We start from the raw sequence: 57,671 nt of genomic DNA on the forward strand, positions 1-57,671 counted from the left end.
GATCAGTTTATGGCCGATCCGGATAAACTCTATCACCATTTGGCCGAAATCAAAGAATTGGAGTCTGATTTAAGTTTTTTGACTGAAAATCAAATTGAGTTGATCCGACAATTTTGGAATTCCTTTATCAGCCAAGACAAGAAGCATCAGGAAAAATTTCTGAAATTTTGGCAAGTACTTAAACCGCTTTACCGTGCCTTTCAATCTTCCCTTGAGGTGTCGGGATTGGCTTATTCTGGTAAGCTGTATAGACAAGTGGCCATGAGCCTGAGTGAAATCCAAAAGCCTGAAAAAAAGTATATCTTTTTGGGATTTAATGCTTTTACAAAAACGGAAGAACTGCTGATCAAGCATTTTATCAAGGAGTTTGGTGCTGAAATCCATTGGGATATTGATGCTTATTACACGCTTGATGGCAATCAAGAAGCTGGACTATTTTTCCGTGAGTACAGGAAGGATGTCATTTTGGGTCCCACCTTTCCCAAGGAGCTTCCAGATTTGATTCAAAGTAAGACTTCAGAAATTAAAACCTATGCCATCCCTCTTAAGGTGAATCAGGCAAATTTGGTGGGTTCATTATTGGAACAAATTCCGGATCAGGAAGCGCTGGAAGAGACAGTCGTGATTTTACCGGATGAGCAATTACTCTTTCCGGTTCTTCATTCTCTACCGGAGCGCATCAATCAGGTAAATGTGACCATGGGGTATCCGGTTAAAAATGCTCCCGTCTATGCATTTTTAGAGGCTGTTTTGGAAATGCAGCGATTTATTAAAATTGAAAATGGGGAGCCTTTCTTCTACCATCAACCTATCAAGAACTTGCTTTCATCTACTTATTTAAAAAGTGTTAATGAAGGCTTTTGTAAAGGAGTGTTGGGAGAGATTCAGGCCATGAACAAGGTATATATTTCCAGGTTAGAACTTGTAAAGGGAGGTAAGCTTTTTGAATTGATTTTTCAAAAGCTGGAAGCTGATCAATTATTTCCTTACCTGAGTACCTTGATGCAGGAATTGGCTGAATTGCTTAAAGATGATATGCTTCAGCGCAACTACCTTTTCCAATGTTTCAAGCAATTGACCCGATTGCGGGAGACCTTTGAAAAAGAGGAGCAGTTTTCGGTTGAGCGGGAATTTTTTATCCGCTTGTTCCGACAGGTATTTCAGGAAGTCAAATTACCTTTTGAGGGAGAGCCTCTTCGCGGACTGCAGATCATGGGGGTATTGGAATCCCGTAACCTGGACTTCCGTCGGGTTATCATTTGTAATATGAATGAAGATAGTTTTCCACCTTCGGCCGGTCTGAATTCCATGATTCCATTTTCTATCCGAAGGGCATTTGGGCTGCCGGTTCAGGAGCAAAATGATGCTATTTATGCCTATACTTTCTATCGGCTACTGCATGCCGCAGAAGAGGTTCATATGATCTATACGACTGCAGCAGATCAGGGTAGGGCTGGAGAAAAGAGCCGATACTTGCAACAGATGGAGGTGGAGCTCAATCAAGACCTCTCCGAGGAAGTCATTTATGTTCCCATAGACCAAAAATCGACCGAAGCAATCCGAATTGAAAAGTTACCTTCCATTTTTCATGCCTTAGAACGGTATTTAGTAGGATCGGATGGACACTCGGAAACTGCCTTTTCTCCTTCTGCTTTAAATGTCTATTTGGATTGCAGACTCAAATTTTACTTGCAATACATTGCTGGAATCAAAGAAAAAGAGGAAGTGAGCGAGGAGATTGATGCCGGAGTCTTCGGGAATTTGGCCCATTACAGTTTGGAGAACTTGTATTCAGGTTTTATCCAACGAAAAAAACGAACTCAAATCGAAGAGGGGGATTTCGCTGAATTACGAAAAAACTGGATTTTTCCTGCGGTTGAAAAAGCCATTCGCGATTTTTATCATCTTGAAGACGAAGCAGAAACCAAACTCAATGGTCAATTGGCCATAGCTCGTGATGTGATACAGGGCTATGTGGATCAGGTCTTGGCATATGATGCAAGCACAGCACCTTTTCGTTTAATCTCTTTAGAAAAAGAAAAAAAGTACCAAACAACGATGGAGATCAATACTTTGAATGGAACTCGTAGTGTGGCTTTGAGAGGAATCATTGACCGGGTAGATGAACTTGATGGGGTGATCCGCTTGATAGACTACAAATCTGGTGGAGATCAAAAAACCTTTCCCAATCTTGAAGCACTCTTTGATCGGAGCTTGGAAAAAAGGAACAAAGCGGCCATGCAAACTCTGTTTTATGGATTAATTTATCAAGGAACCCATCCTGAAAATACTGCTCCTTTGAAGCCTACAATTTTCAATTTAAAAGAGGTGTTCAATGATAATTTTGATCCCTATTTGTACCAAAAGGAAGGTCGAAAAACCGGAATAGAAGTCCTGGATTACAAAGACTACGATCCGGATTTTCAAACCAAATTAAAAGAACTGCTCGAGGAATTATACAATCCAGAAATCCCCTTTGATCAAACAGAGGTTTTGAAAAAATGTGAATATTGTCCCTATAAGGAGATTTGTGGGAGGTGAAGATGGTGAAGAGTATGAAGTACGATGTACAAAGTACTATGTACCAAGTATCATATTAAAGTTTGAGTATGTAGATTATTGAAATGGATTTATTCCTCTTTTAAAAAGTCGGATACCAGATTGTTGTTTTCCGATTCCATTTCACAAGTCCAGCTATCTATCCACCAACGTCCATTTTCAAAATGGAGTTGGATGCTGTTCAGACCTCTAATTTGGGTTTCAATTTTGGGGTTAGTTTGTTTTCAACAAGGACTCCAATACTGAAACTCAATCAACTTCCCTTCCCTAAAAAGAAAGAAAAACCCATCATCAGCATCAGTAAATCGGCCCATGATACTAGATAATAGCTCATCATCTCTTCCGTGGATTTGAATGGGAGCTGCTTTTTTTTTCATAAAAAGCTCAACTTCTTGAAGGGAGCTTTTTCCACTGAATTCAATCTCCTGAAAATAAGTCCATTTCATTTTACCTTCCGGGTCGAAAACAATCAAATTCGGGATGTAACCTTCCTCAGTATTCCCTATCCAAGTGATTTGATCATAGATCAGTTGATAATAGCTTTTGCCCTTTTCCTGATTGGAGTGAAAGCTGCATTCGTAATAGGTGTCTGTACTTTGTGTTGGCCCGTACTTTTCAAAAATCCCCTTCAGTCCCTGTTGCCGAAATGCCAATCCATCGACATAAATATATTCTGCCAAAAAGGTCTTTTCCTGTGGCGCGAAAAGAAGGGCCAAAGGCATAAGAATTGAAAAAATAGCCTTGATCATCAATCTTCTACTTCCACAATCACCTCGATTTCAACGGCAATGTCATTCGGTAGAGCTGCTACACCTACTGCCGAACGGGCATGTTTTCCTTTTTCTCCGAAGACTTCGACCATCAGATCAGAAAAACCATTAATAACGGCAGGATGTCCGGTAAAGTCTGGTGCCGAATTCACCATACCCAGCACCTTTACAAACTGCTTGATTTTACTTAAGTCTCCTCCAGTTGCTGCCTTGAGTACTGCGATGATTTCAATCCCGGTTTCTCTGGCTGCCTGATAGCCTTCCTCAGGACTCAAATTTGCTCCTACTTTTCCATAAATATCCGGTCCATTCCCAGCCAAAAAAATCAGATTGCCCACCCGCTTCCACTTTACATAATTGGCCATGGGAGCACTAATCTCGGGAAGTTCTATTCCCAATTCTCTTAATTTTTCTTCTGGGCTTTGTGCATAGCTCAAATTTGAGATGCAAAAGAGGATGAAAAAGAGGGTAAGTAATTTTTTCATTGGATTTTTGATTGAACAAACCTAATCTAGCAGAATAATTTATAACTACCTATTTAACCTATCTGTAATTGTGGAAGCCATTCAAATCATTCCTTTCGAAAATTCACTTCGCACTCATTTTGAAATCATCAATAAGGCTTGGGTAGAAGAGTTGTTTTCTATAGAGCCATTTGATAAAGAACAGTTGGAACAGCCGGAAAAAACGATTTTGGAAAAAGGAGGTGCCATTATTTTCGCCAAAAAAGGAAAGGAAATCGTAGGTACTGTTGGTCTTTCCAAAATTGATGAGCAAACCTATGAATTGATCAAAATGGGCGTTTCCAAGAATGCTCAGGGTTTGGGAATTGGGAAGAAGCTTTGCATTGCAATTTTGGAAAAAGCCAAAGAAATGGGGGCTGGGAAAGTAGTTTTATACACGCATACCAAGCTTCAGGCTGCACTGAAAATCTATCAAGATTTAGGTTTCGTGGAAGTTCCTGTAATGGACGGAAAATATTGCAGATGTGACTTAATGATGGAAAAGGAGCTTTAATGATTTGATTTACTGATTTTTATCAGGTTTTTTATTGACCTTTTTCAAAGGATTTGGCCAGGCTTTTCGTGAACTTGTGGATACATCATAAATCTAGAAGTCATGAAAACTATAGCTGTTCCATTTGATTTTTCCTCTTATTCTCTTGCAGCCCTCAAGACTGCCCAGAAAATAAGTGCGAAAACCAATGCCAATATTTTAGTGATTACGGTCATTCCTTCTGAAGTAGACTTTGAAAAACTTTCTGAAGAAGCGAAGAAGAAATACTCCGAGCTAACTGAACAAAAGCAAGAAGCTGAATTAGTTTTGCCTGAATACGTTCGTGAAATAGCTCCAGCAAAATCCCAGATTGATTATCAAGTAAAAGTGGGTGTTCCTTGGGAAATGATATTAAGGAGTATTAAAGAGGAAAATGTGGAGCTTCTGGTAATGGGAGCTTATGGGAAAGGTTACTCAGAGGGGAAATTTATAGGCTCAACCTTGCAAAAAGTATTGAGAAATTCTCCTTGTCCTGTTTTGGCTGTGAAGGAAGCCTTGGATGGAAATGATCTAAGGAAAATTGCTTTTTGTTCCAATTTCCATCTTAAATCAAGAGAAAGCTTTTCAATCATTAAAACCCTCCTTAAAGCATTCAAGTGTAGTGTTCATTTGCTTTATGTAAATACTCCCGATCACTTTACTTCTTCCGAGGAAGTAAAAAAAGGAATGGATATGTTTCAAAAAGGAAATGAGGAAATCGTATTCCATCAGCATATTCACAATGCAAAAGAAGTGGAAAATGGAATTATCAACTTCACTTCTGAAAATGGTATCAAATGGATAGCAATTGAAACAGGCCACCATGAGAAAAGCCTTTCTTATCAAGTAGGAACTACAGAAACGGTCTTATTTAAAGGCAATTTGGGCGTTTTGAGTATCAAGCAGTAGCCTGTTTTGGTTGATCTAGATTAAATGATTCAGTTTTTGGGTGTTGCCAATGGAAGACGGCAACACCCAAACTGTAAAGACTTCTACAATATTCATTTCCAACATTGCTTAAGGTAGAAAATGGAATATCTGTCTGATGGCTTTTTGCTTCTTTGTATAAGTCTTCCATAAAAATTTGATCTTGATATTGAAGTTGCTGTAGCCATTGAGGTACTTCTCTGTTTTCTTTTTCTTCCAGCCTCAGTTGTTCTATTTGCTCAAATGACACTTTTGCATGATCCTGGATTCTAAGCAGGAATTTTTTCGGTAGGTTTCTTTCAGCTGAATCTAACTCTTTAATGTTTTGGGTGATGCCCTTTATAGCTTTAGCTGAATAAACCATGGACCTAAGTGATTCCATGAGCGAACTTAGATGTCTTGCCTCAACTTCAGAGATTGGTTCGCTTTGAATCTTTATATGATACTCTGTAATCTCGTCTTCGATTTCTTTGATTTCGTTGTAGACATGGATTAATTCAAATGAGCGGCCCAATACTTTTTGCCAAATACTTTCATGTTCTCCTGTTTTTGCCTCGATTCCCAGAGTCTCCTTGATAAAGAATTTGGTACGATCGAAAACCGAGTCTAGCTCTTTCTCTACAGCTTTAATGGCTGCTTCCGGAACAGAAGTGTCCACATTGTGAATAAATGAGGTTAAGCTGATTTTTTTGGTTTTAAAACGTTGATTAATCCAAGATCTCAAAAAACCCAAAAAAGGAAAGAAAATGATAATCCCCGCAAGGTTCATCAACGTGTTGAATACAACCAATAAGATCAAATGATCTCCTCCTATTCTACTGTTTTCTAAGACGGCGATGAAATAGGGGATAAATGGAAAAATCAGTATCCCAGTACAGAAATTAAATATGAAATGGACTGAAGCCAACCTTTTTTTATCGGGAGTTCCACCAATTGCTCCCAGAATAACAGTGATGGTTGTTCCAATATTGGCTCCCACTGTTGAAGCTGCCGCTTGATCTATAGTGATTACATCCGAATTTAATGCACTGAGTAAAATCACCAGTGTAGCTGAGCTGGATTGAATCAAAGCAGTGAGAATAATTCCCAGCCCTAAAAAGAATATCAGTCTCACTTCTGCAAAATGACTCAACTCCATTTTTTGAGCCAACAATTCAATGGAGGTTTTCATTAAATCAATCCCAAAAAATAAAAACCCAAAACCTAATAGGAGGAGACCAAAATTTTTAAGGTAAATTCTTTTGCCAAAGAATTGAAAGAATAAGGCTCCTATTCCTATAAAAGGGAGTGAAAAAGAGGAAATGCTGATTTTAAATCCTAAAGTGGCAACAATCCATGCGGTAACTGTAGTGCCCAGATTGGCCCCTAGTATTACTCCAATGGAATTTTGAAGGCTGATGAGACCTGCTCCTAAAAATGCTAAAACCATCAAAGTAACCAAAGAGCTACTCTGCAAAATTGAAGTAATAAAGGTCCCTGTAAGAATGCCTTTCCAGCTTTTGTTGGTAAATTTTTGGAGTAGGGCCCTAAAGGATTTACCAGCAAGCTCTTTGAGCCCACTTTCCATTTGGTGCATTCCTAAAAGGAAAATCCCCAATCCTGCTATAAATTCCCAATAGTTTAGATTTTCCATAGAAAGATATCACCTCGTTTAGAGGAAATCATTTACGGAAATTAATGGAAATATGAAGAATGAAAAATGATAAAAAGCAGGTTTACCAGAATCGGAAAGCCTTTTCGTATACTCTATTTCTGAATATCCAGTTTTTAAAGATATCTCTAGAGAAATGAATTTCCAGCCCAACATTGACAGTCATATAACCGTCAAAGCGATGAGTAAGGCCTGAGCCTCTGCGGATTCTTCCTCCATTGCGAAGGATTTTATCTACATCCGGCATACCATTGTCATCCAAAAAACCTGGGTTTCTAATAGCCAGCCTCAATCTATCGGGATTTCTTCCCGTTACATAATCATCAACTAAGTCTAGGTAAAACTCACTGACATTATAGGCCGAAATATCATCCATGTAATCAGTCAAAGTGAATCTGTAATTCCCTTCAAATGTCAAATCCATGTAGACATTAAGTTTGTACTTGAATCCCAATCCCATAGGAAAAACTACAATATACCTTTCATAAGGATTGTTTTCTAATTGAAGAGGTCTCAGATCTACCCATTCTCCATCAAGTTGGGCTTCTGGGTTATTGGTAGACATTCCTATCCCTACAAATATGTAAGGGTTCCAAAGTGGTCTATGAATATTTGGAACTTTCACAGGATCCCAATAGTATTCGATAATTCCTGTTACTTCCCAATTCTTAGCTCGGAAATGAAGATTTCTGGGAGTTCTGAAGGCTCTTGGATCCGAAGGAGGATCTTGACCCGACATTTTATAATATGAAAAATCTCCTCTTGCCCGTAAATGAGTTCCTATTGTATAATGGAATGCAATATTAGCATTCCAATCTGGCTGAACTCCCTCATTATATTTCCAAAAAGAATACAATTCTCCAAAATATTGAGTAGGTCCGATACTGGCAGAAAAGGACCATGGCTCCTCAAAACGATAGCGATAGAAGCTTTGGGAGATAGACTCAAAGCTGATAAATAAAAATAATATTAGAAGTAACTTTCTCATCTTTAGGCCAGTTGTAAGCCTACTCCACAGGTAATTTATCGAAAAATAGCCTAATTTTTTAAATTTTCAAATCCTGATTTTAGATGTAAGTCTCTTTGAGGGAATGGAATTTCAATTCCTTCTTCACCAAACCTTTTAAATACTTCATAATAAAGTTGGCTTTTGAGCACATTGGGTCTGTTGATATATTCTGAAGTCCAAACCCTTAAAGTAAAATTAATGGAGTTATCGCCATAATCCGAAAAGAGCACATCGGTTTCAGGGGTATTTAGTACTCCGGGATTTTTCTTGGCTACATCTAATAAAATCTCTTTTACTCTTTGTGGGTTTTCTTTGTAAGAAACACCCACAGGAAAATTAAACCTTACCATCCTGTCTGAATGAGACCAATTAATTACCTGACTATCAATGAACTGGCTGTTTGGGACAATGATAGTGATATTATCATTGGTGACGATCATGGTGGAGCGAGCAGAAATTTTAATTACGTCTCCCGTTACGTCACCAACTTCGATTCTATCCCCAACTTTGATGGGTTGCTCGAATAGAATAATCAAACCACTGATAAAGTTGTTGGTCACATTTTGCAAACCAAAACCAATACCAACACCTATAGCACCTGCAAGGACTCCAAATGCGCTGAGGTCAATTCCGTTCGTTTGCAAAATTGAAAATATACCTGCTAAAATCAGGATATATTTGACCATGGTTCCAATAGATTGCCTGGTTCCAGTGGTGATATCGTAGCGCTTTAATATTTTATTGACTAAGAGTCTTCGAATCCATTCTGAAATCACAAAAAGTGCGATAAATGAAAAAATCAGCGTAAGAAGTAGGCCTATTGTTAGTTTAGATTCCCCCAAATTAACCAAACTAACATTTAAAATTTCCTCCAGCCAATCTATAAAATTAGAGACAGGAGCTGCTTTTGTATTATTTGCTTCACTTTGCATAGAAAATCGCTGTATTTTTCGAAATTCGTCGATTAATCATCAGAATTGAATACCCAATCTAAAGTAATTTTAGCTGGATTAAAAAATCCATATTTTATTTTGTTTATAGGTTGGAAATTTTCCCCATCTGAAATTATCGATTGATTTTAGTTAATTTTGTAACATGAGTAAACACAGAGAAGAACTCGAGCACCGATTAAAACTCCGAAATATTAAGCTTTCCGATTTCGATGATATCCGTGATATCATGGTATCGATATACAAAGACAAAGGCATGGCCTGGACCCGTCAGGAATTGAAGAACCAGCTGAAGGTTTTTCCTGAAGGTCAGATTTGTATTGAAGATAATGGAAAGGTAGTCGCTGCTGCTCTCAGTATAATTGTTGATTATTCTCAATTTGGGGATAACCATACTTACGATCAAATCACCGGTTACGGTAAATTTGATACTCATGATGATGAGGGAGATACGCTATATGGTACAGATGTATTCGTTCATCAAGAATATCGTGGTATGAGATTGGGGCGTAGACTTTATGATGCCCGTAAAGAGCTTTGCGAAAACCTGAATCTCCGCTCTATCATTGCTGGTGGAAGGATTCCCGGTTATACTAATTATGCCGATGAAATGACTCCTCGAAAGTACATTGATTTGGTAAAAAATAAGGAGATTTTCGATTCAGTACTTTCCTTTCAATTGGCCAATGAATTTCACGTGAGGAAGGTGATTACGAAATATCTTCCAGAAGATATAGATTCCAGAGCTTATGCTACTTTATTGGAATGGATCAATATTTATTACGAAAAAGACGAAAAGCTCATCGGAAATAAAAAGTCCATAGTTCGTCTAGGCTTGGTTCAGTGGAAAATGAGAAGATTTTCCAATGTGGATGATCTGATGCAGCAGGTTGAATTTTTCGTGGATACTGTTTCCGGATATAAATCGGATTTTTGCCTGCTTCCTGAATTCTTCAATGCTCCGCTATTGGCTGAGTTCAACGATATGGATGCCTCAGAAGCAATCCGAAATTTGGCAGACTACACGGAAGAGATTGTAAGTAGAATGAGTGATTTGGCGGTTTCTTACAACGTGAACATCATTGCTGGATCCATGCCGGAATATGATGGCAAGAGACTTCGAAATGTAAGTTACCTGTGTAGGAGAGATGGAACGCATGCCAAGCAATACAAACTTCACATTACACCAGATGAAGCAGCTTACTGGGGACTTCAGGGAGGAAATGGAATCAATGTGTTTGATACAGATGCAGGAAGGGTTGGAATTCTAATTTGTTATGATGTGGAATTTCCTGAACTAGGGAGAATTCTTGCAGAGCAAAACATGGATATTTTATTTGTCCCTTTCTGGACGGATACAAAAAATGCCTTCCTTAGAGTAAATACCTGCGCAAGATCAAGAGCAATCGAAAACGAATGCTATGTAGCGATCACAGGGTCGGTGGGTAACCTTCCAAAAGTAGAAAACATGGATATCCAATACTCACAGGCTGCTATATATTCCCCTTCAGATTTCTCTTTTCCACATGATTCTATCGTAGCCCAGGCATCTGAAAATGCAGAAACTACAATTGTCGCGGATGTGGACTTAGATCTTTTGACCAAGCAAAGAAAAGCTGGAAGCGTAAGAAACTTAGAACAACGAAGACTAGACCTATACTCTATACAATGGAAACAGAAGAAATAATCAATCAACTCTTTTCCGGGATTTCAGAGGAGGTTTTGCAAAAAGCATCGGCTATCAAATTACTGATTACTGATGTAGATGGTGTGCTGACCGACGGTGGGATCATCTATGATGACTTAGGTACAGAGTATAAGAAATACAATGTCAAAGATGGCTTGATTGTACAGCATTTGAGAAAAAACCGCATTATGGTGGGTGCAATTACAGGTCGCTCATCCAAGGTAGTGGAGAATAGATGCGAGGAATTGCGTTTTGATTTTCATTATCATGGTGTAAAAGATAAATGGAAAAAACTGAGCGAAATCCTGGAAACGCTGGAAATAGAACTGCATGAGGTCGCCTATATTGGAGATGACCTGATTGACCTGCCTATTTTAAGTAAAATTGGATTTTCAGTGGCTCCAGCAGATGCACTGGCATATGTCAAACCTCAAGTGAATTATGTCACCCTTGCTGCTGGAGGCAAAGGTGTTTTCAGAGAAGTAGCAGACTTAATATTACATTCCAAAGGCAAATTGATTCCTTTGATTGAAAATCATATCGTAAAAGCAAAAGAAGATGAATAGAACCACAAGCACCATGAAAATCAGAGAGGGAATTGTTTTAGGTTCCGATAAACCTGTCCTTTTCTCTGGCCCTTGTGCCGTGGAAAGCTATGATATTTGTTTGGAAATTGGCACGAAGGTGAAGGCCTGGGCTGAGGAAAATGGCTTTCACTATGTTTTCAAAGCCTCATTTGACAAAGCAAATAGAACCTCTTCCAATTCTTTCCGAAGCATAGGAATGGATAAATCTTTGGAGGTTTTGCAGCGGGTAGGTAAAGCTTTGGATGTGCCCTTGGTAACGGATATTCATGAAAGTTATCAGGCAGCTGAAGTGGCCGAAGTAGTAGACGTGCTTCAGATTCCGGCTTTCTTATGTAGGCAAACAGATTTACTTCTGGCTGCAGCAGAGACCGGAAAGGCTGTAAAAATTAAGAGAGGTCAGTTTATGGCTCCTGAAGACATGCAGTATGCAGTCAAGAAAGTAAGATCTGTCGGAAATGAAAATGTCTGTTTGACCGAGCGTGGGTTCTCATTGGGATATCATAATCTGGTTGTAGATATGAGAGGTCTTCCGATCATGCGGCAATTTGCTCCTGTGGTATTTGATATTACCCACTCAGTTCAACAACCTGGAGGCCAAGGCGGAAGCAGCGGAGGTCAAAGAGAGTTTGCTCCGGTTTTAGCGAGAGCAGCGGCCGCAACTGGAATAGATGGCTTCTTTATTGAAACCCACCCAGAACCAGCAAAGGCATTGAGTGACGGACCAAATTTGATTCCTTTAGCCAAAATGGGGAATTTTTTGACTATGTTGAAAGAGTCTTGGGCTTTGGGAAGAAAATACCAGGATTTTAAGGTCGAAGAATAACTCAAAATTTATGAAAGCTAATAGCCACTATATAAACCGCTTCTTTTTGATTGCGGTTTTTTTATTCTCAGGAGTTTGCTCGGCTTTCGCCAGTCAAAAGGAGGTTGCTGATAAGATCAGATTTATCCTGGAGACCGATCAACCCCAAAGAAAATTGGAAGTGAGGGGCTTGCCATTATTGACATCCAGTGAAATTCATACTTTTTACGGAGCAAGAGAGTTTAACCCAGTTTGGTCTTTCAATGGGGAATTGACAGAGTTTGCTTATGAGATGCGCTACGAGATCATCCAGTCAAAATATGATGGGCTAAACCCTGAAGAGTATAATTTGAAATTAATTCAGACCTTCTTCGAAGCTTTTGAAAGTAATAAAAAGAAGAAAAATGCGAATGATTTCAGTGATTTGGCAGATTTTGATTTGCTTTTAACTGATGCGTTTTTCAAGCTGGTTACTCATTTGGAAGTTGGAAAAGTAGACCCATCGTCCTTGAAAAGTAACTGGGGAATTGAGCCTATTCAAAAGCAATTAGACTATATAGAATTACTGCATACTGCTCTTATGAGAAAGGAAATTCGGCCAGTGATCCAGTCTGTTTATCCTAAATTTGAAATCTATCGAAAGGGCAGAGAGGTAGTCAGAAATCTCGAATCCATTGCGAAAAATGATTCTTTGGATTGGAAACCAGTCAAAGAAAACAAATCAATTAAATTTGGTGAGACAAATTCTGCTATTCCCGCTTTACGAGATAGATTGATTTTCTGGGAATATCTTGTCGGATCTACTGTTGCTGATAAATCGTCAAAACTCTATGACTCTCTTCTTTTTGAAGCGGTAAAAAGATATCAGGAAGACAATGGACTTGAAGTAGATGGAATCTTAGGTAAAATGACTTTAGAGGCTCTTAATCAATCTCCAAAAAGTTTGATCGATAAAGCTTCAGTAAACTTGGAAAGGTTGAGGTGGCTTCCGGATACTATTCAAAATTCCACCTTTATTTTGGTCAATATTGCCAATTTTGAATTGGACTATATTGATAATCAGGATACCCTGTTTTCTGAAAAAGTGATTGTAGGTCAGCCTTATCATCAGTCTCCAGTCTTTTCAGCTCAGATGAGTTATATTGTTTTCAGTCCATATTGGAATATTCCTTATTCCATTATGCGGAATGAAACCCTTCCTGCCATTAGAAAAAATCCTTCTTATTTAACTAGAAATAATATGGAGGTGATTACCCGATCAGGGAAATATGTAGATCCTTCTACTGTAGATTTTAGCACCAAGTCCTTTCCATACTTGATTAGGCAAAAGCCAGGGCAAAATAATTCGCTTGGACTAGTTAAGTTTATGTTTCCGAACAAGTACAGCGTGTATATTCATGATACTCCTACGAGAAACTTATTTGAAAAGGAAGAGCGAGCGCTCTCGCATGGTTGTATCAGGTTGAAAAATCCCACCCAACTAGCACAATTGCTATTAAAAAACAATCAAGATTGGGATTTACAAAAAATTGAAAAAGCAATGAATCAGCCTAGAGAACAAATTGTAAACCTTGACAAAAAGATACCGGTTATCTTGGTTTACCTTACTTTCTGGGCGGACTCAAATGGAAAGGGGCATTTCAGATCAGATATCTATCAGCGTGATGCTGAGATTTTAGTAGCCCTTAGATCTTTTTAAGGTTGAACTAGTTCGGAATTTTCTAAGTAGTCAGGAGCTTTGCCGAACACGAACATTAATGATCCTTCTTTTATAAGGTCTATTGCTTGTTTACTGATATCAGGGGGGAGTGCTGGACAGCCTAAGCTTCTTCCTAATCGTCCTGTAGCTTTTGCAAATTCCTCTTTTGCATAATCTGCACCATGGATGACTATAGCTCTGTTTCGTGCTTGATCATTGATCCCCTGTTCCAGTCCATCGATTCTCAAAGAATAGCCATGCTTCCCAAAATAAGTCTCCGCTGTTTTAAAAAATCCCAAGCTGCTCTTATAAGATTCGGGTTTATTGGAAAAAGATTCAGCCATCAATTGACCGGAATTTCTACCGTGTGATACAACTGTGTTGATTAAGATTTCTGATTTTTCCATATCGATTACCCAAAGTCTTTTCTCGGTAGATGGGAGGCTGAAATCAATAATTGTCAAAACAGGATTTTCCAAATTATGCTCAACCTTTTCCCACCCATTCATAGCAAGGTCAAAAATTTCTTTGGATGGAACCAAAGCTGCATCATCAACTATCAGTTGATAAATTTTTTCACTTTCAGATAGTTTAGAGAGGTTGGGTGTAGTAGGTGTGTGTATGATATTTGCTGTTAAAGTAAAGCTTATTAGCGTGTGAATTATGGTAGGTAGGGTCATAGTTTTTCCTTCTTTACAAAAGCCAAGCCAAATATTTAACTAGGATATTATTTGATTATCAAGGACTTGGCTAATCTGGGTGATGAGCGACCGTCCACGTTAAGGAACTAAAATAAAGTGGACTTTTGTTCCTTTTACGGTTAAAATTTCTATTTCTTACTTCTGAATTTGATAAATGGTTAATTTTGCCGAACGCAAAAAATAAATGATTGAACAGCAGGAGTTTGAAATTTCTGTTTAAAGAATTTAAATAAAAATTAAACAAAAATAATTGAACTGCTGTTCAGAGAAGTAATGAAAGTAACCGTATTCCGCAAAGAGCACTTTAACGCCGCGCACAGGCTTAACAATCCTGCCTGGTCACCTGAAAAAAACCAAGCTGTTTTTGGTAAATGCAATAATCCCAATTACCACGGACACAATTATGATTTGATAGTAAAACTCAGGGGAGAAGTTGATCCTGATACAGGATACGTTTATGACATGAAAGTGCTTAGCGATCTTATCAAAAAGCACGTATTAAATAAATTTGACCACAAAAACCTAAACTTGGATACCGATGAATTCAAAAATCTCAACCCTTCCGCTGAAAATATTGCAGTGGTTATTTGGAATATTTTGAGGGAAAAAATTGATCGGAAATTCGAATTAACGATTCGACTTTATGAAACAGAAAGAAACTTTGTTGAATACGATGGGAATTAATCTGTCCCGGGCTTCATTTGAGGAAATCGGTGAAGAGCATGTTGGAACTTCTTTAGAAACTCCTTTGAGAGAGGATGCTTTCGAAATGGATGATGATTTAAAAGTGGAATTGATTGAAAAGCATTTCCGTGAAATCATGAACATTTTGGGGTTAGATCTCACAGATGATAGTTTGAAAGGTACTCCTCATCGGGTGGCCAAAATGTATGTGAAGGAGGTTTTCGCAGGTTTGAATCCAAAGAATAAGCCAGCTGCAAAACTTTTTGAAAACAAATACAAATACAATGAAATGTTGGTAGAAAAAGATATCACGTTTCATTCTCATTGCGAACATCATTTCGTTCCTATCTATGGTAAGGCTCATGTGGCTTACATTTCTAATGGAAATGTGATCGGTCTTTCCAAAATTAATAGAATAGTACAGTATTTTGCTAAAAGGCCTCAGGTTCAAGAAAGACTGACCATGCAAATTGGTAACGAGCTGAAAGAAGTTTTAGGCACTGAAGATGTAGCTATTATCATGGATGCATATCATATGTGTGTTAGTTCAAGAGGTGTTAATGATACCAACAGCTCAACCGTTACTTCCTTTTATTCAGGTAAGTTTGAAAGAGACGAACAGGCTAGAAATGAATTTCTGAAGTATATCAGTTTAGAAAAGTAAAATATATCCTACTAAACCAACTTTAAAAACCGGGCAAAAGCTCGGTTTTTTTTGTTTTTCCCAAAACAAATTCCTTCATCAAATGCTTTTATACATGAAACCAAACATGTTATGCAAGGAAAAAATATTATTATCATCGGAGGAAACTCAGGAATTGGAAAAGCTATTTCAGAATCATTAAAATCAAGAGGTGCAAATCTCTATTTGTATTCCAAAAGTGGGGATGGAACTACTGAATTGGACATCACCGAAGATTTTGACCAGTTACCAGATTCACCTGATGTTATTGATGGTTTGGTTTATTGTCCAGGCACTATAAATCTGAAGCCTTTTCATAGAATTAGCATAAGTGATTTCCAAAAAGAATTAGACATTAATTTTTTGGGAGCAGTTAAAGTTTTGCAAGCTTCTATGAAGGCTTTGAAAAAGTCTGATTCGCCTTCAGTTGTAATGTTTAGCACGGTTGCAGTTCAGACTGGTATGGGTTTTCATGCCGGTATTGCAGCAGCAAAAGGTGCTGTAGAAGGGCTGACAAGATCGTTGGCGGCCGAATGGGCTCCTTCAAAGATTCGAGTAAATGCTATAGCTCCATCTTTGACAGACACCCCATTGGCAAATGTATTGTTGTCATCTGATGATAAAAAAGAAGCAAGTAATAAAAGACATCCTATCGGTAGATATGGTACTCCGGAAGACATTGCTAATGCTGCAGTATTTTTGCTGTCTGAGGAAAGTTCCTGGATGACAGGTCAGATAGTACATTTGGATGGAGGAATGTCCAATCTTAAATAAACTTTAAACAATTTCAATAGAATTTTGTCATTACTTAGGGTACGGTCCCGAGAAGAACGAGCTGTGAATATGAAGACTCCACCTGAATCATTCCTATTGTTTAAGGAAGAATTGAGGAAAGCCCAACTCGAAAAAGAAAGGCTAAAGAAAGACTATGAGAATAAGCTTGCAGAAGTTAATCAAGAGCTTGCGAGGCTGAAAGAGCAAATTAGGTCTCAGCAGGACATGATGCGGACTACTCTCGAATATGCCTCAAACCTAGAAGTTCGCTTGGAGCAATTCAAAGACGAAGTCAATCAATCTGAAACCAAGCGTAAAAATACAGTCTATTAATCCCTCACCATCTTGCCATGAACGACACCTTATATCCATCAGAAACGCGAGATTTTGAATTGGCTTTTGAAGAAAAGTATGCACGCGTTTTAATTAATCCTGACAAAGGAATTGTGATTTGTGAATTACTTGCGGACTATATACCCATTGAAGATTTCAAGGAAACTTTCAATCAAATAGGGGAGATAGTTAAAGCAGGTAAGTACGAAAAATTCATTTTCGACAAGAGATCACTGAGAGCCTTTCATCAACCTACAATGGAATGGTATTTCATTCATTGGAAGAAAGATATGTTAGCATATGGTGTGAAAACCCATCGTAAAATCCTTCCAGATGAAAAGTGGTTTGAAAAAATGGTTCAAATAGCTAAAAATCAGATTTTGGAAACCTATCCGGATAATATTATTGATCAATTGGATATCAAATATTGTGATACCATTGAAGAGGCAATTAAAAAATGATCAAGCATTTCAGCAAAGAGGATATTCTGGAATCAGATTCGTTTTTCAGAAGAAACCTTATCAATTGCCTTTCAGGATATAAAAGCCTAAACCTAATTGGTACAAAGAGTAAATCAGGAATCAATAATTTGGCTCCTTTTTCTCAGGTTTTTCATATAGGTGCATCTCCTCCATTGGTGGGGATTCTCTTTAGGCCTCATACTGTTCAAAGAGATACGCTGGAAAATATTCTGGATACAGAGGTGTTTACTCTCAATCATGTTACCCCAGAATTTTACAAAGAAGCTCACTGGACCTCGGCTAGATGGGCGGGTTCTGAATTTGAAAAAACTGGGCTTGAAGAGGAATATTTGGAGCAATTCTATGCCCCTTTTGTTAAAAAGAGTCCTCTTAAATTGGGCTGTTCATTAGTTGAGACACAAACGTTAAAAATTAATGAAACTGTTTTACTGATAGCTTCTATAGATCACATTTACGTGGAAGAAAAAGGGCTAAGGCAAGATGGATCTCTTGATCTAAATATATTGGAATCTGTGACGGTTACAGGCCTTGATGAGTATTATGTTGGTGAAAAGCTGAGTAGACTTAGTTACGCCAAACCTGACAAACTTCCACAAGAAATTTAAATCCTCGAAAGAGGATTTTCCTTTTTAAAAGTATTTGATAGTTTTAGGAAAAAGTATTTTTATGAAATATTCCTTTTTCGTATTTATCTCAGTATTAGTTCTAATCTCCTGCAGTCAAAAACAATCCGACAAAAATTCGAAACAGTATGTGCCCAAATTGGTGCTGGTGGACAGTATGCGCATAGATCGCTTGGTCGTTCCAACTTTACTGGATTATTCTGATGATGCTCAGAAATTTTTGTTATTCGATTTTAAAAGCAATGAATTTATCCTAACAGACAATTCAGGTAATATTCTCAAGGTTGCTAATCGAGCTCAGGACGGGCCTGATAGTTATAAATCCAAGTATTTTACAGCGGCTCAATTTATGAGTGAAAACCAAATTCTAATTGAAACCTATGCGGGCACCTATATTTATGACCTAGATTTTAATTTACTTGAGGCAAGAGTTCCAAACGTGACAGTATATACTAGATTTTTGGGTAACACACCAAGTTTATTGATTAGTGATGCTTATCAATATAAGTTTGGTTACATTCAAGATGATTCTGATAAAATATTTTCCAAAGACGGTCCTCTGGTGGGTCAATATGATTTTTTGAAGACATTAGATCTAAAAGGAAATGTTCTTTTCGAGGCACCCATCCCATCATCCGTCAATTTTCTTCAATTTCCCGGAGGTTATTTTTCTTATGAGGCTAATTCCCTTATTAAAGATGACCTGCTTTATCTTCAATTTTTAATGACGCCAAAAGTTTACATTTATCAATTTCCTGAGTTAATCTTAGTAGATTCTTTGGAATTAAAACCAGGAAAGGATTTTAAAGTAATCAAACCCAGTCCAGGAGATAATTTTGGGGCTATATTTGAAGAACTCCGAGGTTCAACGTTCAGTGATTTTACTATTTCTAATGAATACTTAATTACATGGTACTTAAAAGGGACTCCGGATGAAGAAGTTGATGCTTTAGATAGGAGAGTAGTTGGGGATGAAAAGTATATGAGCGTAGAAGAAAAATATAAAACGCCTATATACCAGATTTTTAAGGATGATAAAAAGCTTTGGGAAGGAGAGTGGCCGATTAAGTTGCAAGCAAAAAAAGAGTTACTCTATTCAGTTAATGCCAAATTTGGTGAAGACCCGAATGCTGAAGAAAGAGATTTTCAGACTTTTTACTTTTATGAGTTGAAATAAACAATATTGGGGTTTTATGGCTTAAATTAATCAAAGATCCCTTTCCCATTGAATTTGCTAGAGCTTACAGAATCCGGTTTATATTGTCCTCCCGCCCAAGTATTTATTGATCCTTGGAGGCCTGTTGATAAAGCGCTCATTACTCATGCGCATTCAGACCATTCTCGTTGGGGTATGAGGGCTTACTTAGCTCATCATCACTCTGCAGAGGTTATGAAATTGAGGCTGGGTGAAGACATCAATCTTCAAACTCTCGAATACGGAGATGAACTTTTAATCAATGGGGTAAAAGTTTCTTTTCATCCTGCTGGACATATTCCCGGATCAGCTCAAATTAGGCTGGAACACAAAGGACGCATAGCAGTAGTCAGCGGTGATTACAAAGTGGAAGATGATGGACTATCAGCTGCATTTGAGCCTGTTAAGTGCCATGAATTTGTATCAGAGTGCACGTTCGGGCTCCCGATTTATAAATGGGAAAGTCAAAAAGAGATTTTCAATCAAATCAATTCTTGGTGGAAAGAAAATGCAGCCGAAGGCCGAAATTCCGTTCTATTTGCTTATTCTTTAGGAAAGGCTCAAAGAATATTGCAAAACCTGAATCCTGACATTGGTGAAGTTTTCGTTCATGGAGCAGTCTGGAACACCAACCAAGCTTTATTGGCAAATGGCATTTCCCTTTGGGATGTCCCAAAAGTCACTCAAGAAATTCCAAAAAGTAAATACAAAGGGGCTTTGATTATAGCTCCACCATCGGCCATGGGAACTCCCTGGATGCGAAAATTTTCGCCCTATAGGACAGGGATTTGTTCAGGCTGGATGGCTATTAGAGGCACAAGAAGAAGGAGAGCAGCCGATAGGGGATTTGTTTTATCAGATCATGCTGACTGGGAGGGATTGATACAGGCAATTACTTCTACTGAAGCTGAAAAAGTCTATTTAACTCATGGTTCCACAGCTGTATTTGGGAAATATCTTCAGGAAGAAAAGGGAATAAACGCAGTTGAGTTAAAAACCTTATTTGGGGAAGAAGAGGATTCTTGATAAAAGAAAGGGCTTAAATGTCTGATAATTAAGGGTTTTAAATAATTGGTTGTAAGATTCTTTAAAACTGTTACCAAATTTTCTTTGCCGTATTTCAGCAAACCGTTCAACCTGCTTACCTTTGCGCATGGCAGAACAAATTTTGATCCTCGATTTCGGTTCTCAGTACACCCAACTCATCGCCCGAAGAGTTCGAGAACTGAATGTTTATTGTGAAATTCATCCTTTTAATAATGTTCCTGAGATCAATGATGATATCAAGGGAATTATTCTATCCGGCTCTCCTTGTAGCGTAAGAGATGAAGGAGCTCCTGATTTGGATTTGGATAGCTTGAGAGGTAAGCTTCCAATTTTGGGAGTTTGTTATGGTTCACAGCTTTTAGCGCATAAATATGGGGGAGAAGTGCTTCCTTCCACGATTCGTGAGTACGGAAGAGCCAATCTGGATCATATTGATCTACACCATGATCTTCTGAAAGAAATGACTCACGGTTCTACTGTTTGGATGTCTCATGGAGATACCATCAAAAAATTACCTGAAGGTTTTAAAGTTATTGCCAGTACTTCTTCTGTGGAAGTTGCAGCATTTAAGATTGAAGGAGAAAAAACCTACGGGATACAGTTCCACCCTGAAGTAACACACTCTACAGAAGGAAAAAATCTTCTAAGAAACTTCGTTGTTTCTATTTGCGGATGTGCTCAGGATTGGACCTCTGATGTGTTTATTGATGCTACTATTGAAGATTTGAAATCCAAAATCGGATCAGATAAGGTAGTGATGGGCTTATCTGGTGGTGTGGATTCATCAGTTGCTGCCACTTTGATTCACAGGGCAATTGGTGACCAGCTTACCTGCGTATTTGTGGATAATGGATTGCTTCGAAAGAATGAGTTCGAAGAAGTACTAGAGTCCTACAAAGACATGGGGCTGAATGTGATAGGTGTTGATTCCAAGCAAAGATTTTATGATGCCTTGGCTGGATTGACCGATCCTGAAGCCAAAAGAAAAGCAATCGGAAGAGTCTTCATTGAAGTATTTGACGATGAGGCTCACAAAATTGACGGAGTAAAATGGCTGGGGCAAGGTACGATCTATCCCGATGTCATTGAGTCAGTGTCCGTCAAAGGTCCGTCTGCTACCATTAAATCTCACCACAATGTAGGAGGGCTTCCAGACTTCATGAAGCTATCCGTTGTTGAGCCTTTGAATACCTTATTCAAAGATGAAGTTAGAGAAGTGGGAAGAGCTTTGGAGATTCCAGAGAAAATAATTGGAAGACATCCTTTCCCAGGTCCGGGTTTAGCTATTCGAATCTTGGGAGATATTACTGCCGAAAAGGTAAAAACCTTGCAAGAGGTTGATCATATTTTTATTCAAGGCTTGAAAAATCATGGCTTATATGATCAGGTTTGGCAGGCTGGTGCAATACTTCTTCCTATTCAGTCTGTAGGAGTGATGGGGGATGAGCGTACCTATGAAAGAGTGGTAGCTTTGAGAGCAGTAGGTTCTGTAGATGGCATGACTGCGGATTGGATTCATTTACCTTATGAGTTTTTGGGAAAAATGTCCAACGAAATCATCAACCGTGTAAAAGGTGTGAATAGAGTAGTCTATGATATTTCTTCCAAACCACCAGCAACAATCGAGTGGGAATAATTTTAAAAAATCAATAAATGTTAAAACCCGAGGCTTTGTCTTCGGGTTTTGCTTTTATAATCTATTATGGTCCAAACTTTGGGTTTGGAAATAATGGCTTAAATTTGTCTATTCAGTTTGATTCATACCCTTGATTCATGAGAAAATCCTTCCTTTTCCTAGCAGTTTTTTTCATTAGTATTTTGGCTTGGTCTCAGAATTTACCTGAGAATTATAGACGAGCCCAAGTTCAATTAAATTCCGGGTCCTATTGGGAGGCCATGAATTCTTTTAAGGAATTTGTTTCTGTTGAAAAATATGGGAATCTGGCCAATTACGCAGCATTTCACGGAGCTCAGGCTGCTTTGGGTGCTAATCAGCCTAATCAGGCCATAGATTTTCTTGAGCCTGTTGCATCCCGAAATTGGAATAAAGCCGAGGAGGCTAAATACCTTTTAGCAACAGCATACTTTCAAAATAGTCAGGCTCAGCAGGGGCTGAAGGAAGTTAGCCAGCTTCAAAATGATGAGATCAAAAGAAAAGCTCAGAATTTAATTTATGAATTTCTAATCAAGCAAAGCCCTGATTTCTTGATTAGAAATTTGAGAGAGTTTCAGGAATTATCCGGCTACACAGCAGCTTTAAGTACCGTTTTAAATAACAAATCGGTACTTTCTTCAGAAGAAAGAGCACTGTATTATGAGCTTCAGGGAATAGGAGAATTAAGTGGTTCATCTAAAATCAAAGATGAGGTTTTGGATATTGTGGTAATTCTTCCTTTTACTGATGGCAGGACTGGAGAAATTTCTCCATCATCATTTACCTATGAATTATTTGAAGGGATTCGGTTTGGTGTGAATCAACTTAAAAGAGAAGGTAAAAGAGTGAATTTGATTTCCTTTGATTCTAAGCGAGATTTAAATCACTTGCAGAATATACTGAAAGAACCTGCAGTAAAACGTGCCGACGTAATAGTTGGACCTATTTACTTGGAGGAATCTGATTTAGTGAGCGCCTTTGCAGAAAATGCCAGGATTCCTTTCATCCATCCTCTTTCCAATCTGGGGGAAAGATTTCAGGATAAGCAGTATAGCTATTTATTCAGGCCCTCTGCTGAGAATATAGTAGATGGAATTGTTCAAAATCTGAAATTTCAAAGGTGGGGTAAAAGAGTGGCCATTGGGTACAGCAATAGCTCAAGGGATGAAAAAATGAATGCCTTTCTGAAGGAAAAACTAACAAAAGAAGGGTTTAGAATAGTGGATTCCCAACCTTTGAATTCCAGAAATGCAGCTAGTTTTCTTGCTGATTTAGGAGTAAGGCCTGGAAGAGATAGTGCCAATTTGAAGGTAGATCAGGTTATAATGCTGACCGATGATCCTGCCATAGCCCAGTCTACACTTTCCTTGATAGAATCAGTAACAACCTCTTTACCTATTTTGGTAATGGATTCCTGGCTTGGTTTCAATTTTGCGAATTTTGAGATGTTGGAGGATCCGAATTTCTACTTTATCTCCAATAATTCTCCAGCTTTGGATAAAGAGGCAATGATTGCGTTTAAAACGGATTTTTATAATAAAAATTTGGTCTTCCCTTCTATGAACGCTGTTTTGGGGAAGGAGCTTATATTTTGGCTTTCCTCCAACTTAAGCCCAAGCTTTGGGTTTGATCTTAGAAGGAGCTTGAATCAACAGCAGTTTCAACAAGGAAACATAACCTGGGGATTTAATTTTCTGAACAGCAATTCAAATAATTATGTACCTGTATTCGGTTTTGAATACGGTGAATTGAAACCTTTAACAAATCAATGAATATTTCTGAAAGCAAGCGGCTTTTTGCCCATGCCCAAAATTTTATTCCAGGTGGAGTAAACTCACCTGTCCGTGCATTTCGTGCAGTGGGAGGTGATCCTATTTTCATCAAAAGAGCCGATGGAGCTTTTATCTTTGATGAAGATGACAATAAATATATAGAGTTGATTAATAGCTGGGGGCCAATGATCATTGGGCATAACCATGCCTTGATCAGAGAAGCAGTAATCAAGGCTATGGAAAATGGAACCTCATTCGGGGCTCCTACCGCTAGAGAAATTGAAATTGCCGAACTGATTATCAGCATGGTTCCTTCGGTAGAGAAAGTGAGGATGGTTAATTCTGGAACTGAAGCAACCATGTCTGCAATTCGTCTGGCTAGGGGGTATACAGGTCGTGATAAGTTTATCAAAATGGAAGGGCATTATCATGGACATGGAGATTCATTTTTGATTTCTGCCGGTTCTGGCGCAATTACTATGGGAAATCCGGATTCACCGGGCGTTACCAAAGGAACTGCAAAAGATACCCTACTTGCCCCTTATAATTCTTTGGATGCAATTGAGAAATTGGTGGCTGCTAATAAAGGAGAAATTGCGGCCTTGATATTAGAACCCGTTCCAGGTAATATGGGCTTGGCTACTCCTATGCCTGGCTATTTGGAAGGCTTGAGAGAGATTTGTACTCGTGAGGGAATCGTTTTGATTTTTGATGAGGTCATGACAGGGTTTAGATTAGCTCCCGGTGGTGCGCAAGAACTATTTGGAGTAACTCCTGATATGACTACTCTGGGAAAAATTATCGGCGGTGGCATGCCGGTAGGTGCTTATGGTGGCAAGAAAGAAATCATGGAGCATGTTTCTCCAGCAGGACCGGTTTATCAAGCAGGTACATTATCAGGAAACCCCATAGCTATGGCCGCAGGCTTGGCAATGCTGAGGCATTTAAATGCACATCATGGGATTTACGGAGCTCTAAATGAAATCGGAAGAAAAATTTCTGAGGGAATAAAGAAGATTAATATTGAATTAGGCTACTCTTACACGGTTAATCATTTAGGCAGTATGTATTCCTTATTCTTTTCTGATGAGCCTGTGATTGATTTTGAATCTGCAAAGAAGTCAAATACAGCGCTTTTTGGTAAGTACTTCCAAGCTATGCTGAAAAGAGGAGTTTACTTAGCTCCTTCTCAGTTTGAGAGCTTATTTCTATCCACTGCATTGACAGATGATTTGATTCAAAAAATTCTGGATGCTCATAGAGAAAGTATGTTGGAAATCCATGCATAAGTAAAAGGCCGTTAATTCGGCCTTTTTTTATGCCCACTCATAAATTGGCTGACCTGTTTGTGAAAATTTCAGGAAAGCTTTCCCGTAAATCCCTTAACTTCTTCCCCAAGAAATTTTATTTACCACCAACCCAAAAATCCATGAAGCTAAAATCATTTCTTCTGGCATGCATATTCATTTCACCTTTTTTGTCTGGCTATGGACAAAAGGTAGATGAATCTTACAATGCTAAAATCAGGGAGTATACAACTGACACAAGATTTTTGCCTACCTCTGTTTTAGATGTAATAGATCACCCCAGTATTCCATCTCCTTCCAAGCATTTTGGAGAAATAATAGGAGCTCCCGGTGTCATGCATAGAACATCTGACATTTACCAGTATTATCAATTATTGGCAGAAAAATCAGAGCATTTATCCATACAGCAGGTAGAAACTACTGAAGAAGGAAGACCGATCTATCTAGTGGTGATCGGGAATAACGAAAGTATGGATGGTCTGGATACTTATAAAGAATACCTAGATCAATTAGCGGACCCTAGAAAAATCTCTACCGACCAAGCGGAAGATATTTTTCAAAAAGCAAAGCCTGTCTATTATTTGAATGGTGGAATGCATTCTACCGAAATGGGTTCACCGGAAATGCTGATGGAGCTTGCTTATCGTTTGATTACAAGTGAAGACAGGACTGTCAAGCAAATTCGGGATAATGTGATTGTTTTAATTAATCCAGTCTCTGAGCCAGACGGTAGAGACAAGTTGGTGGATTGGTATTATAGATATACCAAAGCCAGAACCGAGTGGGATGACGGGTTTCCAAGATCAGCTCCTTATTGGGGTAAATATGTATTCCACGATAATAATAGAGATGGGCTACAGGTTTCCCAGGCTATCACAAAGGGTATATTTTCCATCTTTTACGAGTGGCATCCTACGGTCATGCTGGATCTTCATGAGTCAGTGCCTTTACTTTATATTTCAACCGGTACAGGGCCTTATAATGAACAAGTTGATCCTGTGACTATAGGAGAGTGGCAAGTTATGGCTAACCATGATATCACCACTTTGGCTGCTCAAGGTATGCCTGGAGCGTTTACTTGGGCATTTTATGATGGTTGGTGGCCCGGATATGGAATTTGGGTAGCGAATAACCATAATTCCAATGGGCGCTTTTATGAAACTTTTGGTAATGCAGGAGCAAACACCTATCTGAGGGATTTATCTAAATCAAGATACGCAGGAGACCCTGCCACCACTAGAGAATGGTACAGGCCTGATCCTCCAACAGAAAAAGTGTATTGGTCTGCCAGAAACAATATCAATTATATGCAGGCGGGAGTTTTAGCTTCTCTAACCTACGCTGCCCAAAACGGAGAGCAGTTACTGCGGAATTTTTATCAAAAAGGGATAAATTCTATCCGTAAAGGGAAGACCGAAGGTCCAAGAGCTTATGTGATCCCAAGGGAACAGCGAGATCCAGCCATGGCAGCTTATTTGGTCAATCAATTGAGAGCTCAGGCTATAGAAGTTCATCAGGCAGAAAATGAAGACTATGTCATTCTTTTGGATCAGCCTTATAGAAATTTAGCAGTGACGCTTCTTTCAGAACAGAATTATCCAAAAGATGCAAAGTTTCCTCCCTACGACGACATTGCTTGGACATTGAGTTATTTATACGGAGTAGAAGTTGATGCAAAAGATTCAATCGATTTTGATGTGTCTTATTTAAAAAAGCTAGAAAATAATGTTGCATACAAAGGAGAAGTTAAAGGTTCCGGCTCCACGTACTACATTTCCTATAAGGCCCAAAATAATGTCTTACCGGCACTTTACTGGATCGAGCAGAAAAAGAGTGGCGCGGATATTCAAGTATTGAAATCTGAGTTTGCCCTCGAATCAGACACTTTAAAATCTGGGTCTATTATGATCAAGGGAATAAGTTCTTCCGATTCTGAAGAGTTAACCAAAAAATTTGCTTTGGATTTAATAAGAAGCAATTCAGCCCCGAAGCAGTCTGATCTGCAAAAAGTAAGCTTGCCAAGAGTTGCTATTTATCATACTTGGTTTAATACGCAAGACGAAGGCTGGTCCCGGTTTACCTTTGAGCAAAGAGAAATTCCTTACACTTCTATTGATAAAGATGATCTCAAAGCAGGAAACCTAAATTCACGGTTCGATGTAATCCTAATCCCAAGAGCTAGGGGAGAAGCTGCGGATTTTATCCATGGAATAGACAGCAGGTTTGGCCCTATGCCTTATACCAAGACTGCAGATTTTCCTTCTCATGGATATCCAGATCAAACCAATGATATGACTGGAGGACCTGGATTTGTAGGAATTGATCAATTGAAAAAATTCATTGAAAATGGTGGAGTTGTAATCAGTATTGATAATTCTACCAGAATGATAGCTGAAACTGGAATCACAAGGGATTTAGAGTCTTATACTGCCTCAGGTTTATTTCATCCAGGTTCGGTGGTCACTGTGAAAGCAAAGAATACATCTAGCCCTATTTTATATGGGTATCCAGAAACGTTTTCGATTTTCAAGGGAAATGGCCCACTTTACCAAGTTGACTTAGCAAAAAGGGATTTGATGGTTCTACAATATGGAACCAAACCTCTAAAAGATGAAGAACCTTACACTGGGTCAATAATGGGGATGGAAAATCCCAACAAAAACCTTGAAAAGAAAGCAGATGCAGGAAAACAGGCTCCGTATGTAAGATCTGGCATGGTACGAAATGAGCAAACTATCATTGGTCATGGAGGAATATTCAATTTGCCGGTTGGTAAAGGCAGAGTAGTGGCATTTACTTTTGACCCCTTGCATCGTTTTCTGAATCACCATGATGCTCCTTTGGTTTGGAATACCTTAATCAATTGGAATCATTTGGGGCAGTAAGGAACAATTTGTCCTTTTATTAGATTTTAAAAGGAAGTCAGGGATCGACGAATTTTAGCAAATTAGAGGCTTGTTTTAGCTTTTGATTTGGGGTTTTGAATGACTCTTGGCTTTAATATTAATTAAAAAACAAAACTCAATATATTAATTATGTCAGTGAAAGTTTACGGAATCAAGAATTGTAATACGATGAAAAAAACCTTTGACTACCTGGATTCAAAGGGAGTTGACTATGAGTTTATCGATTACAAAAAGCAAAAACCCTCTTCTGATCTCTTAAACAAATTTTTAGAAAAGACTGAATTGGACCAATTGGTCAATAAGAAAGGAATGACTTACCGTAAAATGGACGAGCAGCAAAGGAAAGACTTAGAACAAAAAGAAACAGCCGTTCCTATTTTGGCTGAAAATTCCAGTATGATTAAAAGACCGATAATTCTGTATCCTGATACAAGTCTAACTTTGGGTTTTGATGAGAAGTTGATTTCAGAGAAACTATAAAAAAAATGCCTGGTAGAATGGACTACCAGGCTTTTTTCTTATATCCAGATTATTTTTCCACTGGAAAATAATCCGGTAAATTTTCAAGTATGTCTTTAGTCATCGCATCTAAGGTGAAATCTGGTTGCCAGCCCCAATCCTCCCTAGCTTTGCTGTCATCTATACTGTCGGGCCATGAATCTGCAATCTGCTGCCTAAAGTCAGGTTGGTACTCTATTTCAAATTCAGGGAGGTGTTTTTTGATACTTTCGAAGATTTCCTTTGGAGTGAAACTCATTCCAGCCAAATTGTAACTGGATCTAACTTTTATAGCCTCTTTTGGTGCATCCATCAAATCCAAGGTCGCCTTAATAGCATCAGGCATATACATCATTGGAAGGTTGGAATCCTCTCTAAGAAAACAATTGAATTTTTCCCCTGCCAAAGCCTTATGATAAATATCTACTGCATAATCAGTAGTTCCACCTCCTGGAAGAGATTTGTAACCGATCAATCCTGGATATCTTAAGCTTCTGACATCTACTCCATATTTTTGGAAGTAGTATTCACACCATCTCTCTCCGGCTTGCTTACTGATTCCATAAACCGTGTTGGGCTCTTTGACACAATATTGTGGCGTATTGAGTTTCGGGGTATTTGGACCAAATACAGCAATGGAGGAAGGCCAATAGATTTTATCCAATTTGGTTTCTTTTCCTAGTTCTAAAACAGAAAGTAAGCTTTCCATATTTAGATGCCAAGCGAAATGAGGATTCTTCTCTCCAGTCGCAGAAAGTACAGCTGCTAAATGGTAAATCTGACTTACATTTTCTTCTTTTACCAAATCAGAAAGAGCTTCTTTGTTCAAAACATCCAGCACTTCAAATCTGCAGTAATCAAAAGAATCTCTTGCAGAATCCCTCAAATCTGTTGCGATTACATGCTCTCCTCCAACTCTATCCGCTAATGCTTTGGTAAGTTCTGAACCCAGTTGTCCAGCAGCACCAATGATTAAGATTTTTTCCATTTTCAGGTGTTTAAAAAAGCCCTCATCCTTCCGAGGCTTTTTGTTTATATTTGGGTTTGCTTGCGCAAAAGTAAGAAAAATCAGAGGGTCAAACAGAATTTTTGACCAATGGGAATCGAAAATTATCAGTAAATAAAATTTTAAAATGTACGATCAATTTAAACCCAAATTACAAGAGGAATTAAAATCCATAGAAGAAGCAGGATTGTTTAAGAGAGAAAGGGTAATTACTTCTCCTCAAGCTGCTGAGATTACAATATTCGGAGGAAAAAAGGTATTAAACTTTTGTGCGAATAATTACCTGGGACTGTCCTCACACCCTAAGGTGGTTGAGGCTGCCAAAAAAGCAATTGATACACACGGTTTTGGTATGTCTTCTGTTCGTTTTATTTGCGGTACTCAGGATATTCATAAAGAACTTGAGAGAAAAATCTCTGAATTTCTGGGCACTGAAGATACAATCCTTTACGCTGCTGCCTTTGACGCAAACGGCGGGGTGTTTGAGCCATTATTAGGCCCTGAGGACGCTATCATATCCGATGCCTTGAATCATGCTTCAATCATTGATGGCGTTCGTCTGTGTAAAGCTATGCGCTATAGATATGAGCATAACAATATGGAGGATTTGGAAGCACAGCTGAAAGATGCTGTTGCTAAAGGAGCCAAACAAAAAATCATTGTGACTGATGGAGTGTTCTCCATGGATGGAACCATTGCTCAACTCGATAAAATTGTAGCATTGGCAGAAAAATATGAGGCTTTGGTGATGTCAGATGAATGTCATTCAACAGGCTTCATGGGTAAAACTGGTAGGGGAGTTCACGAGCTTTGCAATGTAATGGGTAAGATGGATATAATTACCGGCACATTGGGTAAAGCACTTGGTGGTGCTTCAGGTGGTTTTACATCTGGAAGAAAAGAAATCATTGAATTGTTGAGACAGCGCTCAAGACCGTATTTGTTTTCTAACACTTTAGCTCCTTCTATTACAGGTGCCTCAATTGCTGTCTTGGACTTGCTATCAGAGACAACTGAATTACGGGATAAACTAGAAGAAAATACCCAGTATTTCAGAGCAAAGATGACCGAGGCTGGATTCGATATCAAGGCGGGTACTCATCCTATTGTACCCGTGATGCTGTATGATGCGGTGCTATCCCAAAAAATGGCAGAAAAGCTATTGGAAAAGGGAATTTATGTGATAGGATTTTATTATCCTGTAGTCCCTAAAGGGCAAGCTAGAATTCGTGTTCAAATCTCAGCCGGACATGATCGCGAACATTTAGATCAGGCAATCAATGCTTTCATTGAAGTAGGAAAAGAATTGAAAGTTATTTAAAAATAATCTGATTATCGGCAATCTTGCCACTAACCATATTTTCTTTGCTTTACCGGTTGGAAGACCGATGACCGATGACCGAAGACCGAAGAATCGGGATTCTGATTATTTGGCCTAATTCTAAGCCATATTCTTCTTCTTACTGATAAGAAAGCAGATATTGATATAAAAAAAGCCGAACTGAATGTTCGGCTTTTTTTTTATGATTTACTGGTCATAGCCAGTTTTCTTTTCTTTTTCATTTCGTAGTCTTCCAGGTTTTCAAATCTTGAGTCTACATCCAAGCTGTTAAGGTAATCGTTCAGGGTTTCCCTTACCTCTTGGAAAGACATATTATGCAAAACTTTCCCATTTTTTGCCATTGAAATCTGGCCCGTTTCTTCTGAGACAATGAGAATCACTGCGTCAGTTGCCTCCGACATCCCTATACCTGCGCGGTGTCTTAAACCAAATTGGGCAGGTACTTCACGCTCTGTTACAGGTAAAATACAACGAGCCGCTTTTATTTTCCCGTTATGAATAATCACAGCTCCATCATGGAGTGGGCTGTATTTATTGAAAATCGAAACCAATAATCTTTTAGAAAGCTCTGCATCCAGAATATCTCCACTTTCAGCGTAAAATTTCAGTTCTGTGCTTTTTGAAATAACCATTAATGCGCCGGTATTGGAACCCGCCAAAGTTTTGGACGCATCAATTATAGGACTGATATTGAAGGAGGAATTGTCCTTTTTTCTCCAAAAGAACAGAATGTCTTTCCAGACATTATCGTCTGACAATAAGGAAGATCTTCCAATCAAAAGGAGGAACTTTCTGATTTCGGGGGCAAAAATGATAATTGCAGCGATAACACCTACTCCCATAAATTGGCCAAGAATAGAGGAAAGCAATTCCATTCTAAGGGCACGCACTAATAGGTAAACAAGGTAAATTGAGAGGAAGCCCAAGAAAATCTTGATCGCAACACTCCCTTTCAGCAATTTGTAGACTTGATACAATAGAAAAGATACCAGCGCAATATCGATCATATTGACGATGGATATTTCTAAGAATCCTATTTTAAAAAGTAAGGTCAAGGGTATAATTGTTTATATAATTTTAGGGTTTCATTTGCTTCTTTAACGTCATGAACTCTCAGGATGTTAGCACCTTTTAATAGCGCTACCATATTTAAGGCAGTTGTTCCATTCAAGGCTTCGGAAGAATCACAATCCAAGATTTTGTAAATCATGGATTTCCTAGAAAGTCCTGCCAAAATAGGGAGTCCCAAGGCCTTTAAATAATCTAAGTTTCTTAAAAGAAAATAATTTTGTTCCAAGTTTTTTGCAAAGCCGAAACCCGGGTCAATAATTACATCTTTGATGCCAAACTTTCTTATAACATCCAGTTTTTCCGCGAAATAGTTCAATATTTCAACAAGAATGTCAGAATAATTCGTTTTTGTTTGCATTGTCGCCGGATTCCCTCTCATGTGCATCATGATATAGGGTACATTAAGTTGGGCGACTGTTCCAAACATATCCTTATCTAACTCTCCTCCGCTGATATCATTGACAAGGTGAGCGCCTGCCTCAACTGCTTCTTTGGCAACTCTTGACCTAAAGGAGTCAATAGATATCAATACTTCCGGAAACTCTTTATTAATCCATATTACAGGTTGGATCACTCTATTCAACTCTTCTTCAACACTTACTTCTGATGCGCCCGGTCGGCTGCTGTATCCACCGATATCTAAAATGCTCGCCCCTTGCTGAATCATTTCTTCAGCCTTCTTCAAAATAATGTTCTTTTCCGCCTTTACTCGACTTTTATCAAAAAAAGAATCAGGAGTACTGTTTAAAATACCCATAATTTGTGGCTTTTCCCAATGAAAAAGCCTTCCCTTAATTTGAAGTGTATATTTTTGAGGAAATAATTTATCTTCGATCGAAGAAGTCACGCCGTTGGCAGGTAACATTAAATTAGAATAAATTGGAAAACAAAACGAGTAACGAATATACGCAAGTAATTGCCCGTTGTAAAGAACTATTCCGCAAGAAAACCATCGATTATGGAACAGCTTGGAGGATATTAAGGCTTTCTTCTATTACAGATCAAATTTTTATCAAAGCCCAGCGGATTCGCTCTATTCAGGAAAAAGGAAATCAGAAAGTAGAGGACCCCATTGTAGACGAATTTGTCGGAATCATCAATTATTGTCTGATCGCTTTATTGCAAATTAGTTTTGAAAAAGATGAAAGGATGGAAATTCCATTTGATGACATAGAGCCTGTGTACGATAAATGGGTCAGTCAAACCAAAGGACTTTTGGAAAACAAGAACCATGACTATGGAGAAGCATGGAGAGATATGCGGGTGAGCTCAATGACAGATATTATTTTGATGAAACTTTACAGAGTAAAGCAAATAGAGGACAATGAAGGCCAAACCTTAGTGTCTGAAGGGATAGAGGCCAATTATCAGGACATGATCAATTATTCAGTGTTTTGTTTAATAAAATTGAATTACCATGCTTAATAAAGGAATATTGTGGGTTTTGAGACTTTTGGTAGGAGGTCTATTTATTTTCTCAGGCCTGATCAAAGTGAATGATCCAGTAGGAACAGCTATTAAGCTGGAAGAGTATTTTGATGTTTTCTCAAATGACATTGCTGGATTTTTCATCTATTTCAAACCGTTTGCATTATACATTGGAGTGGTATTGGTTGTGCTTGAGGTGGTTTTGGGAGTGATGCTCATTTTGGGTGTAAAGAGTAAATTGACTGCTTGGGCATTAGCGGCCATGATTCTCTTTTTCACATTTTTAACTTTTTTCTCAGCCTATTTCAACAAAGTAACTGATTGTGGATGTTTTGGTGATGCAATAAAGTTGACTCCATGGGAGTCTTTCTATAAGGATGTGATCCTAATGGTTTTGATCGGCGGTATTTTATTATTGAGAAATCACCTTCCAACTCATTCCCCGGGATGGGCAAAAAAATCTGTGATAGCAGTGGCAGTTTTATCTTTGATTTTATCAATCACAGCGATTAGAAATCTGCCTTTTCTTGATTTTAGAGCATATAAAATTGGGGTCAATATCCCCAAAAGTATGCAGCCATCCTCTCCATTACAATATTCATATATCATGAAGAAAGATGGGCAAACAGTGTCTTTAGACCAATATCCAACAGAGGTAGGGTATGAGTTTGTGGAAATGGTATTAAAAAATCCCGAAGCCCTTCCGAAAATTTCTGATTTCGCGGTTTGGAATGAGGACGGAGATTATTCTGAAGAGATTTTTTCAGGAAATAAATTGTTGATTTTAATTAGCAATCGAGCTAAGATGAGTTCTTCAAATTTGGATGAAATTGATGCTTTGGTGAAGGACTTAAAGAGCTCTCCTATCCAAGTGGTTTTGGTTGCAGCGGCATCTCAAGAAGAGATTGACCAGTTGTTAATAGACCAAGGTTGGGATATCCTTGCTTTGCAGGCAGATGCTACCGTAGTGAAGACAATAGTCAGGTCAAACCCAGGCATCATGTTGCTGAAAGAAGGAACCGTTATCGGTAAGTTTCATCATAACAATACTCCTGATGCTTCAGAGGTTTTAGATTTGTATATTCAATGAGCGAGCATTTAAAAGTAGTTTTGGTAGGGCTTCCAGGTTCAGGCAAAAGTACTTTTGGAAGACAATTAGCTCAGTCCTTAAACTTCCCTTTTTATGATTTGGATGCTATGATCGAGCAAAAAAATAAAATGAAAATCCCAGACATTTTTTCCAGAATGGGAGAGGGGAAGTTTAGAGAAATGGAATCTGAAATGTTGGCTCAGGCATTGAGTTATGATAGGTCATTTGTCTTAGCGTCAGGAGGAGGTTGTCCCTGCTTTAATGACAACATGGATTTGATTAACTCTATGGCCATTTCGGTTTATTTGGATGTACCTCTAAATGATATTTCTGATCGCTTGGAGGGAGCTAGAATTCAAAATAGACCCATGTTCCAAGGCATGGAGGGAGGTGAGATTATCCTCAAATTAAAAAACCTTCTGGCAGAAAGAGAAGAGTATTACAATATGGCAAAAATAAAGCTCAGTGGATCTGATTTCTCCACTGAGCTTTTAATATCTGAGCTAATTCACCAGCTTAGAAAGTAATTCCTAAAGTCAAAACCCCTGAGAAAATACTATTATTCAACTCAGTGAATGGTCCAATATTATTTCCCTGCTGATCCAGCACTTGGTAAGAGTTATATAAAGCGTTCGATCTTCTGTTTACCACAGCAAAATCAATAGTGAAATTATTTAATCTGGCTCCAAACCCTCCACTATATTGCTGCATACTTCTATCGAAGTTAGAGTTGCTGTAAGGATCTCCAAAGTGTGCAAAGCCCGCTCTTATTCTAAAAATATCCAATCTTGCTTCTCCACCAAGTCGGAAATTCAATGTGCTGGTGTAGAAATCTCTGATAGCTTGGTTATCCGGACCTTCGTTAAAATCATTGGAATTTAATCTTGCAGCGCTAAAGTCTACATAATCCACATCTGCTGAAATAAATCCATTTTTCCCTAAGAAGAAAGTCGCTCCGGCCCCTAACTTCAGAGGAGAATTGAGTCCATATCGGCTTAGGATAAAATCTGTGGCAGCTTCCACTCTGTTCAATAATTCGTTTTCAGGCTCGAAGAAAAAATTATCGTAATCAGCTATAATTCTGGCGTCATACTCCTCATTTAGAGAGTACCAGGTTGGGCTTTGGAAGTTAAACCCAAGGTTTACATAATCGATTGGTTTATAGATTAAGCCAAGATTTAAATTAACCCCTGTACCATTGATAAATAGATTTTCCCTCAGTGAAGAGGAAATCAATGGTCCATCTGGAAATTCTTCATTATATATTTTTCTGGAAGCAAAATTTAAGGATCTAATTCCTAAAGAGCCTCCCACAAATACTTTATGATTAAAGTTTGCTCCATAGGAAAAAGTTATTTGACTTGCATTTCCCTCTTGAGTAATATTTTCGTCTTGAAATGGGAATCCAGTGACAAAAGAGTCGTACCTATCAGGATTTGAAATAGGGTTTCCATTATCATCTTCAAAAATTGGATTGATTTGATAAGTTAAGTAAGCAAGTCCAGTTAATCCAAAATTTTCTATCTGACTTTCTGGAATACCAAAGGCATCCTGGATGTAAAAATCTAGAATTGATGTTTCTCCTAACTGGTCTGAAAAGTATCCATATTCCGTATTAAAATTCGCTATTCTTTGGATGCTGATACCAAAGGAACCTCCCTTGAATGCGCCTCTATTTAAGGGGCCTTTAGGGTTAGCGAAAACGACCGAAAGGTTGGGGATTGAAAAATTACTGGTATTATATTGTCTAGGCTGCCCCAAATATTGGGTGTCAACTCTCCAGTCTGAATATCCAAATGTGATGCTGGCTTCAGATTTTCTAAAGAAACCAAGTCCGGCTGGATTTCCAGCAATGTTTGAAACGTCACCTCCTAAGGACCATTGAGTTCCCCCTATACCAATCATTCTTGCTGAACCTGCTGGTACATTTTGGCTAAATCTTAATGCATCTTCAAAATATCCACTTTGACCAAAAGATTGAGTGGACCAAAAGAGCATGACTGCTATGAAAATAGAAGATTGAACTTTCATTAAATAAATTGTTGATTTCCTAGATATAACGGTAAAAATGTACTTTTTGGTTAGATTTTGGCAAAAAAAAGGGGGGAATTAATTCCCCCTTCCTCCTCTGGATCCTGATGAGGAGCTACTTCCGCCGCCCCCTCCTCGGGATCCACCAGAACTCATTCCTCCTCCACCGGAAGAACTTCTACTTGGTACGCTTACGCTACCTCCGGAAGAACCTCTGCTAGGAGTATAAACACTTCTTGAATTTGAACCGCTTGAACCTCTATTGTATGAAGGGCTAGCACTTCTGCTTGGTACCGCGCTTCTATTATAAGAAGGACTTGATGATCTACCATAGGATGGACTAGAAGATGGTCTTCTATAATTGTTCATGCTACTTCTGGAATTTGTGTTTCCATAAGATCTCATTGTTGGTCTTGCTGAAGGCATTGCACTTCTTGTTCTAATTGAAGACGATCTGTCTAAAGCAGGTGAACTTGCAGACCGGGCCCCAGCTCTTGAAGTTGAAACTCTAGATCTACCAGAGTTATAATAGTCATTTTGACTTGAGCTGAAGTCACGAGAAGTAGATCTTGCTCTATCTGACCCTACTAGACCTCTGTTTTGATTCAATACGTTTCTTCTGGCTTCCGCTCTGGCTGTACTAGGCAAAGCAGCTGAACTGGCTCTATCAAAACCTGCCCCTGCTAATCCTGCTCCACGAGTTGGTCTTGCACCTCTCACTACTCTTCGGTCTCCAAATTCACTTCCTGGAAGCACATAGATTGGATTACCAGCATAAACAGGGAATCCCCATCCGCCACCCCAGGCAGGAAATCCTCCGAATGCATAATTAGGAAAACCCCATCCACCAAATCTCGGACCAAATGCTGGACCCCAGAAAGGATCATAGAAGCCCATGCCGAAGGGACGTCCAAAAGAACCAAAGAATGGATTACCCCAACCAAATCCAAGGCTAAGATTGAATCCTGGTCTGAATCCCCATCCAGGTCCCCAGAAAGGGTCATAGAATCCAAAGCCCCACGGACTAAATCCATTCATGATTCCCATGTTGAAATTAATAGAGGGGTTGTTAAATGCACCGTTATTTGCTCCTCCGACGCGGTAGTTATTATATGCGTCTATGTTTCCTGAATTTTGTTGCCCTTCAAATTCATCAAAATAAACTACCTCATCACCAGTTTCTACTGATTCTGATTGGTATCTTGAAAGGTAATCAGGATTTACATTTCTGCTTGAAAAGCTTTCATCAGGTACATTGTTTAGGGCATCAAACTCCTGAAAGGTCTCAGGGTTGTTGTTTTGAACAGCATACTGATTGACAAGTTTTGCGTCAGAAGCCATAAAATATAAATTATCCGACTCGCCTCTAGATGCCATCTGAGATGTACTGCAAGAAGCAAGGATAAATGTCCCTATGACTGCTGGAGTTAATATTTTTGAAAATTTCTTCATACTAGAAGTTGGATTGTTACTATGTTATACGGCGTACCGAGTGAAGGGTTATACTTTTTAAGTTATATTTGCCCCGCTCAATTTAGCAAAAATATAGACATTTCATATCCAAATCAACAAGTATGAGTAAAGGATTACCAAAGCGTAGCGAGGATTATTCCCAATGGTACAACGAGTTAGTGAAGCGTGCCGACCTAGCCGAAAATTCAGCAGTCAGAGGTTGCATGGTTATCAAACCCTATGGATACTCTATTTGGGAAAAAATGCAGGCCGAGCTCGATCGAATGTTTAAAGAAACTGGCCATACCAATGCATACTTCCCTTTATTTATTCCTAAATCATTTTTGAGCAAAGAAGCTTCACACGTGGAAGGCTTTGCCAAAGAATGCGCGGTAGTCACTCATTACAGATTGAAAAATGCAGAAGATGGTTCTGGGGTTATTGTTGATCCTGATGCAAAATTGGAGGAAGAACTGATTGTAAGACCCACTTCTGAAACAGTTATTTGGAGCACCTATAAAAATTGGATTCAATCCTATCGTGATTTACCGCTTTTAGTTAATCAATGGGCAAATGTGGTAAGATGGGAGATGAGAACTAGGCTTTTCCTCCGTACCGCTGAGTTTTTATGGCAAGAAGGGCATACAGCCCATGCTACCAAAGAAGAGGCGATGGATGAAACCGTTCAGATGATGAATATTTACGCTCAGTTTGCTGAAGAATTCATGGCTTTACCAGTTGTAAAAGGTAGAAAAACTGAGAATGAAAGATTTGCCGGAGCAGATGAGACCTTCTGTATTGAAGCTATGATGCAGGATGGTAAGGCGCTGCAAGCTGGAACTTCCCATTTTCTTGGACAGAATTTTGCAAAGGCATTTGATGTAAAATTTGCGACTAAAGAAGGTGGTCTTGATTTCGTATGGGGAACCTCATGGGGAGTCAGTACACGTTTAATGGGTGCCCTAATCATGGCTCATTCAGATGATAATGGATTGGTTTTGCCTCCAAAATTGGCCCCAATTCAGGTTGTTATTGTTCCTATTTATAGAGCTGAAGAAGAGTTGAAGGCTATTTCTGAAAAGGCGAATGAAATCATGGCTGCTTTAAGAAAAGTTGGGGTATCTGTTAAGTTTGATAATAGGGATACGCACAAACCGGGATGGAAATTTGCTGAATATGAATTGAAGGGTGTGCCATTAAGAATAGCGATAGGCCCAAGAGATCTCGAAAATGGAACCATAGAATTGGCCAGAAGAGATACTTTAACGAAGTCAACCTTTGATCTTTCTTCAGAACCTATAGAGATTATGATTCCAAAATTATTGGAGGAGATTCAGGATAGTATATATCAAAAGGCTTTAAGCTTTAGAAAAGAAAAAACTACTGAGGTCAACTCTTGGGATGAATTTCAGGAAGTATTAAATGATAAAGCAGGATTTGTATCTGCTCATTGGGATGGGACTTCTGAAACCGAGGATAAAATTAAGGAATTGACAAAGGCGACAATACGTTGTATTCCTTTGGATCAGAAAGAGGAAGAAGGTAAATGTATTCTCACAGGTAAGCCATCTCAAGGCAGAGTCTTGTTTGCTAAAGCCTATTAAACTTCACCCGGATTTAATTCCGGGTTTTTTTTTGCAAAATGTTACGGGTTCAATTGTTTCTAGTATTTTAGGAATCTAATCTCTTTACTTATGAGTATAGTCATTTTAGCTAGTCTTTTGGGAATAGGATTAATATTATTGCTCGCAGAAGTATTATTCATTCCAGGAACCACGGTAGTGGGGATATTGGGATTAGTGATCAGTTTGGCAGGAGTCATTTATGCATTTAGTATTTACTCTGCAGAAACTGCCTGGTGGATCACCGGCATTGCTGCTATTTTGAATTTAGCGGCAGTGATTTATGGGTTTCGCTCAGGGGTTTGGGACAAGTTTTCCCTTAAGTCCGCAATAAAAGGGGGGACTTTTGACGGAAGGACTTTAGGATTGGAAGCGGGCATGAAGGGGAAGGCTATTTCAGATATCAAACCGATCGGAAAAGCGTCCTTTAAGGACTCTATATATGAAGTAAAGTCCGAAACAGGATTTATTCCCGTAGAGTCAGATATTACCATTATCAAGGTTGAAAACAATAAAATAATAGTCAAATAATATGGATCCATCTAGTTCAATTTTCATTTTGATAGCCGCATTTGCCGGCATCATTTTACTTTTCATCTTTTTATACTTTGTGCCGGTTAATCTTTGGATTACCGCTCAATTTGCCAATGTAAGAGTAGGCATTGGGGAGCTTATCGGAATGAGAATAAGAAAGGTGCCACCAAGCATTATTGTGAATTCAATGATTACGGCCACAAAGGCTGGTTTGGATTTAACTACTAATGATCTGGAAACCCATTATCTGGCGGGAGGTAATGTGCCTAATGTTATAAGGGCATTGATCTCTGCTGATAAGGCGAATATCAACTTGACCTTCAAGCAGGCAACAGCCATTGATTTGGCTGGTAGAGATGTGTTTGAAGCTGTTCAGATTTCTGTAAATCCAAAAGTAATCAATACGCCTAATGTAGCCGCCGTGGCCGCTGATGGGATTCAATTGATCGCAAAGGCTAGAGTTACTGTAAGGGCAAACATCGCTCAACTGGTAGGTGGAGCAGGAGAGGACACTATTTTGGCAAGAGTAGGAGAAGGAATTGTGACCTCAATCGGTTCTGCTGATACGCATAAAAGCGTATTGGAAAACCCTGATAAAATTTCCAAACTGGTATTACAAAGAGGTTTGGATGCGGGGACAGCATTTGAAATTCTATCCATTGATATTGCTGATATCGATGTGGGAACAAACATTGGAGCAAAATTGCAAATTGATCAGGCCTCTGCAGATTTGAAAGTGGCTGAAGCCAAAGCTGAAGAAAGAAGAGCCATGGCCGTTGCTTTGGAACAAGAAATGAAAGCTCGTAATGTAGAAATGAGAGCAAAAGTAATTGAAGCGGAAGCAGAAGTCCCTAAGGCTCTGGCTGAGGCCTTCCGATCAGGAAAACTGGGAGTGATGGACTACTATAGAATGGAGAATATTAAGTCTGATACTTCCATGAGAGAATCAATCGCAAAATCGGATGATGATTCTAAAGATTCTGGAAAATCCAGAGGAGATAAAAAATAAGAAAGGGGCTTAATTGCCCCTTTTTCTTTTTCTTCCCTGCGTTTCAGGTTCTACGACCACAATAGGCTGATAACTTCCTCTTACCAAAATTTGCCTGTTTGCATTATCAATAAGGATTTCCTCATAATCAAAGGGTAAGAGCGTTTCTCCTTTTTCATCTATTAGTCCGCTCTTATTATTTTTCCTGGCTATGACCCAATTTCCTCTTTCCCTTTTTAAATATTCATACTCAGTGGATAGGACCTGCTTTCCATTTGGGTCCAGCAGACCAACCTTTTGATCATTTTCTACCAAGAAATAACCATTATCGATTCTGCAAATTTTGTTGAACCCTCCAGGAGTTAATTGATTGCCATCTTTCGAAAAGAGGTAGAATCGATTTTCTTTTTTACCTACACCAAAACCACCTTGAAAGGCTTTTATTTCTTCCCATTCTGGGTTAAGAATAACTTTTCCATAATTGTCAATGGCACCCCAATAAAGTCCGGACTTAATAGCAGCTATTTGCTCGGAATAATTAAGCGAAAGATCGTATGTCGGTTTGATCAGCCATTTTCCTTCTCTATTTACAAAGCCATATTGCCCCTTTTTTCTGGCAGGAAAATAACCTTCAGATCCATTTTCTATTTTCTCCAAGCTATCTGTCGGATTAACCAACCACCCTTTTATTCCAAGTAAGCCAAGCTTTCCGTCTCTGAATCTGACATTATACAGATCTTGATCGATTCTTATTACCTCTGTCATTCCTACAGCATCCAGAAGAATTCCATCCCCCTCCATCACTCTTCGGAGTTTTCCGTGAATATATTCTAGCATCAACCCATCTTGATAGGTGATTTTGTGGTAAGAATTGTACCTGATATTTGCTTGTACCAAATCGCCTTCAATAAGTACATATTGCCCCTCATCAAAGCCATAATAGAAATTACCTTTGGTATGTTGTAATTCATCAATTACCGGATCTAAGACTAGATTTCCCTCAACATTCACTAAGCCATAGCCATCCTTAGTCTTTGCCAAAATATATTCGCCATCGTTGTCCTCTAACTTCTCAAATGGCCGATCTGGATTGGAAGAAAGCGGAAGAAAGTACGAGTTTCCTTTTCGGGAAATGATTTGTCCAACTTTTGAAATTTTCGCTTCATCAAGTTCTCCCAAGTAATTTGTCGTCCCTTTCCCTCTTTGATATACCCAATACTCGTTTCCTTTTCGAGCTAACAAAAAGTTGTAATAAGTTTGAATTTCATCAAACTCCAAATTGAGAACTTTTTGACCGTACTCATGATAAGCACCAATGCCCTTTTCTCCTTTCATAAGAATCCAGGGTTCCAAAAATTGATAAACCTCTTTTCCTTCTAATTGGACTGCTGGTTTATAATCACTGGACAGTAAGAATAGTCCATTCTCATTTTTACCAATCTTCACCGCATCGCTCAATAAGGCGATGGACTGATAGACCAATCTGCTTTTCAGCTGGAGATCATAATCGTAAACTTCCCATGTTTGAGCTTTTGTAGAGAAATGAATCAATACAGTGCATAATAAAAGTAGGAGAGTAGAGCGTAAAGTTTGAGTCATAGGACGACTTGCAATGGAGTGGATACAAAAAGACCAAAAGAGGAAAGTCCCTTTTGGTCGTTTAATGGTATGAGTTATTTTTAATTTTCAGTCTTTTCCTGATTCAAATCGAAAAGATCTGAAATGAATTCTATCATTTCCTCAGCCTCATCTCTTTTACAGGCTGCTCTCAATTGTACTACCGGAACCTTGAGGACTTTTTGCATCATGCTCTTGGTAATCTTGTCGATTACTGCAAATTCCTCCTCGGAAGCATTTTTCATAAATCTAGCCAGTTCTTCTTGCCTGATTTGCTCGAGAGACTGCTTTAATTTATTGATGGTAGGGGATACAAGCATCTCTTTTTTCCAGCCGGAGAATTCCTCAATAGTTTCTTCGATGATTTCTTCAACTCTTGGAATGGCAGCAAGACGTTTATCCAATGCCTCTGTAGCTTTACTTCGAATGTTGTCTACATTATATAGTATAACTCCAGGGATATCTTCTACAGTAGTTTCAATAGACCTAGGAACCGAAAGGTCAACCAGTAATTTGTAAGATTGAATTTCAAAATCACTGATCAATTTCTTGGTGATGAAGGGTTCTGAGCGCTGAATGGAGCTAACAATAACATCAGCTTCTTTCATTGCGTCCAAACAATCATCAAAAGGAACCACTTCAAAACCTAATTCAGCAGCAATTGCTTCTGCTTTAGATTGAGTTCTATTGGTGATTTTGACTTTTGCGTCAGGGAGGTAGACCATGTTTTTAGCCACATCCTCTCCAATTTCACCTACACCAATCAATAAAACCCTAGGCTGATAAGTATTTGATGTTAAACTCTCAATCAGTTCGATAGCAGCGTAAGACAAAGAAGCAGCACCGTCTCGGAAGGAAGTTTCCTGTACAATCCTTTTATTGGTAAAAAATACTGTGTGCATCAAGCGATGAAGAAACGGACCTGCCATGTCTAAATCGGCTGCTGCCTGATAAGCTCTTTTTACCTGATTTGATATTTGAATATCTCCTACTACTTGGGCTTCTAGACCCATGGAGACTCTGAATAAATGATTGATGGCAGACTTGTCATCATTGAAAATCTCAAAATAATCGAAATAATCAACGACATCAGTCATTCCTTTTTCCAAACCAATTAGCTTGATGATCTCCGTGCTAAGATCCAAATCATGGCTGTAATAGACTTCTGTCCGATTACATGTAGATAGAATCAAAGCATCTCCAAGGCTGAAAAATTCTTTCAGCTTGATTAAAATACTGTGGATAGCTTGATCATCTAATGCTATCAGTTCCCTGATTTGAACGGGGGCGGTTTTGTGTGATAAACTTAAAGCTCTAAATTTTATCTGCATAGCATCAGTCTTGGGTGCAAATTTAAGAGACAAATCAGCTTCAAAGGATTTTTTCTTATAATCCTTGATCAATTTAGAATTCGTCTAAATTAAATTTAACCTTTCAAAGTTCGGTAATTTTTGAATGTTAGTCCAATATTCTTAACTTATACGTTATTGAAGAAATCTATTGATATTTTTTATGATCAAGAAGCTTTTTTATTTCCTTAAACTCTATCTCGGCCTTAGCAACAAAGAGTCTAAAGGTTTGGTGCTATTTATTCCGTTTTTATTCTTCATAATCTGTCTTCCTTTTTTCATACAAAAGGTTCAGGGAAGGAAATCAGAGATAAAACAGTATAGAATAGATTATTTGATTGACTCTTTATCGATAAGTGGTTTTGAGCCAGCTACTTCTCCATTACCTATTTTCAACCCTTTAGATACGGGAAAAGTTATTTTACCGGCCTCAGTTCAAAAAATATTATTCTCAGAGGCTGATTCCATCACATTGCAGATAGTTCCGGGAATAGGGCCAGCAATGGCATCAAGGGTTATTAAATTTCGTGAGAACTTAGGTGGATTGGTTCATAAAGATCAGTTAAAAGAAGTATTTGGAATGAAAGAAGAAGTGGCTGACCAAATCTGGAATTATTTTGACTTTGATCGACCAAGTCTTAGGAAAATCTCCATCAACCAGGCTGACATTAATACGCTAGCGAAACATCCATACATAGGTTATGGGGAGGCTAAAGTAATTTTTGCTTTCCGAAATCAACATGGGCCATTTTCAAGCGCCGATGATCTCTTAAAAATTAAAATATTCAAGGAAGATTGGGTGAAGAAATTATCTCCCTATTTGTCTTTTTCGGATTAATTTTTAAGAATTCCTGCCATCTTTGGAATATGAAATCCGAAGAAGGAAAACTTCAATTACCGATTTTAAATTTACCCGAAATTCAGTCGAAGATTTCAGAAAGAGAACAAAAATTCTGGATTTTCGACAGTTTAAGAAAAAAGGAATTGGTCCTGACTCCGGAAGAATGGGTTAGACAACATTGGATTTCCTATTTGATTTCAAATTTGAATTACCCTAAGGGCTTGCTAACCTTGGAAAAAGGTCTAAAATACAATCAGCTCCAAAAGAGAACTGACTTAGTGGTTTGGAATACAGAAGGAAAGCCCTATCTGTTAATTGAGTGCAAAGCTCCTCAAGTTCCCATCAACCAAAAGACCGTAGAACAAGCCTGCCTTTATCATCATCAACTTCAGACTGAGTATCTGATTTTGAGCAATGGTTTAGTTCATATTTCCCTTCAATGGTTATATGAAGAAAAGAAATTTATACAGCTTAAAAAGTTTCCGGAAGCCCCTAAATAGTGGTGTATTCTATGATAATAGTCAGTATTTTTTTATCTTGATTAAATTAAACTTATCAAAAACCCGTATGTCTAATCAACCTCGAAATACGCCGTGTGAACTCTGCGCCAGTCGGAAATATTCCTTGATGTCAGACTTATCCCATGCGCAAGTCTGCTCTATTTCAGATCATAAAAATTTGATTTCTCATCGTAAAGGTCAGATTCTGTATTATGAAAGCACCAAACCGTTAGGCATATTTTGTATCAATTCTGGAGTGGTGAAAGTGTATAAAACAGCCTCAAATGGTAAAGAACAAATTGTCCATTTGGGAAAAGAGGGAGATTTTTTAGGTTATGCCGCTCTGCTCGGTGAAGAAAACTACACCAATTCTGCGATGATAGTTGAGGATGCTAAGATTTGCTTTATACCCAAGGAGGCGTTTTTGAATACTTTACTGGGTAATACTCAATTTTTTAAAAGAGTAACGAAGGAATTGAGTCATGAATTGGGAGTGATGGAAGAAAAACTTACTGATGCAACCCAAAAAAGTATAAGAGAAAGATTGGCATTTGTCCTAATTCATCTTGCGAGTTCATATGGTATTGAAGGGGGAGACAGCCAGAAAATTGATTTGATTTTAACTCGAGAAGAAATTGCCGGGATCGTTGGTACTGCCACGGAATCCGTAATCCGTCTGCTTTCTGAATTTAAGAAGGATGGCCTGATAGAGTTTGAGGGTAAAAAAATTATCATTAAGGATAAAAGAGGTTTAGCGAGGCTTTCGGATTTCTATGCTTAATCAGAACCATATTGTATTTTTTGAAGTTTTGTGTGTATGAAAGCACCCAAACCCGGCATTTTCTCCTTAATTATTGGTTTGATTCTATTTTCGATTATCCCTTTCAAAGAGGCACTTTCTCAGTCTTTTGCATATAAGACATTGTTGAGTACGCTCTATGAAAAAGATTTCCCTGTGCTTTACCCAGAAGAAATTGATGATCTATCTTACTATCAGGTTCTTGATACCCGTGAAAAAGAAGAGTACCAAGTCAGTCATTTAAAAGGTGCGGTTTGGGTTGGGTATGATCAATTTCCAACCTTTAGCCTAGATCGTTTAGATAAGTCAATACCGGTACTAGTGTATTGCACAGTGGGAGCAAGATCTCAAAATATTGGAAAAAAGTTGATAGAAAATGGCTATGAAGTTTACAACCTCTATGGAGGTATAATTCATTGGGCCAATGAAGAGTATCCATTGTACAAGGGCGAAAATAGAACAGATAAAGTTCACACCTATACACGTGCCTGGGGTATTTGGCTCAATAAGGGTGTGAAAGTATATGAATGAAATGTCAGACTCAGGACAATAAGTTATTTTGCTCAATCTTACTTTTGCTTAACCTCGTAAATGATTCCAAACAGACACATTATGAACATTATCAAAACAGTGATCATGGTATTTTTAACCATGACTATTTTAAGCTGTAAAAACTCCAGCATAGGAATGGCAGGTACGACTCCTCCAAGTCATGAACTTTGGGATCAGTTGCTTAAGAAACATGTAAAGCCAAACGGCTTGGTAGATTACAAAGGTTTTATCAAAGACAAACCTCAATTGGAAAAGTATTTAAATTCGCTTTCAAGCAATGCTCCTGACAGAAAGACTTGGAGTAAAAATGAGCAGCTTGCTTATTGGATTAATGCATATAATGCTTTTACAGTAAAATTAATCGTAGATAATTATCCTGTTGAGAGTATCCGTGATTTAGGACCTAAGTTGAAAATTCCTTTGATTAAGGATGTGTGGCACTATAAGTTTTTCAGCATTGGAGGTCAGGAATCCAGTTTGGATGAAATTGAACACGGAATTCTTCGAAAAGAATTTAATGAACCAAGAATACATTTTGCTATCAATTGTGCATCTATTTCTTGTCCTCCTTTGAAAAATGAGGCTTATGTTGCATCAAAAATTGATCAGCAATTAGATCAGTCTGCCAGGGAATTTATCAATAATCCTAAGTACAATAAAATCTCAAAAGATGAGGTTCAGATTTCTTCAATTTTCTCTTGGTTCAAAGGTGATTTTACCAAGAAAGGTAGTTTGGTTGATTTCCTTAACAAATACAGTAAAGTGAAAATCTCTTCCAACGCTAAAGTCAATCATCTAGATTATAACTGGAGTTTGAACGAGTAGAATTTACAACCAATCATCAACCTTTCACCCAGTAATGTCTCAAGCCCGGCACATAGTTATCATTGGAAATGGAATATCAGGAATAACCTGTGCCCGACACTTAAGGAAGCTAGATAGTGATGTCAAAATCACTGTCATCTCAGGTGAAAGCAAGTATTTCTTTTCCCGAACTGCTCTGATGTATGTGTACATGGGGCACATGAAATTCAAGCAAACACAGCCTTATGAGAATTGGTTTTGGGAGAAAAACCGGATCGATTTGATAGAGGGGTGGGTTAAGCAAATTGACTTTAAATCGAAGGCTCTTCTGTTTACCAATGGCGATTCTCTATCCTACGATCAATTGGTGATAGCGACGGGCTCTAAGCCAAATAAGTTTGGCTGGCCTGGGCAGGATCTAGCTAATGTTCAAGGCCTTTATTCCAAGCAAGATTTGGAGTTAATGGAAAAGACCACTGAGAAGGGTGTATCTCATGCAGTTATTGTAGGAGGCGGATTGATAGGAATTGAAATGGCTGAAATGCTTGCCTATAAGAAAATCAGTGTCACTTTTCTAGTTAGAGAAGCCGGTTTCTGGAATAATGTACTTCCTAAAGAGGAATCCGAACTGGTAGGTAGACATATAAGAGAACACCATTTTGACTTAAGATTAAACGCTGAGCTAGCGGAAATAATTGGTGATCAAAATGGAAAAGTAAAAGCAGTTAAAACCAAAGAAGGTGAGCTGATTGATTGTCAGTTTGTTGGATTAACCGCTGGAGTTTCTCCGAATATTGATTTTCTAAAAAATTCTGAATTAGAGTTAAAAAGAGGTGTTTTGGTTGATCAATATTTCAGAACCAATATGCCTGATGTTTTTGCAATCGGTGATTGTGCAGAGTTTAGGGAAGTGCCCGGGAAAGACCGAAAAAATATTGAACAGGTTTGGTATACAGGAAGGATGCATGGAGAGACGCTAGCTCATAATTTGATTATAAAACCTGTGCCTTATACCCCAGGTGTCTGGTTTAACTCTGCAAAATTTTTAGATATAGAATACCAGACATATGGAACTGTTCCTGCTAATTGTGAAAATGATGATGTGATCAATTTTTATTGGGAACACCGTTCTGGTAAAGTGGCATTTAGAATGTTGATGGATCAGGAAAAGAAAATTCTGGGAGTCAATAATTTTGGATTTAGACTTAAGCATGAGTTTTTTGATAAAGCAATTAGTCAGGGTTGGACTGGGGAAAAGGTAATGGCTCATTTATCAAAAGCTAATTTTGATCCGGAATTTTATGCTCCCTACATCAACGAAATCCAAAAGGTCTACAAAGACCAATTTGGTGGAGAATTTACTCCTTCCAAAAAATCATTTATTCAAAAACTACTAGGAGCAAGAATATGAAATTAATTCAAAAATTAGGCTTGGTTTTGTTTCTAGGAGGATTGTTAGCTTTTACTATCATCCCTTTTTTGGGCAGTTATCAACTTTCTGAGGAGATAGTTTTATCTCAAACCAAAGAGATCCATCAGGAGTCAATGAATGAAATATTGAATCCCCTCTATGGAAAAACCTATCAGACGAATTTCACATTTATAGCTGAGCTTAAAGGAAAAATTGAGGCTTATAATCAAGAACTTAAAGATAAACAGGAATGGGATCAGGTAATATGGGATGATTATACATTTCCTTTGACAAAAGCATCTGTGCAGAGTCCAGTCAAATCTCAACCTTTGCTTTTTTTGTTTCTGTCAATTGGCTTGGTGGTCTTGGGAGGCTTATTATATAATATCCCCAAACATCAAGGAGAACCTGAAGGAATAAAGAACAATGGGATTTTTCACTCTAAAATGAAAAATCGAGGTTGGTTGGGGATGATTACCGGAACCTATCTCATCTTATTCTACATCATTCTATACTGGTTTCCAGCCTATATGGTAAATGCTGTCTGGATGGTCAATCCCCTAAGCCTTTTACTATCCGGAAATCCTGCTAGCCAATGGTTTTTGTATGGATTTATTTACACACTTGCCATTTTGGTGATGGGTATCCGAATGTTTAGAAAATACAGGGGTAATAAATACCAGCAGCTTAGAACAGCATCAGTTATGTTTTTTCAGACTGCATTTGCTTTTCTAATCCCCGAGATATTGGTATTGCTTAACCAACCCTACTATGATTTCAAGAATATTTGGCCATTAGATTATGATTTTTTCTATGATTATCAGATAAGCACATTCCTTTCCAATGGAGGGGTAGGTATGTTTATGTTGATATGGGGTATTCTGTTAATAATCATCGCCGTTCCTCTTTTTACCTATTTCTATGGGAAAAGATGGTATTGCTCTTGGGTTTGTGGATGCGGTGGTTTGGCAGAAACTGTTGGAGACCCCTATAGACAGCTTTCCGACAAAAGCATAAAAGCCTGGAATATTGAAAGATACCTGATTCATGGGGTTTTGGTTTTGGCGGTGGTGATGACTTTGGTCACAATTGCTAACTATTTTTCATCTTTCAGCTTTTTGGGAAATGTCACCAACCAGCTACATTCGTTTTATGGATTTGCAATTGGTTCCGCATTTGCGGGAGTGGTTGGAACAGGCTTTTACCCCTTTATGGGAAATAGAGTCTGGTGCAGGTTTGGATGTCCTTTGGCTGCCTATTTAGGTATGGTTCAAAGATTCAAGTCTAGATTTAGAATTACGACCAATGGTGGTCAGTGTATATCATGTGGCAACTGTTCAACCTATTGCGAAATGGGAATTGATGTCAGATGGTATGCTCAAAGAGGACAGAATATTGTGCGCTCTTCTTGTGTAGGTTGTGGGGTTTGTTCTGCGGTTTGTCCAAGAGGAGTATTAAAACTAGAAAATGGTCCTGAAGAGGGACGAATTAACGAAAATCCGATTTTGATCGGTAACGATTCCATTAAAGTCAATGCCTGAGATCTTAGCATTCATTCTTCTGGGGATATATCTCTTGGGAATGGTATTCATATTTACTTATAGTTTGGCCCAAGGGCATCTATTGCTTTTTTTCTTTAAGGAAAAAAGAAATCCTCAGCCCATACCCTCCATTCCTTCCGAATTGCCACAAATCACCGTTCAGCTTCCTCTTTTCAATGAAATGTACGTGGCTGAAAGGTTAATCGAAGCTGTTTCAAAACTGAATTATCCCTTGGATAAATTAGAAATTCAGATCCTTGATGACAGTACTGACCAGACAAAAGAACTGATTCAGGAGAAATTGAAGGAGTATCCCACAATTAACTTTCAATACATTCACCGAACTGATAGAAAAGGTTTTAAAGCTGGAGCTTTAAAAGAGGGGCTGGAAGTAGCTAAAGGTGAATTTATTGCCATTTTCGATTCGGATTTCATTCCTGATCCTAATTTTCTGCTACAAACCCTTCCTTGGTTTTCAGATTCAAAAGTAGGAATGGTTCAGAGCCGTTGGACTCATTTAAACCAGCATTATTCATTGTTAACCCGCCTACAGGCCTTTGCACTGGATGCTCATTTTTTAATTGAGCAAATGGGTAGAAACCGTCAGGGTGCTTTTATTAATTTTAATGGTACGGGAGGTATTTGGAGAAAGGAAACTATACTTGATGCGGGGAATTGGCATGACGATACCCTTACTGAGGACCTGGACCTGAGTTATAGAGCTCAAAGAAAAGGTTGGAAATTTATCTACAGGCCTGAAGTGGAATCACCTGCAGAACTTCCTCCTATCATGTCAGCTATTAAATCCCAGCAGTTCCGATGGACCAAGGGTGGGGCAGAATGTGCGGCTAAACACGGGGCTGCAGTGCTAAAGACAAATTTGCCAGCACATGTGAAAATTCATGCAATGGCTCATTTATTTAACAGTACCATATTTTTGGCTATACTGATTGTCAGCCTGAGCAGTATTGGGGTTTGGTGGTTAGTAGATCAGCAAATTTTAGGTCCAGGTTGGATTCAATTAGCAAGCTTTTCTTTGGTGGGCTTTGCCATTATATCCCTGATCTATTTGGTTTCCTATTTCTATAGGAAGCAACATTTTTTCAAAAGTTTATTCGAAGCTATTTTTCTATTACCCTTATTCCTTTCTGTTTCTATGGGTATGGCATTGCATAATACCCAAGCGGTCATGGAAGGCTTAACTGGAAAGAAATCACCCTTTATCCGGACACCAAAATTCAATTTGGAAGGAGGGAAATTCAGTCTTCGCAGTAATCAATACATCAATTTACGGATGCCGATTACGACTTGGTTAGAAGGCGCCTTGGCTCTCGTTTTCATTGGAATGGTTGTACTTGGAGTATTTCAACAAAACTACCTCTTCCTGCCTTTCCATCTGATGCTAGCGGTGGGTTATTCCCTAGTTTTCATCAGTTCCTTTAAATCTTATGCCCTAGGGCGATAATTCATGTTTCCAAATCACCTAATTGACGTCATCATTCCTGCATTTAATGAGGAAAAATCTATTGCCAAGGTTATACAAGATATTCCCAGATGGGTTAGAAATATTGTTGTTGCCAATAATAACTCAACAGATCAGACTGGGTATGTAGCGGAGCAGGCGGGAGCAGTAGTCGTCTTTGAAGGACAAAAGGGCTACGGGAAAGCTTGTTTAACAGCCATGGATTGGATTCGATCTCAGGAAGTTCAGCCCGATATTGTGGTCTTTTTGGACGGAGACTATTCAGATTATCCGGAAGAAATGACAGGTTTAATCCAGCCTATTATCAATCAACAAGCAGATATGGTAATTGGCTCTAGAGCGCAAGGGGAGCGGGAATCCGGGTCCATGACTTTCCCTCAGGTCTTTGGCAATTGGCTAGCTACAACCATGATGAAATACATTCAAGGAGCTAAATTTTCTGATTTAGGCCCTTTTAGAGCTATTGTATGGCAAAAGCTGATGGACATCAATATGGTAGACCAAGATTATGGTTGGACCATAGAGATGCAGATCAAAGCCCATAAAGCAGGTCTGAGATATACTGAAGTTCCGGTAAGGTATAGGAAAAGAATAGGAGTGTCCAAAGTCAGCGGTACTGTTAAAGGAGTTTTTGGTGCTGGTTATAAGATTATCTATACGATTTTTAAGTATTGGTAATTTTGGCAATCTTAGAGAAGTTTTTAAATCTTCATACTTATGAGAAATTCCCGAAACATATTACTAATATTTTTGCTGGCATTTTCGATTTACGCCTGCGGCCCCAAAGGTAGGGAGGGAGTAGAAGAAGAGCAGTTTGCAGGCTATTGGTATCAGGGTCAAGCCGAAATCAATGTTTTTGATTTGGAGCAGGTTAGGTACGGAGAATCCAGAAATGGTACTGCTGTTTTAATTTTTGTGACGGAAGATTTTTCCAAAAGGAAACAGGTGAAGCTAGATGATCCCTCCGGAGCAGGAAGGGATGCCAAAAAGGTTATGAAACTCAACATGACGAGAGAGTTTGTCACTGGAGTTTACCCTTATAATACTATGCTGTCAGTTTTTACACCGATCTATGAAGAGCTCAATTCCTATAAAATCGTCTCCTCGGTCACGGAATGGTGTGGTCAGGCCTTTACTCAAATGAATTGGAAAAATAGTGCCTACAAGGTGCAATTGTTTTCATATTTTGAATCGGAAGGAGATCAGGAGCTGAAAATCGATGCCAAGGCAGAGGATGAGTTATTTAATTTGATTCGCTTGAATCCTGATTTGATTGCTGAAGGAGATGCCAGATTAATTCCGGGATTGACTTTTCAAAGGTTTTCTCATGTAGAACTAAAAGACTATCGAGCTGATATCAGCAAAAATGACCTGGGTGAAAACAGTTCTGAATTGATCGTGGACTATCCGCAACTCAGAAGAACCCTAAAAATACAATACAAGAAATTTTTTCCATACGAAATCTTAGCCTGGGAGGAAATTCAAACCAAAAGTAATGGTGATCAGGAAGTGACTAAAGCTATTCGAAGAAGTCTCAATATGCTGGATTATTGGAATAAGAATGAAGAATTATTTGAGCCTCTGAGAAACGATTTAGGAATTGAAATATAATAAGCATAAGGCGTTATTATTAATTTTTGGCGCTTTTCTAGTCATTGGTGTTTATGCCTTAGGGTACTCTATTTCCAGAGAGAATTTCCCATATCTCTTTGCAGCATTTTCCCTGTCTTTTTTGGGGATGTATGGAATATATAAGCTTCAAAAATATCAGGAAATATGGTTGGGCATATTTCTTTTCGGATTTTTGCTAAGGTTTATATTATCTCACTCAATACCTTTATTATCAGATGATTATGCTAGATTTCTTTGGGATGGTGAAATAGTCAGATTAGAGGGGAATCCCTATGACAAAACTCCTCAGAAATTGGTAGAAGATTCAGCTAACGAGCTCGAATTTTTTGAGCGCCTTTATCCTTATTTGAATTCTCCGAATTATTATTCAGTTTATCCGCCTTCCAATCAATTGTTGTTTGGATTGGCTGCAGAAGCCAGTGGGGAAAACACGCTTTTCGGAATAATTTCACTCAGATCTTTCTTATTACTTGGTGAGCTTTTGGTCTTTTTCGGCTTACTCAAGCTATTCCGAAGGTTTGATGTGCCATTGAGAAACCTGGTTTTATATTGGCTCAATCCTTTAGTGATTCTAGAAGTCATAGGCAACCTTCATTTTGAAGGGATAGTTCTGATGTTCCTTTTAGGTTCATTGATCGCATATTCAAAAAATAAGAAATTTCTAGCTGGTACATCTTGGGGATTGGCTATAGGAGTGAAGCTTCTGCCTTTTGTCTTTCTACCTTCCTGGTTGTTTTTTAGAAAAATTAAATTCAGCCCGTTTTTTTGGATTGGAACTCTATTGGCCTTTTGTATTTCATTTATTGGATTAGTTTGGGATGATGCCTGGATTAATTTTTTACAAAGTATCAGATTATACCAGGGAAAGTTTGAATTCAATGCTTCAATTTATTACCTGCTCAGGGAGGTAGGCTTCTGGATCAAAGGCTATAATACAATCGAGACTTTAGGCAAAGTTTTAAGCTTGACTTTTGTGATTTGGGTTTGGTTTATTTCTTGGAAAAAAGGGCCCAAGTCACTTTTTAAGCTGGCAGATTTATGGGTCTTGATCTATCTGAGTTACCTATTGCTTCAACCAGTTATACATCCTTGGTACTTAATTCCAGGATTAGGATTGAGTTTGATGACTGGAAAAAAGTCTTTTTTGGTATGGAGCTTTGCAGTGATTTTTTCCTATCAGGCATATGGAAACCCTAATTTTGAAGAAAGTAGCTTTTACTTGGTGCTAGAATATGCTTTATTGCTGATCGCTTTGGTTTGGGATTATCGCCCTCAAATCTTCTCTACTCTCAATAAACTTTCAAAAAATGAATCTTAATGTAAGATATGTCCTCATTTTAATTGTATCGTCCGCATTAGTCTCTTGTACTCCCTCGGAGGAACAGCAGGCAAAAGATATTCTTGAAAAGTCGATTGAAGCACATGGGGGATGGAATGCTTGGGATAAAGTAGAAACTATCAGTTTCAGAAAGTGGACCAGATTATTACTAGAAGATGGAGCTGTTGAGAGTGAAACTGATCAGCTTTTAAGCTTTAGGTTACAACCTTCTTTTGAAGGAACCATTCGCTGGGAGAAAGATTCTGTGGAGCATTTAGCCCATTTTGACGGAGAGTTCATGCATTATACTATTGGCGGAAACCCTGTACAAAACCCGGATTTTTTAGCTTCTAAGAAGAAGGATTTTGATGCTGCTTTTTATGTCATAGCCCAGCCTTGGAAATTATTGGAGGATGAAGGGGCTAAACTTACCTATGTTGGTAAAAGAGAAATCTTTTTCCAATCAGTAGAAGTAGTTAAAGTTGATTATGGACCCGGGAAAGATATTTGGTGGTATTTTTTTGATGCTGATAGCTATATGATGGTAGGAAATGAAGTTCAGCTTTCCGATCACAGAAGCCGGATCGAAAACTTGAATTATTCTTATGCTGATCCGTTTATATTCTACGGAGAAAGAAAAAGCTTTAGAGTGAACAAATCAGGCGATAACACCTTTTTAAGGGCCGAGTATAGCTATAGTGATTTTGAAATTGAAAATGTTAAATAACAGAAAATGAAATATTTAATAATATTTGTTTTAAGTATTACATTAATTTCATGTAACTCAAAAACGGAAGCTGAAAAAATTGTGGATTTGGCAATTGAGGCACATGGAGGGAATAACTATCCCAACTCTTTGATTGAGTTTGACTTTAGAAACATTCATTATACGATCTATAAATCAGAGAACTCATTTGAGTATATCAGGGAGTTTGAGGATTCCACCGGAATGGTGAAAGATTTACTCAATAATGAGGGTTTTACACGAACTGTCAATTCTGTAAAGATCGATACTTTAACAGAAGAAAGAATAGGAGCATTTTCAAGATCTGTGAATTCTGTGGCATATTTTGCTTTTCTACCTTACGGCTTAAATGATCCTGCGGTAATTAAGACATATGTTGGAAAAACAGAGTTGAACGGAGAGTCTTATCATTTAATCAAAGTCACATTTCAAAAGGTAGGAGGAGGAGAGGACTTCGATGATCAGTTTTTATATTGGATAGGGGAAGAGGACTACTTGATGGATTATTTGGCATACAGTTATCATACTGATGGAGGTGGAGTTCGTATGAGAGAAGTGAGCAATGCTGCTGAGAAAGGTGGAATAAGGTTTCAGAATTATTTAAATCTTAAACCTCAGGATAAAAATACTCCTGTCGACAGCATGCAAGTCCTTTATGAAAAAGGTAAATTAGAATTACTTTCTGAAATCAACCTGGAAAACATTCAGGTTGCGGAGCTAAAAAAATAAAAAAGGATATCCGCTTTCTTACCAGTAATAACAAGATACGGATTATTGTCTGATAAAAGGATCAGAATCCGGAAACTTCGCCTGCCTGCCGTGGCTGGGTCTTCGGTAATCGGTCTTCCAATCGGTCAAACAAAGAAAATATGGCAACTGGCATGATTGCGGATAATTAGAAAAATAAATTTTATGAATCCCAAATCCCTTACTTTTTCAAATAGCGATGGCATCAATCTTTCGGCTCACTTATATATGCCTTTAGATAGAGAGCCTAAATTTTATGCAATTTTTGCCCACTGTTTTACCTGTTCCAAAAACTTCTCTGCCGTCAGTAGAATTTCCAAATCACTTTCTCAAGAAGGAGTAGCGGTTTTTAGCTTTGATTTTACCGGATTGGGAAGGAGTGAGGGAGATTTTGAAGACAGCACCTTCAGTTCCAATATCTCAGATTTGCTGGATGCTGCTGCTTTTTTAAAGGAGAATTATGAGGCTCCAAAAATGCTTATTGGTCATTCCTTAGGTGGTGCAGCAGTATTATATGCCTCTCCTCATTTGGAAGAGGTAAGTGCCGTGGTGACCTTGGGAGCTCCAGCTGATCCACTACATGTAAAGCATCTTTTTCAAAATAGTATTGAGGAAATAGAAGAGTCTGGAAAAGCCAAAGTTTTCATAGGAGGTCGTCCTTTTCAAATTAGCAGTCAGTTTGTCAAAGACCTCGAGAAGAAACCTATAGACAGCTTTCTGAAAAAATTAAAGAAGTCATTATTGATCCTTCACTCACCACAAGATGAGATTGTTGAAATCAAAAATGCTCAGATGATTTATGAAGCTGCTTTTCATCCTAAATCATTTGTCTCTTTGGACGGGGCAGACCATTTGGTGTCCAAAACTGAAGACGCTGCCTACATCGGTCAGGTGATTGCTTCCTGGAGTAATCGTTATATTGAATCCAAGCAAGCAGTAGAGAATGACACCAAAGGTAATCCTGTGATGGTTCGCCTGAGTAAAAATCAAGGCTATACTACGGATGTTAAAACACCTTTTCATCATTTGATCGCAGATGAGCCAAAGGATGTGGGTGGCAATAATCTAGGACCTACCCCCTATGATTTATTGATGGCTTCATTAGGGACATGCACTGCTATGACCTTGAAAATGTATGCAGAACGCAAAAAGTGGAACTTGGATGAGGTGAGAGTTTACTTAGATCATCAAAAAGTCCACAAAGAGGATAGTGAAAATCCCGATGAACCATCAGCCAAGGTGTCTCAATTTACCCGGGTGATAGAATTGGAAGGGGATTTGAATCAGAAGGAACGGCAAAGATTGCTTGAAATAGCGAATCGATGCCCTGTTCACAGAACTTTAGAAGAAGATATTGTAATCCATACCGTACTCAGCAAGTGAAAAATATCCCTATGAAATACCTCTTAAGTTCTGTTGCATTAGTCTTCATAT

General features: G+C 38.4%; 55 protein-coding genes (2 of these 55 cut by a window edge). 42 read left to right on the forward strand and 13 right to left on the reverse strand.

Annotation, left to right across the window (positions count from 1 at the left end; all coding sequences use genetic code 11):
- Positions 1-2,541, forward strand: the 3' portion of a protein-coding gene (locus tag FL972_RS08610) for a PD-(D/E)XK nuclease family protein (protein WP_144604810.1). It extends 324 nt beyond the left edge of the window; 2,541 of the gene's 2,865 nt are visible here — the last part of the coding sequence; its start codon lies beyond the left edge, outside the window; the stop codon is at positions 2,539-2,541.
- Between the two features lie 242 nt (positions 2,542-2,783).
- Here FL972_RS08610 and FL972_RS08615 read toward each other — a convergent pair whose 3' ends face one another.
- Positions 2,784-3,281 carry a hypothetical protein gene (locus tag FL972_RS08615; protein WP_222116016.1) on the reverse strand — a complete coding sequence of 166 codons (498 nt, stop codon included), beginning with the start codon at positions 3,279-3,281 and terminating at the stop codon, positions 2,784-2,786.
- A gap of 26 nt (positions 3,282-3,307) precedes the next feature.
- The gene (locus FL972_RS08620) at positions 3,308-3,814 is read right to left on the reverse strand and encodes a RidA family protein (RefSeq protein ID WP_144604814.1); all 507 of its coding nucleotides are present in this window, start codon (positions 3,812-3,814) and stop codon (positions 3,308-3,310) included.
- 70 nt (positions 3,815-3,884) lie between these two features.
- Between FL972_RS08620 and FL972_RS08625 the strand changes: the two genes are divergently transcribed.
- Positions 3,885-4,346, forward strand: a complete 462-nt coding sequence (locus FL972_RS08625; protein ID WP_144604816.1) for a GNAT family N-acetyltransferase — start codon at positions 3,885-3,887, stop codon at positions 4,344-4,346.
- A gap of 102 nt (positions 4,347-4,448) precedes the next feature.
- Positions 4,449-5,273 (forward strand): universal stress protein, encoded by an 825-nt coding sequence (locus FL972_RS08630; RefSeq protein ID WP_144604818.1) that lies wholly within the window; start codon positions 4,449-4,451, stop codon positions 5,271-5,273.
- On the opposite strand, the gene FL972_RS08635 is transcribed toward FL972_RS08630, so the two are convergent.
- From FL972_RS08635 to FL972_RS08645, 3 genes are all read right to left on the reverse strand, one after another.
- A complete protein-coding gene (locus FL972_RS08635; RefSeq protein WP_144604820.1) occupies positions 5,263-6,924 on the reverse strand; it encodes a Na/Pi cotransporter family protein in 1,662 nt (553 codons plus the stop codon). The genes FL972_RS08630 and FL972_RS08635 overlap by 11 nt on opposite strands.
- A gap of 82 nt (positions 6,925-7,006) precedes the next feature.
- Positions 7,007-7,930 (reverse strand): hypothetical protein, encoded by a 924-nt coding sequence (locus FL972_RS08640; RefSeq protein ID WP_144604822.1) that lies wholly within the window; start codon positions 7,928-7,930, stop codon positions 7,007-7,009.
- A gap of 50 nt (positions 7,931-7,980) precedes the next feature.
- Positions 7,981-8,883: a mechanosensitive ion channel family protein gene (locus tag FL972_RS08645; RefSeq protein WP_091654217.1), complete on the reverse strand. Its 903-nt coding sequence runs from the start codon at positions 8,881-8,883 to the stop codon at positions 7,981-7,983.
- 163 nt (positions 8,884-9,046) lie between these two features.
- On the opposite strand from FL972_RS08645, the gene FL972_RS08650 reads away from it, so the two are divergent.
- Genes FL972_RS08650 through FL972_RS08665 form a run of 4 tightly spaced genes read left to right on the forward strand, consistent with a single transcriptional unit; the run spans position 9,047 to position 13,676 of the window.
- Positions 9,047-10,588 (forward strand): bifunctional GNAT family N-acetyltransferase/carbon-nitrogen hydrolase family protein, encoded by a 1,542-nt coding sequence (locus tag FL972_RS08650; protein ID WP_144604824.1) that lies wholly within the window; start codon positions 9,047-9,049, stop codon positions 10,586-10,588.
- Complete coding sequence (locus FL972_RS08655; RefSeq protein ID WP_144604826.1) at positions 10,570-11,154, forward strand: KdsC family phosphatase; 585 nt, start codon at positions 10,570-10,572, stop codon at positions 11,152-11,154. Before FL972_RS08650 ends, FL972_RS08655 begins: the two co-directional genes overlap by 19 nt.
- On the forward strand, positions 11,147-11,998 hold the full coding sequence (gene kdsA, locus FL972_RS08660; protein WP_144604828.1) for a 3-deoxy-8-phosphooctulonate synthase: 852 nt from the start codon (positions 11,147-11,149) through the stop codon (positions 11,996-11,998). Before FL972_RS08655 ends, kdsA begins: the two co-directional genes overlap by 8 nt.
- Before the next feature lie 10 nt (positions 11,999-12,008).
- Positions 12,009-13,676: a L,D-transpeptidase family protein gene (locus tag FL972_RS08665; protein WP_144604830.1), complete on the forward strand. Its 1,668-nt coding sequence runs from the start codon at positions 12,009-12,011 to the stop codon at positions 13,674-13,676.
- Here the strand turns inward: FL972_RS08665 and FL972_RS08670 are convergent.
- On the reverse strand, positions 13,673-14,356 hold the full coding sequence (locus tag FL972_RS08670) for a murein L,D-transpeptidase catalytic domain family protein (protein ID WP_144604832.1): 684 nt from the start codon (positions 14,354-14,356) through the stop codon (positions 13,673-13,675). The genes FL972_RS08665 and FL972_RS08670 overlap by 4 nt on opposite strands.
- A gap of 294 nt (positions 14,357-14,650) precedes the next feature.
- Here FL972_RS08670 and FL972_RS08675 point away from each other — a divergent pair, with 294 nt between their 5' ends.
- From FL972_RS08675 to FL972_RS08735, 13 genes are all read left to right on the forward strand, one after another.
- On the forward strand, positions 14,651-15,061 hold the full coding sequence (locus FL972_RS08675; protein WP_091654340.1) for a 6-pyruvoyl trahydropterin synthase family protein: 411 nt from the start codon (positions 14,651-14,653) through the stop codon (positions 15,059-15,061).
- Positions 15,021-15,725: a GTP cyclohydrolase I FolE gene (gene folE, locus FL972_RS08680; RefSeq protein WP_091654207.1), complete on the forward strand. Its 705-nt coding sequence runs from the start codon at positions 15,021-15,023 to the stop codon at positions 15,723-15,725. Before FL972_RS08675 ends, folE begins: the two co-directional genes overlap by 41 nt.
- Positions 15,726-15,836: 111 nt before the next feature.
- Positions 15,837-16,517, forward strand: a complete 681-nt coding sequence (locus tag FL972_RS08685; RefSeq protein WP_144604834.1) for an SDR family NAD(P)-dependent oxidoreductase — start codon at positions 15,837-15,839, stop codon at positions 16,515-16,517.
- Between the two features lie 69 nt (positions 16,518-16,586).
- The gene (locus FL972_RS08690) at positions 16,587-16,850 is read left to right on the forward strand and encodes a hypothetical protein (RefSeq protein WP_144604836.1); all 264 of its coding nucleotides are present in this window, start codon (positions 16,587-16,589) and stop codon (positions 16,848-16,850) included.
- 17 nt (positions 16,851-16,867) lie between these two features.
- Entirely contained in the window at positions 16,868-17,311 is a 444-nt protein-coding gene (locus tag FL972_RS08695) for a hypothetical protein (protein ID WP_091654201.1), read from the forward strand.
- A complete protein-coding gene (locus FL972_RS08700) occupies positions 17,308-17,937 on the forward strand; it encodes a flavin reductase family protein (protein ID WP_144604838.1) in 630 nt (209 codons plus the stop codon). The genes FL972_RS08695 and FL972_RS08700 overlap by 4 nt, the downstream gene beginning before the upstream one ends.
- Positions 17,938-17,998: 61 nt before the next feature.
- Positions 17,999-19,132 carry a hypothetical protein gene (locus FL972_RS08705; RefSeq protein ID WP_144604840.1) on the forward strand — a complete coding sequence of 378 codons (1,134 nt, stop codon included), beginning with the start codon at positions 17,999-18,001 and terminating at the stop codon, positions 19,130-19,132.
- 48 nt (positions 19,133-19,180) lie between these two features.
- Positions 19,181-20,176 (forward strand): ligase-associated DNA damage response exonuclease, encoded by a 996-nt coding sequence (locus tag FL972_RS08710; RefSeq protein ID WP_144604842.1) that lies wholly within the window; start codon positions 19,181-19,183, stop codon positions 20,174-20,176.
- A 127-nt stretch (positions 20,177-20,303) separates the two neighbouring features.
- Positions 20,304-21,833: a glutamine-hydrolyzing GMP synthase gene (gene guaA / locus FL972_RS08715; RefSeq protein WP_144604844.1), complete on the forward strand. Its 1,530-nt coding sequence runs from the start codon at positions 20,304-20,306 to the stop codon at positions 21,831-21,833.
- Between the two features lie 137 nt (positions 21,834-21,970).
- Positions 21,971-23,623 carry an ABC transporter substrate-binding protein gene (locus FL972_RS08720; protein ID WP_144604846.1) on the forward strand — a complete coding sequence of 551 codons (1,653 nt, stop codon included), beginning with the start codon at positions 21,971-21,973 and terminating at the stop codon, positions 23,621-23,623.
- Entirely contained in the window at positions 23,620-24,912 is a 1,293-nt protein-coding gene (gene hemL, locus FL972_RS08725; protein WP_144604848.1) for a glutamate-1-semialdehyde 2,1-aminomutase, read from the forward strand. Before FL972_RS08720 ends, hemL begins: the two co-directional genes overlap by 4 nt.
- Positions 24,913-25,052: 140 nt before the next feature.
- The gene (locus tag FL972_RS08730; protein WP_144604850.1) at positions 25,053-27,815 is read left to right on the forward strand and encodes a M14 family metallopeptidase; all 2,763 of its coding nucleotides are present in this window, start codon (positions 25,053-25,055) and stop codon (positions 27,813-27,815) included.
- A gap of 150 nt (positions 27,816-27,965) precedes the next feature.
- Entirely contained in the window at positions 27,966-28,316 is a 351-nt protein-coding gene (locus FL972_RS08735) for a Spx/MgsR family RNA polymerase-binding regulatory protein (RefSeq protein ID WP_091654188.1), read from the forward strand.
- Between the two features lie 49 nt (positions 28,317-28,365).
- Here FL972_RS08735 and FL972_RS08740 read toward each other — a convergent pair whose 3' ends face one another.
- Positions 28,366-29,322, reverse strand: a complete 957-nt coding sequence (locus FL972_RS08740; protein WP_144604852.1) for an NAD-dependent epimerase/dehydratase family protein — start codon at positions 29,320-29,322, stop codon at positions 28,366-28,368.
- A gap of 145 nt (positions 29,323-29,467) precedes the next feature.
- Here FL972_RS08740 and kbl point away from each other — a divergent pair, with 145 nt between their 5' ends.
- A complete protein-coding gene (kbl, locus tag FL972_RS08745) occupies positions 29,468-30,661 on the forward strand; it encodes a glycine C-acetyltransferase (protein WP_144604854.1) in 1,194 nt (397 codons plus the stop codon).
- 200 nt (positions 30,662-30,861) lie between these two features.
- Here kbl and cdaA read toward each other — a convergent pair whose 3' ends face one another.
- Together cdaA and folP are read right to left on the reverse strand one after the other, a co-directional pair.
- A complete protein-coding gene (cdaA, locus tag FL972_RS08750) occupies positions 30,862-31,737 on the reverse strand; it encodes a diadenylate cyclase CdaA (RefSeq protein ID WP_091654182.1) in 876 nt (291 codons plus the stop codon).
- Positions 31,734-32,618, reverse strand: coding sequence for a dihydropteroate synthase (folP, locus tag FL972_RS08755; protein ID WP_144604856.1), 885 nt, complete (start codon positions 32,616-32,618; stop codon positions 31,734-31,736). The genes cdaA and folP overlap by 4 nt, the downstream gene beginning before the upstream one ends.
- 14 nt (positions 32,619-32,632) lie before the next feature.
- Between folP and FL972_RS08760 the strand changes: the two genes are divergently transcribed.
- From FL972_RS08760 to FL972_RS08770, 3 genes are read left to right on the forward strand one after another with little or no spacing between them, the layout of a single operon-like run.
- Positions 32,633-33,178 (forward strand): DUF1599 domain-containing protein, encoded by a 546-nt coding sequence (locus FL972_RS08760; RefSeq protein ID WP_091654178.1) that lies wholly within the window; start codon positions 32,633-32,635, stop codon positions 33,176-33,178.
- Positions 33,171-34,271 carry a BT_3928 family protein gene (locus FL972_RS08765; protein WP_144604858.1) on the forward strand — a complete coding sequence of 367 codons (1,101 nt, stop codon included), beginning with the start codon at positions 33,171-33,173 and terminating at the stop codon, positions 34,269-34,271. The genes FL972_RS08760 and FL972_RS08765 overlap by 8 nt, the downstream gene beginning before the upstream one ends.
- Positions 34,268-34,798, forward strand: a complete 531-nt coding sequence (locus FL972_RS08770) for a shikimate kinase (protein WP_144604860.1) — start codon at positions 34,268-34,270, stop codon at positions 34,796-34,798. The genes FL972_RS08765 and FL972_RS08770 overlap by 4 nt, the downstream gene beginning before the upstream one ends.
- Here FL972_RS08770 and FL972_RS08775 read toward each other — a convergent pair.
- Both FL972_RS08775 and FL972_RS08780 read right to left on the reverse strand, forming a co-directional pair.
- Positions 34,788-36,302 (reverse strand): OmpP1/FadL family transporter, encoded by a 1,515-nt coding sequence (locus FL972_RS08775; protein ID WP_144604862.1) that lies wholly within the window; start codon positions 36,300-36,302, stop codon positions 34,788-34,790. The two genes, FL972_RS08770 and FL972_RS08775, sit on opposite strands and share 11 nt — an antisense overlap.
- 78 nt (positions 36,303-36,380) lie before the next feature.
- Complete coding sequence (locus FL972_RS08780; protein WP_250161325.1) at positions 36,381-37,754, reverse strand: hypothetical protein; 1,374 nt, start codon at positions 37,752-37,754, stop codon at positions 36,381-36,383.
- Positions 37,755-37,876: 122 nt separating this feature from the next.
- Between FL972_RS08780 and proS the strand changes: the two genes are divergently transcribed.
- From proS to floA, 3 genes are all read left to right on the forward strand, one after another.
- Positions 37,877-39,358, forward strand: coding sequence for a proline--tRNA ligase (gene proS / locus FL972_RS08785; RefSeq protein WP_144604863.1), 1,482 nt, complete (start codon positions 37,877-37,879; stop codon positions 39,356-39,358).
- Positions 39,359-39,448: 90 nt separating this feature from the next.
- A complete protein-coding gene (locus FL972_RS08790; RefSeq protein WP_144604865.1) occupies positions 39,449-39,907 on the forward strand; it encodes an NfeD family protein in 459 nt (152 codons plus the stop codon).
- A 1-nt stretch (position 39,908) separates the two neighbouring features.
- Positions 39,909-40,919, forward strand: a complete 1,011-nt coding sequence (gene floA, locus FL972_RS08795) for a flotillin-like protein FloA (RefSeq protein WP_091654167.1) — start codon at positions 39,909-39,911, stop codon at positions 40,917-40,919.
- Positions 40,920-40,928: 9 nt separating this feature from the next.
- Here the strand turns inward: floA and FL972_RS08800 are convergent, their stop codons facing one another.
- Complete coding sequence (locus FL972_RS08800; protein WP_144604867.1) at positions 40,929-42,497, reverse strand: WG repeat-containing protein; 1,569 nt, start codon at positions 42,495-42,497, stop codon at positions 40,929-40,931.
- Between the two features lie 80 nt (positions 42,498-42,577).
- Positions 42,578-43,846, reverse strand: coding sequence for a glutamyl-tRNA reductase (hemA, locus tag FL972_RS08805; protein WP_144604869.1), 1,269 nt, complete (start codon positions 43,844-43,846; stop codon positions 42,578-42,580).
- Between the two features lie 181 nt (positions 43,847-44,027).
- Here hemA and FL972_RS08810 point away from each other — a divergent pair, with 181 nt between their 5' ends.
- The 15 genes from FL972_RS08810 to FL972_RS08880 all read left to right on the forward strand — a co-directional run.
- Complete coding sequence (locus tag FL972_RS08810; RefSeq protein ID WP_144604871.1) at positions 44,028-44,702, forward strand: ComEA family DNA-binding protein; 675 nt, start codon at positions 44,028-44,030, stop codon at positions 44,700-44,702.
- Positions 44,703-44,731: 29 nt separating this feature from the next.
- On the forward strand, positions 44,732-45,205 hold the full coding sequence (locus tag FL972_RS08815) for a type I restriction enzyme HsdR N-terminal domain-containing protein (RefSeq protein ID WP_144604873.1): 474 nt from the start codon (positions 44,732-44,734) through the stop codon (positions 45,203-45,205).
- Between the two features lie 67 nt (positions 45,206-45,272).
- Positions 45,273-45,986 (forward strand): Crp/Fnr family transcriptional regulator, encoded by a 714-nt coding sequence (locus FL972_RS08820; RefSeq protein WP_144604875.1) that lies wholly within the window; start codon positions 45,273-45,275, stop codon positions 45,984-45,986.
- A 36-nt stretch (positions 45,987-46,022) separates the two neighbouring features.
- Positions 46,023-46,535, forward strand: a complete 513-nt coding sequence (locus tag FL972_RS08825) for a rhodanese-like domain-containing protein (RefSeq protein ID WP_144604878.1) — start codon at positions 46,023-46,025, stop codon at positions 46,533-46,535.
- Positions 46,536-46,616: 81 nt separating this feature from the next.
- Positions 46,617-47,381 carry a DUF547 domain-containing protein gene (locus FL972_RS08830; protein WP_245756405.1) on the forward strand — a complete coding sequence of 255 codons (765 nt, stop codon included), beginning with the start codon at positions 46,617-46,619 and terminating at the stop codon, positions 47,379-47,381.
- 34 nt (positions 47,382-47,415) lie between these two features.
- Positions 47,416-48,771: an NAD(P)/FAD-dependent oxidoreductase gene (locus tag FL972_RS08835; RefSeq protein ID WP_144604880.1), complete on the forward strand. Its 1,356-nt coding sequence runs from the start codon at positions 47,416-47,418 to the stop codon at positions 48,769-48,771.
- On the forward strand, positions 48,768-50,312 hold the full coding sequence (locus FL972_RS08840; protein ID WP_144604882.1) for a 4Fe-4S binding protein: 1,545 nt from the start codon (positions 48,768-48,770) through the stop codon (positions 50,310-50,312). The genes FL972_RS08835 and FL972_RS08840 overlap by 4 nt, the downstream gene beginning before the upstream one ends.
- On the forward strand, positions 50,305-51,777 hold the full coding sequence (locus FL972_RS08845; RefSeq protein ID WP_144604884.1) for a cellulose synthase family protein: 1,473 nt from the start codon (positions 50,305-50,307) through the stop codon (positions 51,775-51,777). The genes FL972_RS08840 and FL972_RS08845 overlap by 8 nt, the downstream gene beginning before the upstream one ends.
- Positions 51,778-51,780: 3 nt before the next feature.
- Positions 51,781-52,473, forward strand: coding sequence for a glycosyltransferase family 2 protein (locus tag FL972_RS08850; RefSeq protein ID WP_144604886.1), 693 nt, complete (start codon positions 51,781-51,783; stop codon positions 52,471-52,473).
- A gap of 39 nt (positions 52,474-52,512) precedes the next feature.
- Positions 52,513-53,406 (forward strand): hypothetical protein, encoded by an 894-nt coding sequence (locus tag FL972_RS08855; RefSeq protein WP_144604888.1) that lies wholly within the window; start codon positions 52,513-52,515, stop codon positions 53,404-53,406.
- The gene (locus tag FL972_RS08860; protein ID WP_144604890.1) at positions 53,396-54,745 is read left to right on the forward strand and encodes a glycosyltransferase family 87 protein; all 1,350 of its coding nucleotides are present in this window, start codon (positions 53,396-53,398) and stop codon (positions 54,743-54,745) included. Before FL972_RS08855 ends, FL972_RS08860 begins: the two co-directional genes overlap by 11 nt.
- Positions 54,735-55,472, forward strand: coding sequence for a hypothetical protein (locus FL972_RS08865; protein WP_144604892.1), 738 nt, complete (start codon positions 54,735-54,737; stop codon positions 55,470-55,472). Before FL972_RS08860 ends, FL972_RS08865 begins: the two co-directional genes overlap by 11 nt.
- A 6-nt stretch (positions 55,473-55,478) precedes the next feature.
- Entirely contained in the window at positions 55,479-56,219 is a 741-nt protein-coding gene (locus FL972_RS08870; RefSeq protein WP_144604894.1) for a DUF6503 family protein, read from the forward strand.
- 183 nt (positions 56,220-56,402) lie between these two features.
- Positions 56,403-57,620, forward strand: a complete 1,218-nt coding sequence (locus tag FL972_RS08875) for a bifunctional alpha/beta hydrolase/OsmC family protein (RefSeq protein WP_144604895.1) — start codon at positions 56,403-56,405, stop codon at positions 57,618-57,620.
- A gap of 11 nt (positions 57,621-57,631) precedes the next feature.
- Positions 57,632-57,671 carry the start of a glycoside hydrolase family 113 gene (locus tag FL972_RS08880; RefSeq protein ID WP_250161326.1) on the forward strand. 983 nt of this gene lie beyond the right edge of the window, so only the first 40 of its 1,023 coding nucleotides appear in the window; its start codon is at positions 57,632-57,634; the stop codon falls past the right edge of the window.

It is taken from the genome of Algoriphagus algorifonticola (assembly GCF_007655305.1).
Classification (GTDB): Bacteria; Bacteroidota; Bacteroidia; order Cytophagales; family Cyclobacteriaceae; genus Algoriphagus; species Algoriphagus algorifonticola.

Bases quoted from the DNA above. Each gene is read 5' to 3' on its own strand.
- FL972_RS08735 (WP_091654188.1), top strand. From the start codon at position 27,966: ATGTCAGTGAAAGTTTACGGAATCAAGAATTGTAATACGATGAAAAAA.
- FL972_RS08645 (WP_091654217.1), bottom strand. From the start codon at position 8,883: ATGCAAAGTGAAGCAAATAATACAAAAGCAGCTCCTGTCTCTAATTTT.
- FL972_RS08845 (WP_144604884.1), top strand. From the start codon at position 50,305: ATGCCTGAGATCTTAGCATTCATTCTTCTGGGGATATATCTCTTGGGA.
- FL972_RS08835 (WP_144604880.1), top strand. From the start codon at position 47,416: ATGTCTCAAGCCCGGCACATAGTTATCATTGGAAATGGAATATCAGGA.
- FL972_RS08855 (WP_144604888.1), top strand. From the start codon at position 52,513: ATGAGAAATTCCCGAAACATATTACTAATATTTTTGCTGGCATTTTCG.
- FL972_RS08705 (WP_144604840.1), top strand. From the start codon at position 17,999: ATGAAATATTCCTTTTTCGTATTTATCTCAGTATTAGTTCTAATCTCC.
- FL972_RS08770 (WP_144604860.1), top strand. From the start codon at position 34,268: ATGAGCGAGCATTTAAAAGTAGTTTTGGTAGGGCTTCCAGGTTCAGGC.
- FL972_RS08830 (WP_245756405.1), top strand. From the start codon at position 46,617: ATGAACATTATCAAAACAGTGATCATGGTATTTTTAACCATGACTATT.
- FL972_RS08640 (WP_144604822.1), bottom strand. From the start codon at position 7,930: ATGAGAAAGTTACTTCTAATATTATTTTTATTTATCAGCTTTGAGTCT.
- FL972_RS08815 (WP_144604873.1), top strand. From the start codon at position 44,732: ATGAAATCCGAAGAAGGAAAACTTCAATTACCGATTTTAAATTTACCC.
- FL972_RS08800 (WP_144604867.1), bottom strand. From the start codon at position 42,497: ATGACTCAAACTTTACGCTCTACTCTCCTACTTTTATTATGCACTGTA.
- FL972_RS08670 (WP_144604832.1), bottom strand. From the start codon at position 14,356: ATGACCCTACCTACCATAATTCACACGCTAATAAGCTTTACTTTAACA.
- FL972_RS08665 (WP_144604830.1), top strand. From the start codon at position 12,009: ATGAAAGCTAATAGCCACTATATAAACCGCTTCTTTTTGATTGCGGTT.
- FL972_RS08615 (WP_222116016.1), bottom strand. From the start codon at position 3,281: ATGCCTTTGGCCCTTCTTTTCGCGCCACAGGAAAAGACCTTTTTGGCA.
- FL972_RS08730 (WP_144604850.1), top strand. From the start codon at position 25,053: ATGAAGCTAAAATCATTTCTTCTGGCATGCATATTCATTTCACCTTTT.
- FL972_RS08620 (WP_144604814.1), bottom strand. From the start codon at position 3,814: ATGAAAAAATTACTTACCCTCTTTTTCATCCTCTTTTGCATCTCAAAT.
- FL972_RS08825 (WP_144604878.1), top strand. From the start codon at position 46,023: ATGAAAGCACCCAAACCCGGCATTTTCTCCTTAATTATTGGTTTGATT.
- FL972_RS08740 (WP_144604852.1), bottom strand. From the start codon at position 29,322: ATGGAAAAAATCTTAATCATTGGTGCTGCTGGACAACTGGGTTCAGAA.
- FL972_RS08675 (WP_091654340.1), top strand. From the start codon at position 14,651: ATGAAAGTAACCGTATTCCGCAAAGAGCACTTTAACGCCGCGCACAGG.
- FL972_RS08820 (WP_144604875.1), top strand. From the start codon at position 45,273: ATGTCTAATCAACCTCGAAATACGCCGTGTGAACTCTGCGCCAGTCGG.
- kdsA (WP_144604828.1), top strand. From the start codon at position 11,147: ATGAATAGAACCACAAGCACCATGAAAATCAGAGAGGGAATTGTTTTA.
- FL972_RS08650 (WP_144604824.1), top strand. From the start codon at position 9,047: ATGAGTAAACACAGAGAAGAACTCGAGCACCGATTAAAACTCCGAAAT.
- FL972_RS08865 (WP_144604892.1), top strand. From the start codon at position 54,735: ATGAATCTTAATGTAAGATATGTCCTCATTTTAATTGTATCGTCCGCA.
- floA (WP_091654167.1), top strand. From the start codon at position 39,909: ATGGATCCATCTAGTTCAATTTTCATTTTGATAGCCGCATTTGCCGGC.
- FL972_RS08765 (WP_144604858.1), top strand. From the start codon at position 33,171: ATGCTTAATAAAGGAATATTGTGGGTTTTGAGACTTTTGGTAGGAGGT.
- FL972_RS08840 (WP_144604882.1), top strand. From the start codon at position 48,768: ATGAAATTAATTCAAAAATTAGGCTTGGTTTTGTTTCTAGGAGGATTG.
- hemA (WP_144604869.1), bottom strand. From the start codon at position 43,846: ATGCAGATAAAATTTAGAGCTTTAAGTTTATCACACAAAACCGCCCCC.
- FL972_RS08790 (WP_144604865.1), top strand. From the start codon at position 39,449: ATGAGTATAGTCATTTTAGCTAGTCTTTTGGGAATAGGATTAATATTA.
- FL972_RS08870 (WP_144604894.1), top strand. From the start codon at position 55,479: ATGAAATATTTAATAATATTTGTTTTAAGTATTACATTAATTTCATGT.
- folE (WP_091654207.1), top strand. From the start codon at position 15,021: ATGAAACAGAAAGAAACTTTGTTGAATACGATGGGAATTAATCTGTCC.
- guaA (WP_144604844.1), top strand. From the start codon at position 20,304: ATGGCAGAACAAATTTTGATCCTCGATTTCGGTTCTCAGTACACCCAA.
- FL972_RS08695 (WP_091654201.1), top strand. From the start codon at position 16,868: ATGAACGACACCTTATATCCATCAGAAACGCGAGATTTTGAATTGGCT.
- FL972_RS08720 (WP_144604846.1), top strand. From the start codon at position 21,971: ATGAGAAAATCCTTCCTTTTCCTAGCAGTTTTTTTCATTAGTATTTTG.
- FL972_RS08685 (WP_144604834.1), top strand. From the start codon at position 15,837: ATGCAAGGAAAAAATATTATTATCATCGGAGGAAACTCAGGAATTGGA.
- proS (WP_144604863.1), top strand. From the start codon at position 37,877: ATGAGTAAAGGATTACCAAAGCGTAGCGAGGATTATTCCCAATGGTAC.
- FL972_RS08655 (WP_144604826.1), top strand. From the start codon at position 10,570: ATGGAAACAGAAGAAATAATCAATCAACTCTTTTCCGGGATTTCAGAG.
- FL972_RS08690 (WP_144604836.1), top strand. From the start codon at position 16,587: ATGAAGACTCCACCTGAATCATTCCTATTGTTTAAGGAAGAATTGAGG.
- hemL (WP_144604848.1), top strand. From the start codon at position 23,620: ATGAATATTTCTGAAAGCAAGCGGCTTTTTGCCCATGCCCAAAATTTT.
- FL972_RS08630 (WP_144604818.1), top strand. From the start codon at position 4,449: ATGAAAACTATAGCTGTTCCATTTGATTTTTCCTCTTATTCTCTTGCA.
- folP (WP_144604856.1), bottom strand. From the start codon at position 32,618: ATGTTACCTGCCAACGGCGTGACTTCTTCGATCGAAGATAAATTATTT.
- FL972_RS08775 (WP_144604862.1), bottom strand. From the start codon at position 36,302: ATGAAAGTTCAATCTTCTATTTTCATAGCAGTCATGCTCTTTTGGTCC.
- FL972_RS08875 (WP_144604895.1), top strand. From the start codon at position 56,403: ATGAATCCCAAATCCCTTACTTTTTCAAATAGCGATGGCATCAATCTT.
- FL972_RS08635 (WP_144604820.1), bottom strand. From the start codon at position 6,924: ATGGAAAATCTAAACTATTGGGAATTTATAGCAGGATTGGGGATTTTC.
- FL972_RS08700 (WP_144604838.1), top strand. From the start codon at position 17,308: ATGATCAAGCATTTCAGCAAAGAGGATATTCTGGAATCAGATTCGTTT.
- kbl (WP_144604854.1), top strand. From the start codon at position 29,468: ATGTACGATCAATTTAAACCCAAATTACAAGAGGAATTAAAATCCATA.
- FL972_RS08780 (WP_250161325.1), bottom strand. From the start codon at position 37,754: ATGAAGAAATTTTCAAAAATATTAACTCCAGCAGTCATAGGGACATTT.
- FL972_RS08810 (WP_144604871.1), top strand. From the start codon at position 44,028: ATGATCAAGAAGCTTTTTTATTTCCTTAAACTCTATCTCGGCCTTAGC.
- FL972_RS08850 (WP_144604886.1), top strand. From the start codon at position 51,781: ATGTTTCCAAATCACCTAATTGACGTCATCATTCCTGCATTTAATGAG.